A 57671-nucleotide genomic window follows, 5' to 3' on the forward strand; every position below is an offset into this window, starting at 1 on the left:
ATCGAACTGAAGGAAACGAAGTCCAGCAGAAATTTCGAAAGACTTGGGTAATTTACGATACAATTCAGCACCTGCTCTATGTCTTGGAAATAGATTATCAGGTGAATATCCATAACTTAAATAAGCATAACTCTTCTTAGAAATCTTAGGGTAAGCATCCAACTCAAATTGTTTTGAAACTTCATTAGACCAGAAACTTTCTCCTGAAGAAATTAAATCGCCTAAATTAATTTTCGCAATCAAACTCCCCCATGAATTTCTTCTCGCAAGTTGAAATGAACTAAGATGCCATCTTCTCTCATAAGGCTCATTGAAATATTCAAAATCATGTTTGTAAACCGCCTTGTAAATCATTTTAGACGATCGATATTTTTTTAACAAAGCTACTCCTTCTTCACTTCCAGGATTCAACTCTAACAATTCATCTAAAGTTTGCATTGACTTTCTGTCGTTGCCTGTATTTTGATATAATTTCGCCTTTTTAACTAAAAACAGTTCATCATTCGGAAAAAAGGATTGACCATATTCACAATAAAAAATTGCTTTAGATGGATTTCCAGCCCAAGACTCCAAATCAATCATTGCCATAACAGCATCCTTATTGTCTAAATCTTCTTTTAAAACTTTATCCAACTCCACCCTAGCAGAATCAAAATTTTTCTCCCAAGAAAACGTTCTTCCAATTAATATTCTTGCATCATAATATTTAGGGTTCTCCTCTAATATTCGATAACAAATACTTCGAGCTTCTGCCTTTTTTCCAGAAAAAGCTAATTCTTTTGCTCGTTGAAATTCACCAGAAACACTAGCTATTTTTCCAATGTCATTTTGCGCCGATGCAAAATTAACCAAACAAATAACATTTAATAAAACTATAAAAAGAGATAAAATTCTAATCATCCGCTTTAATTTTTACACATTTTATACTTTACAATAATCACACTTAAATAACAGCCTGCAAATTACGAACAATAATTTCATATTGTCAAATATAATTTAACTTAATCTAGATACCTTATTTTCCTAGCCTTACGGGCTACTATACTATCCATAACGTTCCCCATAAATGGTCGATAATACTTCCAAAAGAACATTTTTCTATCCTTAACTTGATTTGCACTATAAAATGCACCACTTAATTTATTCACTCCTCTGAAATATGAGGAGTAGATTCCCATCTCATTATCAGAAAAATCACAAGCAAAATAGAGAAACCTATATTTATCATCATGTTCTATGATCGCAGGAAATCGATTTGGCAAATTATAATGATCCAATAACTTTTGTCCTGCTTCAGTCACATCTAATTTAAACCATGCTAACACATGATTTCTTTCATCTGTTGTATTAATATCAAACCAAAATGGATAATAAATTTTTTCTGGAACATTATACTGCAAATGCGTACTCAATTCACTTTCCAATACAGGGAAACGTTGCTTTAAATGTAGTTTAGCATCTAAAATGACAATTCTTTCTTTGTCATCAACCAATACAATTCCTGCTTTGTTAAATTTGTATTCTTTCTTGTAATTCTTTCGGTAAAGATTTGGAATCCATTTCGGAATCTCCGGATCGAGAATCGTATCTAATGTTTGATAATACTTACCAACCCAACCTTTCCATCGCACTCCTAATAACTCCTCTGTCTGTCTTCTTATAACTGGTTTTGTTGGAGATGCATAAAGGTTAAACTCGGCAATTATCGTTTTTCCTTTTCTTTTCATTTCTCGAAGCAAATTAAACTCTGCTTCTTTTAATCCACCATAAAACAAAGAAATTGTATCTTTTCCATAATCTGGATGATCCTTCCAATTGGAATTATAAATCCCATACGTATCTGCAAAAAAGGCAACATCCAAAGAATCTGCTACATTCTCCAAACCTCTCTTACCTAAAACTTTCAAATCCTTAATCTTATATCTACCATCATCTTCAGGATGAAAACCATAAAAATCTTCAGCAAAATTATATTCATCTCCATCTGGCTTTACCCAGCGTTTTTGATTGGCCACCCAAAAAAAGGAAAGGTGTTCGGAATAATTCCCATTCGGAGTTGTTTTATCCAACACCAAAAGGTTAATTTGTTCCTGATCCATAAGCTTCCAACTAATCCATGAAATCACTGGAATCAATAAAAACAAAAAAATAATTACACGTAGTAATTTCCACATCTGCTCTTTTCTTTTTAATATTACTGCAAAACTCATCTTTATAACGGGTTTACACAAGCTAAGGTTTGTTTTTTTTGATAAGTAAATTCTTATTATGGACGTAAGACTCCATTTCATACATCACAATCGTATTGTTTTTTATCTAAATCGTTTAAAATAGATGTTTAAAAGACAATTTTCATTAATTAATCAAACTATTTAATCCATGAGAAAAATCATCAAACTTAATTTCCTTTTTTTGATCGGATTCCTATTTTGTTCGATAGCGACTCATGGTCAAACAATAGAAAAACAAGAAGAAATCAATTTAGAAAACACAAAACAGAATTTAGCCGTAATTTGGACCAGTGGTGATCGAGATGTTGCTCTAAAAATGGTCTTTATGTATACTAATTACTCCTCAAAAATGAAATGGTGGGATAAAATAAATCTTGTTGTTTGGGGACCATCTGCCAAATTGTTAAGTGAAGATAAGGAACTACAAGATTATGTTGCTAAAATGCAAAAATCTGGCGTAACTATTTTTGCTTGCAAGGCTTGTGCAGATTCATATGGAGTTAGCACCAAATTAGAAAGCTTAGGTATTGATGTTAAGTATATGGGAAAACCACTAACAGAATACCTTCAAAAAGATTATAAAGTAATTACCTTTTAACAAAATGAAATGCTCAACAATTCAATATATGAGTTCCTTCTAGAACTTAGAGAAAATAATAATCGTGATTGGTTTCATGCGAACAAGGAAAAATACGATAAAGCAAAAAAGGATTTTGAATTTTTTATCGAATTGGTAATCGAACAACTGAAAACAATCGATCCCAACATATCAGGTCTGCAAGCCAAAGATTGCATCTATAGAATCTATAGAGATACTCGGTTTTCAAATAACAAGATTCCTTACAAAACCAATTTTGGCGCATTTTTATCGACAGGAGGTAGAAAAAGCAAGTATGCAGGCTATTTTATTCAAATTGAACCTGAAAGATGTTTTATTGGTGGCGGATGCTATAAGCCAGATTCTAAAACCCTTAAAGCAATTCGCGAAGAAATTTTTCACGTGCCTACAGATTTCAAAACGATTATTGATGATGCAGAATTTACAAAACAGTTTTCCGAATTATATGATGATAAACTAAAAACAGCTCCAAGGGGTTATGCTAAAGATTTTGAATACATCAACTTATTAAATTACAAAAGTTATGTTGGAACCAAATCCATAAGTGATGAAATCGCAAATTCTGATCGACTTTCAGTTGAAATCAATCAGGTATTTAAAGCATTATATCCTCTAAATCAATTTCTAAATGAAATTATTGCCGATATCTAATAAAGAACCAAAGTATCGTTCAAATAAAAACAAGAATGGTTTATTGATAAGGAAATTTGAGGCATTAACAAAGAATAACATCTTTTAAAGAATATCAATTGTTGTTTTATGCAAACTTTGCTTATTTCACTTCGAAATGGTAAGTGTGAACGATAATAGTAAATACATACAACTTGTAAGGGAGTTTGTTACGGAATTGCTTTGTAAACTTCCGAGTAATTTGTGCTACCACAACCTCAAGCATACAGAAGAGGTTGTTGAAGCATGTATATTATTAGCCCTTCATAGCAAGCTAAACCCAGTAGAAAAAGAAATACTAATCATTTCTGCCTGGTTTCATGATGCTGGACATATCAAGACTTACTTTGGTCACGAAATAGCAGGTGCAGATTTAGCTGAAAAATTTCTAAGGAAAATCAAATATCCTTCCGAAAGAATTAGGGAAGTCAGCGCTTGTATTTTGTGTACACATTACCCTCCTAATCCACAAAATCAAATACAAAAAATTCTTTGTGATGCAGATATGTTTCATCTTACTTTAAATGACTACGAAGACAGATGTCTTAAGTTAAAACAAGAAATTGAATCGGTCAGCAATTGCAATATCCCCTTACAATCTTGGTATGATAAAAATATCGAATTCCTGAAAAAGCAATTCTACTTCTCAAAGTATGGAAAAAAGCTGTTCAGTAAATTAAAGGAATCTAACCTAAACAAGTACATTTGTAATCATTGCAATACTTAATTTTCTTATCAGAATAAATTACAAATTGTATCATTCACTCAACTGTCCAAGCCTGATAACACCATTAAGTTAATATATATTCATTCCATTTTCTTATTTTACTATATTCATAAAATTGTAAACTAAGATTAATGAACATGAAACACCTAATGACCCTAAAATCCTTAAGTCTAACACTTCTCTTACTCTTTGGAGCTACAACTCTTATTGCACAAAAAGCACCAATTAAATATGGAAAAGTAAGTATCGATGAGCTTAAAATGGAAAGTTATGAAAAAGACACATCCGCAGTTGCTGTTTATCTTTGCGACTACGGTGTAGGAAATTTTGATTATTCTCCTGCCGATTATGGTTTTAAGTATAGCATCAAAAGAACCTACAGAATCAAAATTTTAAAAGGGGAAGGATTGGATCATGGTAATCTTGAATTTGGATTCAATAGAAACAGGTACAAAGTTAGCATGGTTAAAGGTTGTACCTACAATCTTGAAAATGGAAAAATTGTAAAATCTAAAATAACTTCAAAGGAACGAATCTTAGAAAAGACAGCCGATAATTACTACACCTACAAATTAGCTCTAGCCAATGTGAAACCAGGCTCTGTTGTTGAGTTTTCTTATCAATTAACGTCCGATATCCCTTGGAATTTAGGACCTTGGTATTTTCAAAAAGACATCCCAGTGGTCTGGAGTGAATTTCGTGTAAATATTCCTGAATACTTCGACTATAAAAAAAATGGCAAAGGATACCTTTCATTTGACATCAACACACATGAATATTCTAATGGAAGCATTGACAAGCGTTCTTATTCTATTGATAACTATCGATTTGTAATAAAAGATGCTCCTGCATTTAAAAAAGAGCCTTACACAACAACTAGTAGTAATTACAAGGCTGCCATAGAATTTGAGATCGCAGGTACAAAAGATTTTAATGGTCTTTATACCAACTACACTGGTAATTGGGAAAAAATCAATAAAACCCTATTAGAAAGTGAAAATTTTGGAATGCAATTAAAAACGGGAGGATTCTTAAAAGAAACCGTTGCCGAAATTAATGCAAAAGCAAATACCGATGAAGAAAAATTAATGGCGGCATTCAATTTCATCAAATCAAACATGAAATGGAATGAGTATTATGGAAAATATACTACAAACACGCTAAGATCTGCATTTAAAGATAAAAAAGGAAATGTTGCTGACATCAACCTAATGCTAGTAGTACTTTTAAATAAACTAGGCTTACATGCTGATCCTGTAATTTTAAGCACACGTAACAATGGTCTTTTAAGTCTTTTCTCTCCTAGTTCATCTAAATTTAATTATGTGATTGCTAGTTGCAAGATGGGTGAAGAAAGAATTTTCCTCGATGCGACAGAAAGCAATTGTCCTTGTAATCTGCTACCTGCACGCTGTATAAACGATAAAGGCCGTGTTATCAAAAGTGGTGGTTCTTTCTTTGTAGATATCGAGCCTCGAAATATTTCGAAAACGGCAACAATGGCAAAAATGAATTTAAATGAAGACGGATTGCTTGCAGGAGAATTAAACATCTCCCTAACTGGATTTGCAGCTTTACAATTCCGAGAAGAGTATGAAGACAAGACAGAAGATGAAGTTCTTGAAAGCATGGATGAATCTTATGAGACTCTTAATGTAGAAAGCTTAGATGTGAAAAACCTTAAAGAGGCAGAAAAAAACATCGTTAGCAAACTAGAAGTAGAAATGGCAGAAGATATTGAAAGTGAAAATGGCTTAATTTACTTCAACCCGTTCTTTGTAAATAAGATTGAATCTAATCCTTTTACTTTAGAAGACAGAAAATATCCTGTTGATTACACCTATCCTGTAGATCAAACCTTTATGCTAGAACTAACAATACCAGATGGTTATGTAGTGGAAAGTAAGCCTGCACCTGCAAGAATTAACCTACCAGAAAAAGCAGCCCAATACTTGTATAACGTTGCTCAGAATGGGAATAAAATCCTAGTAACTAGCAGGTTTAAAATCAACAAACGACAATTTTTATTTAACGAATATCCATATTTAAAAGAATTCTACAATCTTGTTGTAGCTAAAAATGCAGAAATGATCGTATTGAAGAGAATATAACTTCCCTTCGGAGAATTATTCAACGGTTGGATTTCAGATTCAACCGTTGATTTACTTCTCTTCTTTTATTTCATTCCGTTAGCAACCCAAAATCAAATCATATGAACACTCGTTACACGCTAATTTTACTACTTTACTTCCTAAGCCCTATAATCAGTTTTGCAAAAAAAACTCCTCAATTCCCAGTTTCTGAAATATCTGTATTGCTTAAAGCCGATGCTGATGCTATTGTGAGACTAGAATCAAACCATATTGATTTAATTTCAACCAAAAGAGTAGTTCTAAAACACAAAACAGCAATTACCATACTTAACGAAAGTGGCAATCATTTTGGTGAAATAGAATTATACTACGATAAATCAAGACCAATTCTAGAACTAATAGCAGCAATTTACGATTCTGAAGGATCACTTATTGAACGGGTTAAATCTAGCGAAATAAAAGATTATAGTGCATCTGGCAGTTCTCTTTTTACTGATGGTAGACTTAAACATTACGAGCCAATCCAAAAAAACTATCCTTACACTATTGTTTACTCCTACACACAAACATTCAATAGCTATATCAATCTTACAGGCTGGTATCCCTACCCTGGATATCGTTGTGCAGTGGAACAATCTCAATTTAATGTTACCTGCAAAGAAGATAATTTCCGATACAAAGCTTATCATCTAGGCATCGAACCAAAAATTGATGAGCAAGAAGATGAAACATCCTATTCATGGGAATTAAGCCAGCTTCCTGCAATAAAAAAAGAACCTTATTCCCCTTCCTTTTATCAGACCGTTCCCAAGTTAATTTGTGCTCCTAATGATTTTCAAATGGACAAAATAGATGGTCAAATGTCCTCTTGGTCTAAATTTGGAAATTGGAGATATACCTTAAATACTGGAAGAGATGAGTTGGATCTTGAAAGTCAAGAGAGAATTAAAAGCCTTGTAAAAGATTGCAAAACCGATTTTGAGAAAGTTAAAACTCTATACGAATATCTACAAAACAAAACCCGATACATTAGCATCCAAGTAGGCATTGGAGGCTGGCAAGCTTTTCCAGCTCAAGATGTTGAAGATAAATCGTACGGGGACTGTAAAGCTCTCTCAAATTATATGAGAGCACTACTTAAGGTTGTTGATATTACTTCTTATTATACAATCGTTAATGCAGGAAGCAGTGCAAGTTCAACTGATACCAGTTTTGTACACAATTTCTCTAACCATGCCATTTTAATGGTTCCCTTAGAAAAGGATAGTATTTGGTTGGAGTGCACCAGTAAGACACAAGCTTGTGGATTTCTGGGTTCATTCACCGATGACAGAGAAGTACTATGCATGACAGAAAATGGGGGGAAATTAGTCCATACACCTCGCTATAAAATGTCCGATAACACGCAAAATAGAATCGCAAATGTTACCATTTTACCTGACGGAAATGCCCAAGTAAAGGTACAAACCAAGTATCATGGTATTCAATACGAAAACATCGAATTCTTGTATGACATCAGCTTGGAAGAACAAAAAAAGAAACTTTATAAAAGTATTGACTTACCTGATTTCAAAATTCAAGATGTAAAAATAGAATGTATTAAAACAAGAATCCCTGAATCAAAATTAGATTTAACACTAGATGTTAGAAACTATGCTTCTAAATCGGGGGACCGCTTATTTATCCCTTTGAATCTAATGAATCGCTCAAGTTATATTCCTAAAAAAGTAAAAGAAAGAAGAACATCTATTCTTGGAAGAAGAGAATATTGCGATACGGATAGTATTCATTTTACCATACCAGAAGGGTTCAAAATTGAAAATCTTCCTGGTAAAAAAGTAATTGAATCTGATTTTGGCAGATATACAAGTGAAGTAAAACAAAATGAGCAAGAGATAAGCTATATCAGAACCTTGGAATTCTTTAAATTTAATTATCCTGCTGACAGATATGATGATTTTAGAAATTACAAAAAAGCTATTGTCCGAGCTGATAAAGCTAAATTAGTTTTAAAACAAGAAGTGCTATAGTTAAAACCAACAAGCATAAAAAAATACCAACTCCTCTGAGTTGGTATTTTTTGCTCTATATTATTTTAGATAGATGAACAAGACAAATCGCTTATTAAATACTCTTTGTCTTCTTAACTCAAGCCGTATGGCTTTTGCTTTTATTCATTATAACATTTTCCCATTAAGGCATTCATGATTTTTAATTCTCCTTAGATGAGATTACCCACCAAATTCGACTTAGAAATCTATTTTTTATTTCTACAATCAATATTTTGTATTGGGCTATCCGCCCAAACCCGACTTCATTTTTTGTCTTAATACAAAAAACGGAAGCAAAAAAAATCAAGGCTACATTTTAAAAAGCTTCCTTATTTACCTTAAGCTTAAGTGCGGCCAGGTGATCTTCGAACAAGTTCGAAGCTTCCCGGTCTTACTAGATCTTAGAGGCAAAACAAAATCTCTTTAAAATAGATGCCAGCCAATAGGTAACTTAAATCATAAACTATAATACAATCTAAATAAATAAGGTAAAATCTATTCTCTAAAATATTTAGGATTCGATTAAACAACAATCTATTTTTTATTCATAACCGAGGCTCTAAACTCCTTTATTCTTTGCTCCTCTTCTTTTTTGCAAATCAAAAGAACATCATTGTCTTCCACAACAATAAAATCATCTAGTCCTTGAATAACCACCTTTTTATTGGTAGGCATGTTTACAATGCAATTGCTCGCCTCAAAAAGATGAACTTCCTCACCAACAACAGTATTTCCTTGCTCACTTCGTTCTCTTTTTTCCCAAAGCGAACCCCAAGTCCCCAAATCAGACCATCCAAAATCAGCAGGTTGAACGTAAATATTATCTGCCTTTTCCATTACAGCATAATCAATGGAAATATTGATACAGGTAGGAAACATTTCATTTATAAAGGCTTGTTCTTTATTCGTATTGTATACCGCCTCACCTTTTTGAAACAGATCTGCAACTTCTGGCACATAGGATTCAAAAGCATTCAAAATACTTTTTAAAGACCACAAGAATATCCCCGAATTCCAGAAATAATTACCCGCTGCTAAATAATTCTTAGCGGTTTCCAGATTTGGCTTTTCTTTAAAAGCAACAACCTTACAAACTCCACCACTCACAGATGGAACAGTAGGCATCGTTTCATAAGAATCTCCTTCAGAACCAATTTGAACATTTTTGGAACCGTCTACATCGCTACTTGCCTGAATGTAACCATATCCGGTTTCGGGACGATGTGCTTGAATACCCAATGTTAACAGTGTGTCATTATTAGCAGTAAAATCAAGTCCTTCTTCTACAATACGGATAAACTCTCCTTCATTCGTAATCAAATGATCCGAAGGTGCCACAACAATATTAGCATCCGGATTTAAACCTTTAATTTTATATGCTGCATAAGCTATGCAAGGAGCTGTATTTCTCATACAAGGCTCTAACAGAATATTGCTTTCCAACAATTCCGGACATTGCTCAGTAACCAACTGCTTGTATTTTTCCGAGGTAACAATTAAAATATTTTCGGCAGGAGCAATCGTATTAAAACGGGCTACTGTTTGCTGTAGTAAGGTTTTTCCAATTCCCAAAACATCTAAAAATTGTTTTGGCTTCTCTTCTGTACTCATTGGCCAAAAACGAGAACCTACTCCTCCGGCCATAATTACGATATAATTATTCTTATTCATTCAATATTTTTTGTGATAAAAACTTCCTTTGCTTGAGAAATCAATTGGTTTATCTCTTAATATTCAGGAAGCAAGAAAGAAACACGCACACCACCATCTGTCAAATTATCAACATCAACTTTGGCTTTGTGCAAATCCATAACCAATTTCACAACCACTAAGCCGGCTGTAAAACGATTAAAATCTTCTCTTCGCTCCTCTTTGTTCAGTTCAAAAAAGTGGAACGTATAATTTACTTCGGCTGGAGAAAATTGCACGCCTAAATCCTGAACAAAAACTTTTACGGCCGATCCTTCTAAAGAAGCACCAACAAAAACTTCCGAACGAGGAGGTGCATTGGTCACCGCATTTTCAATCACCTTCTCCATGCTGATGCCAAATAATTTCTGATCTCCTTTAATGATATAGTTCTTAGGAATATCAACCTTTACCTTCACTTTACGATCAGAAATAAGAGGTCTTAATTTTTCAATCGTTTCTTTTACAGTATCGTGTACCGAAATGCCCAATAACTTCATCTCATAACGATCGAATCGCAAAGCTGAAAGTAACAAGGCCATATCCGAAACCCCAATTAATTTTTCGCAAGCTTGTATTATAAAACGAACATATTTTAAATTGGTCTTGTTCTTGATCGAATATTCCAACATCTCAGCAAAACCAACAATCCCATTTAATGGCTCACGCAATTCGGTCGACATTAAGGACAAAAAATCATTCTTGGCATCTTCTAATGTTGACAACTGATGATTTGCATGTGCTAAACCACGATTAGATTCTTCCAATTCCATGGTACGAGCAGCTACTCTTTCCTCTAATTCGAGGTTCATGAGCTTTAATTTCTGACTTTTATGCTGTAAATCGAGGTGGGTATTCACTCTAGAAACTAGCTCTTGCGGATTAAATGGTTTTGTAACGTAGTCTTGAGCACCCGTTTCAAAACCCTTTATAATGGCCTCTTCATCTACTCTGGCAGTTAAAAAGATAACAGGAATGTCCTTCGTTTTCTCTTTTGATTTTAGGTACTCACAAACTTCATAACCATCCATTTCTGGCATCATGATGTCTAGTAAAACCAAATCAAAACTTTTCGCAACACACAGAGAAATAGCATCTTTGCCACTCAGTGCAGAAGTAATTTCATAAGATGAATCGGAAAGGATGGATTGTAAAACTTTAATGTTATCTGGGATATCATCAACGATCAAAATCTGATGTTTCTTCATTCCTGTAAATTTATATGTAGTCAAGTAGTCGTTAATAAAAAAGTAAGAATCCGTAGAATTATAGCATACATCATCTTACTTATTGTAATGTCTAAATATAACACATAATTTAATACGTTGAAACTCAAATTATGATTTTTTTTCTGAATCCTTTTTTTCTCATATCAAGTAGCCTGTAAAGCCTTTTTAGAAAGATTAATTCCTCCTTATTTCGTTTAATAGAAAGTTCAATTAAAAAAGCCAAAGTCTTGTTTAATAGCATACCCTTTTGCGTCTTGCTAATCGTGCTTATAATTGCCTCGTAAAAATATTCAACATAAGTGATTTTAAATTTTTTTGAATAATACAATCACAGTATCTTGCAGCGTTTTTTGCCTGAATATAATAGAATACAATTTCTATCGTTTCATCTAAATAAAAGCATTGCGTTTTGAAAGAGAACATTTTCAGAACATAAAAATTCAAATTACTAAGAAATGAAGTTTAAAAGTTTATTGCTGATCCTATTGTTTGCATTTACTGGCCTGCTTAATGCCCAGAAAAAAGTAAAATACGAAGTTGGTCTTTCTTCTACTATTGCTGCAAAAGGCGAAGTGCCATTTTGGTTGCATTCCAACAAACGAGGTTTAGTACCCAATAAAAGCTATGTTATGAGTGATTTCTCATTGGGCATGGATTTTAGTAAAAAACCCAAAACTGCAGTTGATTTTATGTGGCAAGCGAGTGCTGTTGCCTATACCGGTAATGAGTCAAAATTAATTTTGGACAATTTGTACCTAAGTGCAAAATGGAAGATCTTCCAATTCTCTTTGGGACAAAAAGCAGATGCAATTGCTTTTGATGGCTTATCCTCCAGCAATGGAAACATGCTTTATTCAAACAATGCCAGATCCTACCCAAAATATGAAATCTCTGTTCCTGAGTGGACAGCAATTCCCTTCACAAAAGGAATCATTTCCTTTAAAGGATTGCTATCCGATGGAATAACTACTGATAATCGTTATATAGACAATGCCCTGGTGCACCACAAAAATTTATTTGTTCGCTTGTTTAAGGACAACAAATTCAGCATTAGTGGAGGAATTGAGCAATACGCTATGTGGGCTGGAACACATCCAATTTCCGGAAAAATATCACATTCTCTTGACAAGTATTTTAATGTATTCACCGGTTCTGGTGACGATGATGCCACGTTCACTAATGACACCTACCGCTTAGGAAATCATATTGGATCTTATCATTTGAATGCCTATTACAACACCAAACAATTCAATTTACAGGCATACTACCGTTCTATTTTTGAAGATGGCTCGGGAAGAAAATCAGAAAATGCCCCTGATGGTTTGTATGGCTTGTATTATCAAAATAAAAAAGGAGAAAATCCCTTTATTCAATCAGCCTTGGTCGAGTTCTATCATACCACTGATCAATCTGGCAGATTTAGAGGTGAATTTGAAGGTAAGCATTATCGAGGGAACGACAATTATTTTAATCATAAAGAATACGAGTCCGGATGGACTCATTATGGAAAAACGATAGGCTCTCCGCTGTTTACCAATAGAGAGGAATACGGACACGCTGTAGTTATTAATAACCGATTTAAAGCAATTCATCTAGGAGTAGGTGGATTTATAGCATCTGTGATTCCTTACAAAAGCTATTTTACTTTTTCTAAAAATTATGGCACAAATGCGAATCCTCTTACTTCCGATGATTCGGGATTGAATCAATTTTCAGGATTAGTAGAGCTAAGAATTCCTTCTAAAAAGATTCCTTTCCATATTGATTTGGCTTGTGCCGTAGATCAAGGAGATTTGCTGAAAGATAATATCGGCTTTTATATTAGATTGTCTAAAGCTGGATTGTTGAATAAGTAAAAAGGATAAAGTACAAACAAGGTTAAAGAAGAAAGGAAAGAAAGGAGAAAGGAAGGAAAACAAATACCAAAAAAGGGGAAAAAGCTCCAGGCTAAAACAAGATCCAAATTCCAAGAAAAAGGAAAAAAGGCTAAAGTAAAGGAAGGAAAAAGTGAAAAGGAAAAACAAGTTCCAAATTCCAAGGAAGGAAAACATATACCAAAATCAAAGAAGGGAAGAAAGTAGAAAGAAGAGGAAAGAAACTTGACAAGTCTTCCCTCTAAAGGTGAACTTTTTTGGCCACGAGATAGATGATTTTTAAATTAAATTGGTATTAACTACGACCACTTTAGTGTTTTGTAAGTGAAGAATGCAAGCGATGCTCTTGCAAAGGATTGCGAGATAAATACAAAACAACTTTTCCACGAAACAATGAATATTAACATTAAAACAATAAATTCCGTATATTAAAATAAAAAGTTGGCAGCTTTGACAGCTCTCCATGTGTATTTTTTTGTTTACTTTTGCACAGAAGAAATACACTACTACTATAATATTATTACCAATGGAAAATTTACCAAGAGAAATAGCGGAAGCTATTAAAAGCGGAATGGAAGATTCGCAATTAATTCAAATGGCAAACAGCCTACTTGAAAAAGGCGATCAAGAAAATGCCGCAAGAGTATTGGAATTCTGTTTCTAAGAAATCTAATAAACAGAAATCCCCAAAAGAATTATTTCTTTTGGGGATTTTTTTATACGTTCTAATAGAATGCTATAACTATCTTACATTTCTCCGGCCTCTTAAGAACAAAAGGCTTTTACGAAGTAGTACGCTGAAGGATATCCTTATTTCCTGAATAATTTTATAATTGCCGCCTTTATTCTATCTCGTTCTTCATCTATCATATTAGAACCTGAAGGTAAACACAAACCATCCTCGAAAAGCCTTTCCGATGTTCCGTTACCATAGTAAGGACAATCTGCAAAAATAGGTTGCATGTGCATTGGTTTCCAAAGTGGACGACACTCAATATTTTCTTTTTCCAACTCCAAACGAATATCTTCTCTACTTATACCTCCCGTTTTTGAAGAATCAACCAAAATAGATGTCAACCAATAGTTAGAAAAGTAATCCTCATTTGGCTCTTCTAAAAGACTTACTCCATCAATATTAGCAAATAGTTCTTTATAGAATTTAAAATTTGCACGACGTTGAGCTACTCTTTCATCCAAAACTTCCATTTGTCCACGGCCAATACCTGCCACAATATTACTCATACGGTAATTGTAACCGATTTGGGAATGCTGATAGTGTGGAGCATTATCCCGTGCCTGAGTAGCCAAGAATCTTGATTTCTCAATTAATTCCTTATCATCTGATATTAAAGCTCCACCAGCTGATGTCGTAATAATTTTATTTCCATTGAAAGAAAGAATACCAAACTTACCAAAGGTTCCCATAGACTTACCTTTGTACTTACTACCCAAAGCTTCGGCTGCATCTTCAATTAAAGGAATATCATACTTGTTTGCTACGACTAGCAATTCTTCAACTTTTGCAGGCATGCCATAAAGGTAAACCACAATAATCGCCTTAGGCTTATTTCCCTTTGCAATTCGATCCGTTATTGCTTTCTCCAATTGATTTGGACACATATTCCAGGTATCTTTTTCGGAATCAATCAAAATGGGAATTGCTCCCAAATAGCTAATAGGATTCACTGTAGCTGAAAAAGTAAAAGAGGAAGCAATCACTTCATCTCCTGCTTTTACACCCAACAGAATTAGAGATAGATGAATGGCCGCAGTACCCGCACTCAATGCCGAAGCATGTTTCGCTCCAGTGTAGTTCTGCAGATCTTCCTCAAAACCATTTACATTAGGTCCTAATGGTGCCACCCAGTTGGTATCGTACGCTTCTTGTACGTACTTCATTTCGTTTCCTCCCATGTGTGGAGAGGAGAGCCATATTTTTGAATTCATTATCTTGCTAAAATTAAATTAAAAGCTTCTGAATACTTCATTCCAACACTGTTTCCAAAATACATTGCTGTATTTCTAATAGAATCTATACTTCTAGGATGAGGATATTCCCGTAATTCTGTTTTATACTCTTTCATTGAAGTAAGCTTATTTTCAATTTCGCCAGATATATCAACAAATACGTTAGGTCTGAAAAATTCTTTTCTTAAGATATTCCCCCACTCCGTAGATGAGTTTACGTAATATGACAACAAATATTTCACACACTGCCCTGGTACCGGTCTACAAGCAACTATAGTACTTTCAAATAATTCCTGATGATCTTTATTGATGTCACTATAATCTTGTACAAACACTGTATCATAGTTTCCTTCACTTATATATTTGCTTAATGCTATATTTTTATCAACATGAGCAATCATATCCAAACGCATATCAGGAAAATCAAACCTATCAATTTTGTTGGTACCTACAATTTTATTAGCTCGTTCCGCTTCAGAAAATTTATTTTCTGAAATTTCTTCATCATTAGCATATTGCGTACTACTTCCATCTGTGAATATTAGAATATCCACAATTGTTCCTTTCTTGGTTAATTTCGAAATTGTTCCACCAACACCCAAAATCTCATCATCCGGGTGAGCTGCCAATACTAAAACTTTTTTAAATAAGTCGATCATTTAAATATATCTTTCAAATTTTGTCTTAAATAGTAAATTTCATCCTGTATGTTATAACCTAATTTTTCTCCTACCCTAAATAACTTTATATCCACAGATTCATTGTTTTCAAAAGTAGGATTCTTAAGCCAAAGATTACCATCACAAAATTGTACAAGTAATCCGTTACTAGATTTTTTATGGATTTGACCTAATGTCCCAACATAATTTTCATTGGCACAGAATTCTACCTTCCAGAATATTATTTTTTTATCTTTATAATAACAATAAGCTCCTGGATATGGTTTTGAAACAGCTCGAACTAATTTCTCAACAAAGTAAATAGAATTACTGAATTCAATCAGTCCATCCGATTTTGACCTTTTAGATCTATGATTAAAATTACCATTTGATTGCTCAATCAATGGTAAGTCCACTTTTTGAATCAGCATTTGATAAATCTCATAAAATCCTTTACTTAATTCTTGAGCAACTATATTATATAATTCTTCTGCATAAATTCCTGGTGAAATATCGAAAGTCTTCTGAAGAATCAATTTTCCCGTATCTATACCTAGATCAATTTTAAAAAAACTCACAGCAGAACTCTTCGTATCTTCTAAAATCGTCCATGGTATAGGTGCACGACCTCTTCCATAAGGCAATTTTGTTGGATGAGAGCCTACAATAAAATAGCTAAAACATGACAAAAAATCCTCTTTGAAAATCTGGCTCCAACCCAGGGTAAACAAATAGTCTGGCTTCTCATTTTTCAAAATATTAATAATTTCTAAACTATTTACATTTACAGTATCAATTGTCTTAATTTTGTTTTCTACACAAAAATCATGAAGATCATAATAGTCAGATACATTTTCATTTTCACACTTAGGTAGTGTAATTAAGGTATCTATTTGACAATTCTGATCTACTAAATACTTAAGTGATCTAAATGATTCCAGATTCGCTCCAATGCAAAATAGTTTCATGATTTTATTATTAATAATATTAAATCAGATTCGTTTATCTAAGAATTTATAGTTTTTTTTACTATTTTAAAATAGTATCAATTGTATCTTCTAACTTATATTTGGGCTTCCATCCATAATAATGAATCAAACTACTATCAATTGTGGAGTCAATATTACAATCTTTACTGTCTGCATATGAAACAAGGCTATCATCTCCTCGTCCATTTAATCTTTTAATTGTCTTTTCACAAAATTCTTTCAATGAAACATTTTCACCTCCAACGTTTAATATTGATGATATTTCATCCTCTCCCGCATAATTAATCACAAAGAGAATAGCATCGACAACATCACGAATATCAATCAAATTAGTTTTATTAAAAGGATTAGGTATATCGATAGATTTACCTTCATTTAATTTTTCGATAATATTTACAAAGAAACCTCCAGCTTTTGTATTCAAAATATTATTTATTCCAACCACCCTAGACACTCTCATTGAAACTATTTTAGTTGATGGGGAAAAGTCTCGAATAGAAGAAAAAAAGTTCTCTACAATATGTTTTTGAAAAGCATACAAGCTATCTAGATCTGGGATTGATTTTTCATCTTTATTACAGTTTTCAAATTGATTATAAACAGATTGTGATGATATATTAATAACCAATGGAATATTGGCCTTCATCATCTTTTGAACAAGATTATATTGAAACAAAATTGAGTCATACTGATCCTTTTCCGGCCTGTGTGCTAATGCGCTAGCTAGATTTACTAATACATCCGACTGACAAAGAATTGTCTGAACAAAATCTTCAGTATCACAAATGACATTGACACACTTCTTCTTAAAAAGTAATAAATATTTTTGATAGGATTCTTTTCTACAAATTAGATTTATTACAAACTTACTATCGTGTTCTATTAATTTATCAACAAAGGCACTTCCAATAAATCCTCCAGCTCCAATTATAGTAAATGTTCTTTTTGCATTCTCACTATTCTTAATTCTCGGAATAGTAGTGCATGCCACCTGCCTAGCACCAAGTTTATTTTTTGAATAACCTTTTAATTTTGTGTCTATATTTAAAAAATTATCAACAAGAAACTCAACTTCATTAAAACCTAACTGAGCTCTATTACCGGTAATTCCAGTAAACCTCATATTCATCTCAAAACAAGTTAGTCCTGTTTCATTTATCCTACCTTGAATATTCACAGGTCCCTTAACACCTTTTACCTTGCAAACCTCTGCAAATTTTAAGATATCTTCCAAATACTCAAATTCATCAGGATCTATTGGATCCACAAAAATAGGAATCCCATTTCTAAGAATGTTATTAGAAATAAATATTCCTTTAAGTTCAGAATCTTTGGTAAAAACCAACTGAATGGAAATTTCCGACATTTGAACGAATTTTCTATTTTGAACTGATCTTAAAATGGTTTCATAGTTAGCATCATCCTTTCTTGGAAATAAATAAGGTTGTATTATATCTTCATCCTTCGTGTCAATTAGTTCATTAGTATTTTGAATAATTGATATTCCTTGAGACGAAGATCCCCCTGACGGTTTTACTATAGCAGGAAATATACTTGTATCAGGATTTTGTTTGAAATCAGAAACTGTGAAAGTTGGAACAACAGGACAATCAAATTTTATAAAATAGTTATACCATTCATACTTATCCCTACTTATATCAATTAAATCTGGACGAGATACAAGAACTTCAATTCCATTCTCATTAAACTTTTTAATATTTTTTGCAAATAGCAACAATTCCTGATCATGACCTGGAACAATCAAATCAATCTTTTTCTTTAAACAATTATTTAGAATTATATCTAAATAATCACTTGTATAGAAACTCGGAACGATAAAAAAATCGGAACAAAATTTCGTTACATAAACATTTCTATCTGTTCCACATCCTATAATTGTATATTTATTTGTCTGATTTAACGAATCAACAACCGATTGTCCTACACCTGAAGCTGCAGTAGTAACTAATATTCTACTCATAATCATTAATTATTTGTTTTGATATTCAACATCTTGATCCAACCTTACAATAGAAAGGTCTACACTACTTTCAACCCCCTCTTTACTAATTACTTTCCAAAATGTTAGAAACAATATTTTTAAATCAAGAAGGAAATTCCGTTTTTTTACATATTCAATATCAAAATCAAGCCTTTTTTCCCAAGTAGTTTGATTTCGTCCATTTATTTGAGCTAACCCTGTTAGACCTGGCTTAACATTATGCCTTATCTTATGTTTTTCCTTATAATAAGGTAGATATTCTATCAATAGAGGACGTGGACCAACAAAACTCATATCTCCTTTCAAAATATTCAATAAACTTGGTAATTCATCAAGACTTGCATTCCTAATAAATCGTCCTAAGTTTGTAACTCTATCAATATTGCTAACCAAACCTCTTTTTTCATCAATGTCCTTCATTGATTTTAATTTGTAAATAAAAAAGACTTTCTCGCCTTTTCCAATTCTTTTCTGTTTAAAAAATGGTCCTCCTGTATCCAGATAAACTAATACTAACAAAATTAAAAAAAAAGGACTTATGGCAATAAAACTAATTAGTGCTAAAATAAAATCAAAAATACTCTTCATTTCTCTAAATTATATTATTTGAATAAATATAAAATTTCCTGTGATATTTAAATTATTTCAAACCATCAATAATAGCCCTATCGAATTTTGAATAAACATTTTCATTTAAAATAGAAGAACTTTTAGAACAAAAAATTTCAAAATCTTTAACTTCCGAAATATAGAAAAATCCATCCTCTGTACTATTCTGGATATTATCAGAATTTAATCCACCAATATTCAATCTCCCAACTTTTTTCCCTAGGCTTAAAGCTTCATAAACTACTGAAGAATTTTCACCTAATATAAATTCATAATACGTAATTGACACTAATGATTCAATACTGTTATCCTGTATTTTAACATTCTTTGTTTGTGAGAATATTTTTTTATGGTAATCATTTAATTCTTCCTGAGGATGCAACCTTACATGAAATAAATAATCACTATACTCATTCGCCAACTGAACAGCAACCCTTAAAACCTTCTCTGTTATATGAGGTTCGGAAATTAGTAATACCGAAAATGATCCCAAGGGTTTAATTTCTTTATTCAACTTTTTTAGAAAGATTGAATAAGCCCAACCAATATTAAGAATTCGATCTAATGGCATTCCAAACTGTGGCCCTTTCCATACCTTCCCAAACACTAAAAAAAAATCAGGATCAATTATCGAGTTGTAAGGTCCAGAATAAAGAGGTGTTATTCCATGAGTGACACCATGTTGAAATTCATAAACACTTATACCATTTCTTTTCGAAGCTAAAATAACAGGAAAACATAATTCCCGATTAACAACAAAAATTCTTTTTATTTTCTTCTTTTTAAATAAATAATTATAAAAATAGAACTCAATTATGAAATTGGATAATTCAAAAGAGTATAAACATATATTTATAGCTCTCAATTCAAATATTTCCTGTGTTTTTTTAAATAAGTCAGTTAGTGTCCTAATGTAAAATAGTAGAACAAATGGGGATATTAATAAACCAATAAATTTAGATAAACATTCAATCGCATCGGTCATAATAAGACGTTCTGAATTATATCTAGGTAGTTTATGTTCTCCTGAAAAATGACGTTGAAATATCAAACAGTTATCCTTTAAATTTGAATATTCCAAAACTGGATCTGTCAGTTTATCAAAATAAAACTCATCTACCTTCTGTAATCGTGGAAAAGCAAAAATAATATTATCAATTGATTTTCTATCAAATAATAAATATTCTAAAAAACTCAGAAAAGATTTTAAACAATTATGCAATACAAAAAAAGGACTTATTTTATTCTTGGATGTTTTAAAATTAAACCCTGTTTTTGTGTTTAAATATTTCGAACGAGTTTTAAATCTAAAAATCCGCCATAATGAAAAACCAAAAAATTTAATATCATAAATACCACTTACCTCCTCCTTTTTTAATAAATCATTTAATAAATCATTATTTGTATCCATATCTAATAATTTAAATATTAATAACTTCTGGTTTATATATTACATTCTTTATTGTATTCAATATCTTTTTTATAACACTAACATTCAATATTATAAATAGAATTAATGGTACGAATACTGCTAACCTAATCTCCATGAGTGAAATCACAACAGCTACTAAATAAGGAATCAATAATTTAATTGGAAATGCCTCCTGAAATATTGATAAAAACGATATTTTTCGCCCTAAATTCTTCTTCCCAAAATAGACGAACAAAAGAATACAAAATAAATAAGCAAACATTGTTGCAATAATAACATGTGAATAAACTATCTGAAAGACGACAACTAATATCAGAGCTAGTAATACATTAATAAATAAGGCTACAAAAGATACTAAAGCAATTATTTTTTCTTTATTTCTTGCCATTAAATATGAATTGTATCCAAATGCATTTGTATACAAAACAATGGTCAATGCTATTAAATTGAGTGCAGGCAGTGTATCAACATACTTAGGTAATAATTGTACAAAAATTGGAAAAAATACAAGTGCTATATATATCAATCCATGCGATAAGTATACATAATTCGTTCTGATTTTTTCTATATTCTTTTCCACCACATCAGGATCATCCGAATTAAGCTTATCAATCAATTTTGGAAAAACTACAAACGTCATAGCCTCTAATAACAGTAATATTGAATTTGCCAAAGTATAAGAGAACGTGAAATAACCGAATTCCTTTACGGGATAATAAATACTAACAATTGTCCTTACCGAAATTATTAGAAGGTAAAAGCAAATATTATATACAAAAAGAAAAAATCCTTTATTGATTATAATTTTACTGTCTTTAAGGTTTACATTTCCCTTGACAGGCAAAACCTTTCTAAAAATAAACATTAAAAAAGAAAGTGTGTGTCCTAACAAATAAATACCTAATAAAATTACAATTAAATTTTTGTCGTCAACAGTAATAAGTGCAATCAATACAAGAAACGGAATTATAGATTGATAAAAGGCAATCTCAAATAATTTATTTCGAACACGATAAATGGTCATCAGTAACATGTTTACATAGACAAACATCGCTATTAAGCATATTGGATAAAATAAATTTCCAACTTCATACTTTTCAAAAAAATAAATTCCATAATAATAATAATATAATGCTAACAATAAAACGATAAAGCATAAACAGCTAATTAAGGCAAAAGCGTTAGAAATTAGATCTCTAATTTTAAATTCATCTTTTTTATGTTGAACAAGAAGAATATTAATCGCATTTGATATTCCAAAATTGGTAATTTGAAAATATGACAAAAGAAGTAATAAAAAACCCCATAAGCCAAAATAGTAAGGCCCTAGCTTTACTGCAATAAATATCGATATAACGAATTGGGCAAAATAAGTAAGATATCTGGTTGCTAGGTATACTACAACACTGTTGTTTTTTATTTTTTTTATTGAAAATTTCATTTTCTTAATCAAATTATAACTGATTTGGTCTTGACCTGATTTTTTCGAAAGTAAAAAATCCTTATTAAAAACATTACAAATAATAAATATGAAAGTGAATATGTTACCATGGTGACTTTCATTGAATGAAGTAAAAAATAAAGAACAAATAATCCAACGTAACGAGTTTCTATACTTTTTCTTAAATTCAAAACAATAATTCGATAAATAAATATCGACAAAAAGAATAAATTAATAAAGAAATTAATGAAACCTACATTCATAGAAGGATCAGGTTCATTCCAATAAGTTTTCAAATATTCCAAATTAAAAAAATTAGTACCAATTAGAGTCTTTGGCTCAAAAGCAAATAATATAGTATTTTGAGAATATGAAGCTGAACCTGAAGTTAATTTGTTTATAATAAAATCATATAACATAGGATCAATGAGTAAAAAACCTCCTATAAAAACCACAACTATCAAAAAAAGCAAAATAATATTTTTTCGATATTTAACTGAAAAATAAACCATTATGCAAAATAAAAAAGCGATAATATTTGTAGTAGAAGCCTCTAATATTATAACAACAACATATACAATGAATACCATCAACTTCAACAAAATTCCTTTCAAATATCTGTAGATAAGAAAAAAAGAGGGAATCACCAAGAAAGTAAATGAATGCGGTTCATGAAACAGTCCAGTGATAATACCATACTGTTGCAAATAGGGGATTCTTATTCCTGTAGTATCAAAAAGGATAGATATTCCCAAAGGGAAATAATATGTATCTCTTGGATCTCTGAGATTAGACCTAAAAAGATCCATTGAATTTCCAATATCGTTAACATGTGGTTGAAAGTTAAAATAACTAATCAAAATGAATAGTGAGAGCACACTTAGTATGCTTAATGTGCTTAACCAAACATAACCTCGAATAATTAACCAAAAACTTCTATCAAACGTATATTCTGCCATATAATTTTTAAATAAGTTATAAAGCAGAATATAAAAACTCATATTTGCAAATAAGAATGGAAACATGCCAATTCCGAATGTATTAGTAACTAATCCAAAAATATAATTTAGGACATTAATAACTATAAAACAGACAAATAGAGTATCTTTTATATTAAACACTCCCCTTCGTCCAAATCTATACATTATATATACTATATTTATCAATACAATTATTGATGTATTAACAGCTCTATAATATTGAAAAAATAGTAAGTAAGGAATGATTGAATAAGAATTCGAAATATTGAGAAATACAATAAATGAATCTATAAGTAATTTTATATTTGGTTTTCTAATTTTCCCTCTCACAGTAATACTAATATTGGTAATGATCTTGATTAAAAATCTTCTTTGAAGAGGTTGTAACATAAGTTTCATCCCCTTCAAAGTTTATAACAGATTCTCCCCATATTCTAAACCTAAATTTTTTCAAATAAAATAGTATATCGAATTAGTTAATAACCATTCTTTGAAGAATATTCAAAATATCATTTTAATTTGGATCTAAAACAACCATCGTTCAAAAGAAAACAAAAGCACTATAAATAGATAAGCCAAGCTCTTATTCTAGTAAAAAATAGGCAATCAATTATTTATAATTCTTAGAGCCCACAACTGTAAACCAAAGTTTCCATAGCAGGCAAAAATTTCTAATTGGGATACTCAGTTTTGTTTATACTTAAAAATATTATTTCTTGTATGGTACAGACATCTATTGGAACAAGTTATTATAGAAAATAACGAATATTACATTTTCACTTCCGATTTTAGCAGTGAAATAATTTTTGAATCCCAATACCTACCGTCTTCAAAACAATTCTGTCTTAGAACTCCATCCTCCTTGAAACCAAATAGATTTTCAAAGAAGTTTATCTTCTTGCAATCAAACTCATATAATTCCATCCAGATTTTATTTAGATTTAAATTATTGAATCCGTATTCTATTAGTAGTTTGGCAGCTTCTTTAGAGTATGCATCATCACTTACATACTTCTTGTCCGCTCCAATATAAAAAGAGAAATCCGCTGAACGTATTTGCCAGTTAATGTATAACAGTCCCACAGCACCTATAGCTTCATTAGTCTTTAAATCAACTACTGTAAACATATAGTTAATGTGTTTAGTTCTTTGAAGACTATCAAACCAGCATTCTTGATCTGACAACGATAACTCTCGAACTTCTCGAAAATTTCTTCTAAATTCTGGAATATTTCTCCAATCACGAAATAAAGGTAGATCTTCCTTCTCTACCGCCCTCAGTCCAATTATTTTACCTGAAATCATTTTATATTTGTTAAAGTAAAACTACATGCTTCCTCTATATCCAATATCAATTCTTTACCTATAAGGTCATCGATTTCATAAGGTTGAAAACTATCTGGTGCAATTGGGCGTAAAGGAAATATATCATCCTTAGTAATCCTATGTCCCTTTTTTAAGTTGTCTTTAGCACATAAACATCGTCTTTGCACGATATATGATTGGGCTTCATTTTCTTCTACTCTCTTTTCACCATCTCCTAATGCGGATAACAATTCATAAGAACGATCTACCATATCCTTCCAGGATTGAGGGTTCATTGCAAATGCATGATCAGGTCCCTCTTGATTATTGTCATCTGTAAAATGTTTTTCAATAATCCTTGCACCTAATGCAATACTTCCCAAAACAGTACTATGTCCTGGTGTATGATCAGATAATCCAAGTACAACATCTGGATACTTTTCAGCATAAGCTTTCAAAACATTCAAATTGCAATACTTAAAATTCTCTAAACTCCCAGTATAATTTGTATTGCACTGCATTAAAACAATGTCCTTAGTTTTTGATGTTGCCAGATTCATCATTCGTTCGACATCATCCCAGTCGCAGGCACCTGTCGCTAATAATGTTGGTTTTCCTTTATCAAGGACATATTCAATGATTTCAAGCCAAGCTGCATCTCCACTACCAATCTTATACAAATCAACAAATGGATCCACTAAATCAACAGACTCAAAATCGTAAGGACTTGTAAAGTAATCCAAGCCAACTTTATCACACTCTTCCTTCAGAATTTTGGTCCAATCTTTATTGATACTCGCATCTTCATAAATTTCAAAAACAGATTTTTTCCATTTTGATTGATGAGAAAGCTTTCCCTTCATTGTCTCAAACCCTTGCTTACTAACAATTTTATTTGCTGAGAAATTTTGAAATTTAGCAGCATCTGCACCAGATTCCTTAGCCAAATGAATTAAAGCCTTCGCTTTTTCTAATGACCCATTATGATTTGCTCCAATGTCTGCAATAAAATACAATGAGTTGTCATCTATTAGTCTATTTCCTAATTTGATACTTTTCATTTTCTTGAATTTTTGAAACTAAGGTTTGAATTGTCTTTTCATTATTGGGTAAAACTCTTTTACTATGCTCTTGATACAAGTTCACACTTAACGTTTGATCCGTACTACGCTTAGCTCTATCATCAAATCTAAGAATCGAATCTTTTGCAATATTCTCCATAGGAATTCCCAATGCATCTAATAAGCTTTTTCCAAATTCATACTTAGATAAGATTTCAGACCCTGTTATATGATAAATTTTTGAAGGCAGGGAATTAGTTGCTAAAAACATTAATTCTTCAGCCAAATTCCAAATAGTTATAGGAGTAAATAAAACATCATCAAATAGACCAACCTCCTCTTTTTGTATTGCAGACTGTAATATCCATTCTACAAAACCAATCTTAGCTGAATCTTTATTCAAACCGACGATAGTAGTGCGTACTATGGTATAATCTCTATCGGTATTTCTCAAAAAGAATTCACCGATTTCTTTTGATTTCCCATAAATACTCTCCGGTAAAATGCTATCTTCCTCAGTTGCCAAGTGGGTATCTGAAGGAAAAACAGCATCGGTAGATATATAAATTATTTTTACGGAGTTATCAGTTGCCTCAACTATTTTTTTTAAGGAAATACCGTTAATATCAAAAGCTTCTTTGGGATGCTCACTACAATAATTCCCATTGATAATAGCAGCACAATGTATAATGACTTCAGGATTAGACCAATTAATCAATTCTGAATAATCTTCACATGCTAAATTGTAAAATTTATAGTTAGGAATATCTACCTCTTTATCAGCGCCTGTAGCATACACGGTAAAACCACATCCGCTAAATATCTCAACCAAAGTAGAGCCTAACATACCTGACGCTCCCGTAATAAGAATTCTTTTCATTTAATTCAATCGTTTAAAACCACCATGACAAACAGGCCCTTCTAATAAATCATCAATATTTTTATTTTCCAACTCACATTGACTAACCACATGAAATAACTCTTCTAAGTTGGTCATGTAAGGATCTATAATACCTTTAGTATGTGCAGTTGATGGATACAATAATGTAGACGCTAGATACCCTCGTTTAAGCATTTCCTGAGTAATAAATGTTTTATACTTCAAAGTATTCTCAGACTCAAAACTAAATCCAGTTAAGGCAGGAATGCCAAATGTTTTTATATTTAGATTTTGATTTTGAGCAAGTTCACACCACTTTACTGTAACATATTTCCCCATTTCAGTAATATATTCCCATGGTTTATCCCTTTCCATTACTTCTAATGTTTTCAGAGCTGCTGCGGGACCGATTCTTTCAGTCCAAAAAGTAGAACTAATGAATGTATTCTGAGCCGCTTCCATAACGGCTCTTTTCCCTACTACAGCCGACAAAGCATAACCATTCGCGATGGTTTTCCCAAAAATTGTAATATCTGGTTCTACATTATATTTCTTAAACAGTGGACCATAAGTTTCTCTAAAACCAGAGGTACACTCATCAAAAATCAAAACAATATTATAATCATCAGCTAGTTTCCTTACTTTTTTTAGGAAATCATTTTTGGGCGGCTCATTCCTTTGAACCTCCATCTTGATCACTCCAATATCATGATTCTTTACAAGATTCTCTAATTCTTCGTAATCATTATATAAAAACGGCAATGTGCTCCCCTTGAGGTTTTGGGGTACGCCACATGGATTCAGGCCAGGAAGCAAATGTTGAGCCAATCCTTCGTCATTGCCTAAATTAGCAGACAAATACCAATCGTGCCAACCATGATAACCACAAATTGCAACTTTATCTTTACCTGAGGCAGCTCTCGCAATTCTAACAGCAATAGCATTAGCTTCTCCTCCACTTCGTGCAAATCTAACCATATCAGCCCAAGGGTTCATATCAATCAGCTTTTCAGCCAAATAAACTTCTTCAGGACAATTCAAGGTTGACATGTTTCCATTCTTTACAACCTCAGAAACAGCTGCATCTACCTCTTGGTGCCCATACCCCATTATATTAGTACCTATTCCCATAATAGATACGTCGATATACTTATTATTATCTAAATCCCAAACTTCACAGCCTTTTGATTTGGAATAATAAGCTGGCCAATTTTCTGGCAAGAACATTTCCGGTCTTTTAGATAGAAGCATTGTCCCTCCTGGAATTACCTTCTTTGCTCTTTCATATAATTTTTGTCCTGTTCTCATCGCATCTATTTTTGTAGGTCTTCTTTAATGGATTTAATGTATCCTTCATTTCTTACGATACAACTATTCAAACTTCCCACACTTTCATTCTCCACATAGTATTTCGCATACACATTCCAACTCTCTTCTTTACCAAATTCCTCAATCATCTTGGAAATAACAACAAAGTCTTCCGGCTCATCAACCGTCATTCTAACATCTTTATACTCGGCAAATTCCGAATAGAAGTTCGTTGCTTTAAAGAGCTCCTCCTTATGAAAAGTTGAATTGTTCTTTATAAAAGGAGTTACATGTTCTCGTTCCGATATCAGTTTTGCATTCAGCCATGCCTTTTCTAAAGCCTCAAAAGTAAAAACCTCAATATCTTGTCCATCAGGAAAGGTTTCGTCTAATGTATTGGAGCAGTAATCCACATTCTCAATTAATGCTAACTCCACAACTTCATCTATCAAATGGCCATCTAATAGAGGGCAATCAGAAGTCAATCGAACAACATAATCAGGTTTACTTAATTTAACAGCCTGATAAAAACGATCCAATACATCATCCTCTGAACCTCTAAAACAAGCGACCCCTAAACGCTGAGCTTCCTTCTCTATCACTTCGTCTTCAACTTTTACAGTTGTCGCAATAATAATATCAGTGATTTTTTTAGATATTTTAATTCTGTTAATTTGAATCTCTAATAAAGATTCTTCACCAATAGTCTTCAAGACTTTATTCGGCAATCTAGAAGAACCTGTTCTTGCTTGGGTAATTGCTACTATCTTCATTTCACCAATTTGAAGGGTTTAACATACTTTTATCTTTAACATTAATCAAATCAATTGATTTTTGAATTTCAACAGGTACATCTTTTTGCAAACTTATAAAGTTACTATTCAATTGTTCTATATTGTCAACCCCAATTAAAACATTATCAATATTTGCCTGCTTACACACATAATTTAAAGCTAAATCACTTATCCCAAAATCACTTGAAGCCATATCTCGTAATTGCTTTAGATATAAAGTAAAGTAACTTAATTTATCTTCTAACAATTCCTTAAAAAATAATCCTTGCAAAAAAACTGAACGAGTATGAATTTCTACGCCACGATTCTTCGCTTTTTGCAAAACTTCTCCTCTCTGATAATTATTATCTAAAAGATTAAAGGGAAGTTGAATTAAATCAATTTCTTCGCACTTGATAACCTGTTCAAGTTCATCATTAGTATATAGAGAAACACCTATTTTCTTTATTATTCCTAATTCTCTTAATTCGATTAAATCTTCTGAAAATATTTTATAATACTTTCTATAATCGGCAAAAGAATGAAACATGTAAGCGTATAATGTATCAACACCTAGGGTTTCTAAATTTAAATTTATCCTTTCAACTATTCCTTCAGGTAAGTCCGTTCTATTTGGGCTATATTTAGTAATAATATTAAAAATTTGATTTGATATTTTATGATAACTACCAATAACATCTTGTGAATTACCATAAGCTTCTGCGGTATCCAGAACTTTCACACCATTGTCAAATGCAAAATCTAAAATTTGACAAACTTTACCAAAGCTAGGTTTTCCAACATCATTGTTTATTCCATAATCTAAACCAAACTGAACGGTTCCTAGAATAAGTTTACTTTTCATTTATACTTCAAAATTTGGATCTACATACTTTTTTACTAAATCTCTTAGACTATCAATAGTCTCCCATTGAGTATTATCGCCAGAATTATAACTAAATCCTTCTTCTACTTTTATCGCCTTGTGCTCGTTTATAAAATCCTCCACTGAAAAATTTGGACTTTGAGGTAGAATAGCATAATATTTACCTAAATCGTAAGTGTTCATTGAATCAGAAATTGTTATCATTTCTTCATGCAATTTTTCACCAGGACGAATCCCAACCACCTCTTGTTTACATTCAGGTGCAATTGCTTTTGCAACATCCGTAATTTTATAAGATGGTATTTTAGGAACATAAATCTCTCCTCCCTTAGCATTATTAATTGCAAAGAAAACCATCTCACACCCGTCTTCAAGAGAAATTGTAAAACGAGTCATTTCTGCATGCGTAATTGGTAAAACTTTTTCTTTTCTTTTCTTCAAAAAGAATGGCATCACAGAACCATTCGATCCCATAACATTACCATATCTAACAACAGAAAACGTAATATCTCGACTACCCTTAATATTATTTGCAGCAATAAAGAGTTTATCAGAAGCTAATTTTGTTGCACCATATAAATTGATTGGAGCCGCAGCCTTGTCTGTAGATAATGCAACAACCTTCTTTACTCCACATTGCAATGCGGCATCAATTACGTTTTCAGCTCCTAATATATTTGTCTTAACACATTCCATAGGGTTGTATTCAGCTAAATGAACGTGTTTCATTGCTGCTGCATGAATTACCACATCAACACCTTCAAATGCTCTCAACAAACGGCCTTTATCTCTTACATCTCCAATAAAATATCTCATTTGGGGATATTTGTGTTCCGGAAATTCCTGAGCCATTTGAAAATGCTTTTGTTCGTCTCTCGAAAAAATCACTAAACGCTCCACATTAGGGTAACTCTTCAGAATCAATTTAGTAAACATTTTTCCAAAAGATCCTGTTCCCCCGGTAATTAAAACAGATTTATAATTTAACATATTTATTCTATTTGATTAGTTATTTTTTAATTGACAAATTCATTTTTTAAAGTTCCAATTAACTTTTTTGCAAAAACCGTTACAACACCTACAATTCCACCAAGAAAACAAAAAATAACTAATGTTAGTAGTTTACTTTGAGATGAGGGTTTTATAGGTATACTTGTTGGTTGTATAACAGTGAAAATTGGTGTATCTTCCTTTACTTGTATTTTCTGTGTTTCCAATTGCTTTGCCAGTTCTGAGTATACTCCATATACCAAGTTGTATTCAGCAGTCAAACGTTGTTGCTCCGCTTGAGCAATTGCCGTACTAACATTTTTATTTCTATCACGAAATTCCGCCAGTTTTTTCTGTATTTGGTGTACCTCTTTCTCTTTTTCAGTGTAACGTTCCTTCACAAAAGCCAATTGATCTTCTGCTTTTTGAATTTTAAAATTAGTAATCGACTTTTGAAGGAGTTCCTTAGCTTTTTCAACCAATTGGGCCGCAGGTATAGCTTCAGGCATACTGGCTGATAACGTAATATCTCCATCTTTATCATTCATGGAAAAAGTGAGTTGCTCCTCTAATCGTTCGATTAACTCCTTCTCTCTTTCACTAACTTCGATAATTTGATGATTTGAAATTAAACTAGTATTTTGTATTCTTTCACGCTTAATTGTTTTAAGAATCAAACGAGGCAATCCGATCGTATACTCCTTAATAACTCCAAATAATCCGGGACTATAGATATTCTCATAATAATATGAAAATGTCGTTTCTGTTACTTGACCATCGATAATCAGTTCCGTTTTCATCAACTCTTTTTGAAAAGGAATACTATTAATTATTTTTGGATACAAACTAGGGGCAATATTTGATCCTCCTCCTATCCCTCCCAAATCAATTCCTGCCATAGCTGCTAATCCTCCAAGATTACCGCCTAATTTTGCCCCTCCATCAGCAACTTGAGGCACCATAGTGGTTGAGGCAGTATATTCTTTCGCTGAGAAAATAGCAATAAATAAGCCCAGTACCATAAAAATCAAAGTTGTTTTGATTACCGTGCGACGGCCTTCCCATAGGGTTTTGGCGAGCTGAATTAGATCAATTTCGTCTTCGTGCGAAACGTTAGCAGGATCGCTTTTTATATTTGTATTATCTGGGTTCATATCTTCTTTTTCTTTTTTACTACTTATTATTGAGATCCCTCGACAAGCTCAGGATGACATTACACACTCGGGATGACTGCTAATTCTTTTGGTCATCCTGAACGAAGGTACGTAGTGAAGGAACTATTCATTTACGCCTCTTCTCTAATTAAATGAGATCCTTCTTTTTTTTGAGATCCCTTGTCGCTTAGCTTCCCTCGGGATGACTTTCTAACGCTATCTCGTTGCCACGGCAATTGCCGTAATTAAAGTAGCAAAAGTTGATGCGATGGCCAACCATTTGCTTGCTTGCGTAGCTTTGTCAACTTCTGGTTTTTCAGGTACAATAATTTCACAGCCTGGCTCTACTTTTGGGAAACGACGACCAAACAAACCACATTTCGTGGCCTCAGTTGTTCCATTGGCATAAAGCACATACACTTTTCCTTTTTTAGCACGTTGTGCAAAGCCTCCACTACCGTAGATGTAATCTTTCAATTTCTTTTTAGCTGTAAAAGTATGTGCAACTGGACTTAAAACAGAACCTGAAACCATCACTGTCTCTAACTTAGATGGAATTAGAATCTGATCTCCAGCTTTCACTTGTAAATCTTCTACTCCTCCGGGCCTTTTCATTACCTCTGCTAAATCAATCCCCACAATCTGATAGGACACCTTTTCAATATCCTCTCCTACCATGGTTGTATCTTGAGCAGCAATGGCCATTTTGGCTTGGTATTCTGCCTCACTTAATTCGATTCTACGACGTAAAGAAGCTCCTTTCACATAGGCTTCTGGGGTAATACCACCTGCTCTTTTAATTACATCCGATATTTTTTCATCCTTACGGGTTATTCCATAATCTCCTGAGTATTTCACTTCTCCTTGCACATTGGCTACACCTTGAGGACGGAAACCTGGCGCTCTACGTACGTATACTTTATCGAAAGGCTTTAAAACAAAAGCTTCATCCTCTGCACTCAATTTCAAATTTCGATCCAAAGAAAATTGAAAAGTATGCAATAAAGACTTTGTCAGTTTACTGGTCTCCTCATAATCCAAAACACGGCTCACCTCTAGGCCTGCCACTTCAGCTTCCTCTTTAAAACCTCCAGCTTGAAAAATCAAATCTCCAATGCGTAAGTTCTCTGCCCACGCGTAGGTTCCTGCAAATTGCACCTCACCAACAATTTCTACAGTACGTGCTTCACGCATATCAAATTTGGAAGAGATCTGAATACGGTCTTCTCTTTTCAGGTCAAAATCAACTATCCCATTGAGCACATCACGAAGCGAAAAAGAAATTACTTTTAAACTCATGTCAGCCAATTTTCTTGTGATTACCGCACGTTCCATAAAAGCTTCTTCTTTTAATCCTTCTGCTTTTTGAATTAATGCCGAAAGTTTCAAGCCCTCAACCAATTCGTAATTACCGGGACGATAAACTGCACCGCCAATGCTAACTCTATTTTCAAAACGTTCCGTTAACTTACCCGCTACCAAAGAATCTCCATTCATCAAGGGTACCTGATCGTAATGATCAGCAAGCACTCCCCTAAAACTTAAGGTACGTGTATTGTTACGATACAATTCTAAACGGTGCGTATAGGCCTTATCTGTAAAACCACCAGCAAAACGCAAGATATCAGCTACCGTTTCTTCTTTTTGGGCTTCGAACAAGCCAGTTCGCTTGAACTCTCCCGCTATTTTTACTCTTTTTGCATATGGACGAACTAAAATTACATCCTGATCTCTTAATTGGCTATTGTTTTGAATGGCACCATCAATTAAATAGGCATATACATCGATACTGTTCACCAATTTTCCGTCACGTAAAACATCAATTTTACGGAACGAACCATTTTCATTTGGTCCGCCAGCCAAGTACAATGCATTAAATGCAGATGCAGTAGCAGGCAGAGAATAGGTGCCAGGTAAGTTCACCTCTCCAATTACATTTACATTTATTCCTTTTAATAGACCCAGACTTATCTCCACAAAGGTATTTGGCGAATTACCACCCATTCCATTGTAAATAGAAGTTAATCTTGCTTTAATTTTTTCTTTTACTTCTTTAATCGGAAGACCATACACATAAATTGGTCCTAAATCAGGAATTACCACCGATCCACTTTTCTGAACCGTCTGCTGGTAGGTTTGCTGAGATGCTCCATAAACGGAGATATTCAGTTCGTCACCAACTCCCAATGAGTAAGATTCAGATACTGGCATATCCATAGCTGGTTCGAAACTTAAGTTTTCAGAATTAAAAAATTGAAAACCAAAAACCTTCAAATTCTTTTCTGTTGGTGCAAACGCCTTTTTTTCTGACCGTCCTTCCTCAGGTTCAATCACATCAACTTGTGCATTATCATTATCGCTGCTTGTACGTTTGCCATTCTTGTATTCTCTAATCTTCACGACTAATTTATCGATCTGAGCTTGCGAAGCTCCTCGTGCACGCGCTAAAGCCATGGCTTCCTCCATACTCGCGCCATTTTTTTCCATTTCTTTGACAATCTTCGCAATCTGAGCATCGCTAAGTGCATCAACATTTACACTCGCTGGATTGATATTTGCATTTTGAGCATGTGTATTCCCTAGAAATAATGCCAAGAATATAGCAAATAGAAATAATTTTCGCATCGACTGAATCATAATATATAAACAACTTTTATAGTGTGTACTTGTTCTTATATCCGTTTAGAGTTGACAAAACCCTATTATATTAGGATGAAAGTTAATTTTGCTGTGCAAAAATAAGGAACCATAATCCAATTCCCTAATTTCTGAACCTTTTACTTTCCTTTAAATAGCAACAATTTTAAGAAAAAGTATTTTTCGCACAATAGTAATACTTTTCCAGTCTTCATCAAACTGTCAAATGTGCCAAATAAGAAAAACCGCCTCAATATTATTGATACGGCTTTACTATATTCCTTTTCGGTTTATTATTTTAACATTTCTTTTATTTCAGACAAATCAATAGGGCCCACCTTCACACTCTCTCTGATAAACTTCTGATCCAGCTGTTCGTAAATGGAATTCATCGATTTAAACTCAGGCACAATCGCTTTCATATGAGCAACAATTTTAAAATTATCATTCTCCTCTAACAAATCATTAAAGTGCTTAATCAAAACTTCCACCTCTTCTCGCTCATATTCTCTAACTTTCGCAATCATAATACGAGGATGCTTTGTAGGAACCGTATTCTCTTTCACATTCAACAATTCCTCATACAATTTTTCACCAGGGCGTAAACCCGTAAACTGTACATTCACATCCACCCCTTCTTTCAATCCACTCAACTTTATCATCTTGTAGGCTAAATCAACAATCTTAACAGATCTTCCCATATCAAAAATGAAGATTTTTCCACCTTTCCCAATTGCACCTGCCTGCATCACTAACTGACAAGCTTCAGGAATGGTCATAAAATATCTTGTGATGTCTGGATGTGTAACCGTAACTGGTCCTCCCTTTTCGATCTGAGCTTTAAATCTTGGTATTACTGAACCATTTGAGCCCAACACATTCCCAAATCTCGTTGTAATAAAATGCGTTGCACCTCCTGGGAAATTCATACTTTGCGTACAAATCTCAGCGATACGCTTTGAGGCTCCCATTACATTTGTAGGATTTACCGCCTTATCGGTAGAAACCATTACAAATCTTTCAACTCCATATTCAAGAGATAAATCTGCAATATTCTTGGTTCCAAATACATTTGTTTTAATGGCTTCCGATGGATTATTCTCCATCATAGGAACATGTTTGTAGGCTGCAGCATGATAAACCAACTGTGGCTTAAACACCTCAAACATTTTTCGAGTTCTTTCTTTATCCCTAACATCACCAATCACAATTTCGAAATTATAGAAATTGAGCTCTTCCTTTAGGGATAATTCAATATCGTAAAGTGGTGATTCTGCTTGATCGAATAAAATAATATTTTTAGGGCGAAAACGAGCTACCTGACGAACCATTTCACTACCGATTGATCCTGCTGCTCCAGTAACCAGAACCGTTTTTCCACTTACTTGCTGATCGATCTCATCCCAATCCAATTTAATTGGCTCACGCTCTAACAAATCCTCAATTTTAATGGCACGGATTTGCTTTACACTCAACTCCCCATTCACCCAGCTTTCAAATTTAGGAACCTCCCAAACTTTCACATTCTTATTTAAACAAAGCTCAATAATAGACTGACGTTCATCGACACTTAAATCTTTCTTGGCAATAATTACCTTATCAATTTCGGTCCTTTCAAGCAATCTTTCTAGATCACGTGGGCTAAATATCTTAATGTTTTCTAATTTACTACCAACCTTTTTATCATTATGGTCTACAAAACCAACAATCGTACTGTTCACCTCATTACTACTATCCAAGGCATGCTTAGCCATAATACCAAACTCATCGCTACCATAAATTAAGATATTTTCTCGCACCTTAGAATGGGTCAAATAGCGATAATAAATCGCTTTGAAAATGACACGACTACTGGTCATTAAAAATACCATTGCGATATACTCAATGATCAATATAGAAAAAGGAATAAAAAAAGTTCCATTTTGAAAATAATAGCTTAACCCATTTGCCATCACTAGAACCATTGAACCTAGAGATACAACAACAAATATACGCTCTGCATCTTTCGCACTGGTATAACGAACAATACCTGCATATGTCCCACCAATAAAGAAACTAAGCGTCCTAATTAATAAAACAATAGGGATTACTAATTTTGCAGAGTTAAGGTTAATACTCTCAATATTAAAATTGAAACGCAACAGATAAGCTGCGGATATTGAAGTCAAAGCAATAAACAAATCAATAAGAAATACGATCCATCTAGGTGTGTTCCTATCAAAAATACGAATTTTAGTTAAATTCATAAACAATGTTTTAATTAAGTAGTGTGTATGCTAGTACGAGGACAAAAATACTCCCTTATTTTACTAAAAGCAACTGTCAAAGCTGCCAATTTATTCTTTTCATCATTTTTTTCAATCATTTCATACTGAAATTAGACTCTTTAATCTACAAGCCTAACAGCTATTAGATTACACAAAATGCAAAGGGTTGCGTTAAAAAAGACACAAAAACCTAACATATTAACTTAAAGCCCGTTAAATCACAGTGTTGATAATCTAATCACTTATTCATATTAACTACAACCGAATTAAAATGCACCTACCCTAAGTAGCAATACTAAAAAAGTAAACTTACCCTAACAACAGTCCAATCGGAATACTATTAACTGACCAGCATGACATTAAGACAATCCGCACTTACCTAACTTTCCATCACTTGATTAAAAGCCGATTCAGTAAAGCATTTCATTCACTTATCAAGTAATCCGACAAAAAAAAAAAGACCAACTCAAAAGAGTTGGTCTCTGATTTTTTTAGATAAAGGCAAACCTATAAGCCGGGTCCTGTTTTCCCCGAAAGGAACTTCTATCATTTATCTAGAACATAGGTCACCCTATGTCTCGAGCAATCTACCCCCCGACATCGACCGAGTAAGATCTACAACTGTCGGTATACTTGATCTTGCAAGCCATGAGGCACACAGCTACCTATGTTACCATAAGTACTGGTGAGCTCTTACCTCACCTTTTCACCCTTACCCCATTTTCGAAAAAACAGGGCGGTTATTTTCTGTTCCACTACTATAAGCTTTCGCCTATCTTCCCGTTAAGAAGCATGGTACTCTGCCTTGCCCGGACTTTCCTCTCTTTCTTACGAAACAGCGATAGAACGGTTTGCCGCTGCAAACTTAAGTATAAAGGAAAAAGTAAACAAGGGGAAAGGAAGAAAAACAATGAACAAGGGGAAAGTTTCAAGTACCATGTTTAAAGCTCCAAGTATAAAGTAACAAGGAACAAGTGTAAAGTACCAAGTAAGAAGTTTCAAGGAGCAAGTGAAAAGCTCCAAGTATAAAGTAAACAAGGAGAAAGGAAGAAAAACAAGGAACAAGTAAAAAGCTCCAAGTATAAAGTAACTAGGAACAAGTGTAAAGTAAGAAGTTTCAAGGAGCAAGTGAAAAGCTCCAAGTATAAAGTAACAAGGGGAAAGGAAGAAAAACAAGGAACAAGTGGAAAGTTTCAAGTACCATGCTTAATGCTCCAAGTATCTAAATTAAAGAAGAAAGTAAGAAGGAGAAAGATTAAAGGGAAATTAAAGGAGAACAAAAAATATTACTTTTTGCATTTCCTGGATACTTTTGAATGTATTGAGCCTAATATTTTCATCAACTCTAATGATTCATGTTCGAATTTTATCCAGTCCGCGTTTTCTTTAGAAATGGCATTTATTATCCTTATCCAATAATTTGTTTCGCGAATTTCTTTTACAGAAATGGCTACTTTGTTAGAAAAATCAGCATTTGAGACAGCTGCCTGTGCTTCCTCGTAATTTGCTCCAACAGAAGTGGCTGATTTAAGAATTTGATAAGAAATTACTTGATATTCTCTAGTATTTGGAAATAAGCGAACTTGTTTTATAACGCCCACAGAAAATTTAAACAATCGACTTTGTAAATCATTTTGTTTCACGTAGCTTGATATTTTACACTTACAATATTCTTTATACTTCTCCCCCTTAGTACTTTTTCCTTTAACCTTTTTACTTCAAGATTAATCCTTATTCACTTGAAACTTATAATCGAACAATAAAAGCATCAGCATAACCCTTTTCTCGTACTTCGCGAAGTTGACGACGACAAACCCAGTAATTATCGTAGCTCCCATAAAAATATCGGTACAGCTCATCTTGTTTGTCAAAGGTTCTGGTTAGATCTTTAAAGTTGATACGCTTTACACTCATTTCAGATTTACTAGCCAGTACCTGAATGGCGAATTTCGCGTTCTTAGTAAGTTTTGAATTACTTGTTGCTGAATTCTTTGTTGATGGTATTTTTATTTTGGCTTGACTAAATCCAAGATCTCTTAGCTTTTGAACTGCTTCGTCAGCCAACTTCTTATCATTATAATTACCAATCTCAATTGTGTAATATGGCTTTTTTGAGATTTCAAGAGATCCTAATTCATAATAATAGTCAACATATTCTTTACCTCTCATTTTTCGCCCCATATTGTAAGATCCCTTTTCGGCAATCAATTTTTTAGGAGCTGCTATTTCTTTTTTCGCTCTGTATTCAACCAACTCTCCTTTGTTAACAACTGCAAGATTGGCATTAGGAAAACCCGACAAAACTTCATTTTTCAAATATTTTTGAGCATCTCCAACATCCTCAAAACGACCTAACACATAATGATACTTTCCTTTGTTCTGAAAAACTTTTACAGAATTATGTGGTGCAAAACTTTCAGCATTTAAAACGTCTTTGCTTTGCTGAAGTACAATTGTGTAGAAATATTCTGTTCCAATATTATTTAATTTACCAATAGCTACCTCTGCAGCTTTATTCTTCTGTACACTTTGCTTGGTAATCTTTTTCTTTTTGATTTGGTCTTGATCATCCTTTTCTTCAGAAAGAACACTCGCTATTTGCTCAGAAGAAAACGTCGTATGCAAATCTAGAACTTTAGCGTCTACATAACCATAACTTTTAACCGTTTCAACCAATTTCTCTGCATCACCTTTATTGCTAGTTAAGCCTGACAGGTAATGATACTCTCCATTTTCACCATTAAGCTCAACCACACCTTCAATCTCCTCAAAATAGTCAGTATACACAGGGTATTTAAACTTGGCTATTTCGACGGCATAGGTTGTTCCACCAGCAGTAGAACCAGCAAAATTAATATCGAAAAAGGAAGAAAAGGAACCAATTGTTCCAGCAGTTAAGAAAAAACAGATTAAAAAGTAGATATTTCTCATAGCAAGTGGCAGAATAGCGTGTCGGATTATTGCATAAAAATAACAAAATTTAACAATAGTAAATATAATAAAATACTTATAAACCAATAAAAATATAGAAAATAAAATATCTTAAAGTCAATCAGATAGCGACTAGTAGACTTCTTATTTATTCCAAAACAATCAATAATTCCAATCGCCTATTCTCCTGATGTTCCTCTTCCGAACAATCAGCAAGATCGAAACATGCATTTAATATAAACTGCTCGCCCCATGCATCCACCTCAACCACAGATGATTCCAAACCTTTTTCGGCCAAATATCGCTTCGCTTTCTTTGCCTGCTCCACTGAAACCTCCATATTACTTTGCTCGTCGCCAATCGCATCCGAATGCACATTAATCTTAATTTTCACTTCAGGAAAAGCCTTCCAAAATCGATACAAACGATCTAAAATCCCCTTTGCTTTTTCTGAAAATTCGGCTTCATTTTTCTGATAATAGATGTTTTGGAATGAAATTTTCTTATTTGGATAAGCAATCGGAAGTAAATCTTCCACAAAAGAGAAGCCACTTTTTCTCACTATTGGCTTCATTTCAATTTCAATCTTCTCTTTTTCTTGAGAAGGATTGTATTCAATCAATTTATCCTGATAATTCTCCTTGCTCAATACTATTTCAAACAATACACCGCTTCGTTTTTCATCTTTCAAAATTGAAAACTGGTAATATCCAGCTTGATTTAACAGAAACTCAACAGGGAATTCGGTATCCCCAAAAACTTTTCGAACTTGCACATTCAAATCATCAATGACTTTTCCAGACTGACTATCCTTCACTCGAAATTCTACATCGTCTTTGGTGTTCATTTCCAATTTGTAAATTTGATCTCTCAACCCTCGATCTGCTCTATCAGACACAAATAAAAGATGTTCACGATCTTTAAAATCAAGAATTGAATAATCAGAAAACTCAGAATTGTAAGGCATACCAGGATTCTTTACTGGAGCCCAAGTACCATTAGGATATTTCTCTGTAAAAAAAAGATCTAGCGCACCATATCCTCCATGACCATCGGAAGAAAACCACAATTGATCATTCTTTACTATTCGTGGATAAATCTCATTCTGAAATGTATTTATGGTACTGCCAAGGTTTTTTGGCGTAGTCCAATTGCCATTATCAAACTCACTCACATACAAATCCATACCACCAAAGCCACCTTTCATATCCGAAGCAAAATACATTTTTCTACCGTCCGAAGACAAAAATGGATAGCAACATGAATATTTTCGAGAACAGAAGCCCAAACTCTCTTTTGCCTGCCACTTTCCGTCTTTTATTTCTGCAACAGCAATTTCCATCTGCTGCTTTCCTTTACGAGTAAACCAACGAGTGTAATATAATCTAAGTCCATCAGGAGACAAACAAGCCGCACCAATATTGGTTTTAGCTTCTAAACTTTTAGCAAATGCTTTCGCAGATTCATAAACCGCATTTTCATATGCCGATACCACCAATTGATGGGCATTTCCTTTTTTTAGCATCCCTTTGGAGGTATTGGAATAGACAATTCCATTTGCAAAAGAAGATATTCCTAAACATTTCCCTTTGGGCTGAGCATTAATTTTTATCAATTGAAGCTCTTTTGAAGCATTTCGAAATGCAATCAGTTCATCTATAGCCTTCAAATTCCGCTCTACCTCATTGAGATCTGCTCCGCTTTCTTTTGCTCTTTCATAGATAAGGATAGCTGCTTCAAAATTATCCTTTGCAAGATGAATTTTCGCTAAGCTTAAAAGGTCTTCAGATTCTCTCTCTCCTTCTGGAATCAAATCATAAAAGCTTTCCGCCATCTTATAATCTCCCAATGTGAAATAACTCTCAGCAATTTTTCGATTCAGCTTAGCAGTTTTATTTTGAACTTTTTTGTACTGAAGAATGGCTTCAACATAATCTCCCTTATTAATGGCTCTATCACCCTTTTTAAGGTATTTATCCTGAGCTAGAAGACTAGATTGAATTAGCAAGAAAAGAAAAAGGAGTCTTAATTTACTGATCATACTTTACATCTATTAGAAGGTGAACATAAACTAAAATTAAGTCTTTTTTAAAAGAAAACAAAGCAAGTACAACAAAAAGACAGACAGCACTAAAGCTCCTAGTTAACATCAAAGCGTAAATAAAAAAACCACCTTCAATAAAGGTGGCCATATAAATATCATGTAAATTGAGCAATAAAAATACACTCAATAGAACTATCCTTTCATTAACAAAGAGCTATCTCCATAACTTAAAAAACGAAAATCATTCTCTAAGGCATACTTGTAAATTCTTTTCCAATTATCACCTACGAGTGCAGAGATTAACAGAAGCAAGGTACTTTGTGGCTGATGAAAATTAGTCACTAAACCAGAGATTACCCTAAATTCATAACCTGGAGCAATAATAATTTGGGTAGCCGCATTAAATAGTGCAAGTTCTTTTTCTTGCATGTAATCACACAAGGCCTGATAAGACTCTTGCCTACTGTAAGTATCCGAAAGCTGGTAAGCTTCCCACTGTTCCAACAAATGAGGATTCTCTTTTCCTTCTAGCACTTTCACACCCATCCAATACAAACTTTCCAAGCTACGTACCGAAGTTGTTCCCACTGCAACAATTTGCTTTTCGGCCTTTATTATATTCTGCAAACTATCGGTGCTTACCTGAATATGCTCTGTATGCATTTCGTGATCACCAATAAGTTCTGTTTTAACTGGCTTAAATGTACCAGCACCAACATGCAGCGTTAGTTCATTTCTTTGAATATTTTTTGAATCAAGCTCTTCAAAAACCTCATTGGTAAAATGCAATCCTGCCGTTGGCGCAGCAACTGATCCCTCGAACTTAGAATACACTGTTTGATATCGAAGCAAATCTGTTTCCTCTGTGTCTCTATTCAAATACGGAGGAATCGGAATCTTTCCTGTTTGCTCTAAAACATCACTAAAGCACAATTCTGAGTGATCCCAGGAGAAAATAATCTCTTGAGAACCGTCTAAATTCTCACCTTTTTCAGCACTTAAAAAATACTCTTTCCCTTCTACGAAAAAAGGCATTTTCAATACACCAGATTTCCATTTTCTGGCATTACCAACAATACATTTCCATGATGAAGATTCACATGTCTGAAAAGCCAAGTTATAATCTGCAGGAGCCAAAGGTTCAAGACAAAAGATCTCGATACGTGCACCTGTTTCTTTATAAAAAATCAAACGTGCCTGAATCACCTTGGTATTGTTGAATACCATAGTCGTTCCCTCCTCTAATTCGCTTGGTAACTTATCAAAAATAGACGCTGCGATCTCTCCATTTTTATAAACTAACAATTTAGATAAATCTCTGCTTGTTAAAGGATGTTTCGCAATTCGATGATCCGGTAGATCATAGGTGAAATCTGATATCTGAATTTGTTTGGCTTCCAAACTATCTGTACTTGTACTCTTATTCATCTGTAATATTATTACGCTAGCCTTCTATAATAAAAAGAGGCCTTGCGAATTGATTCGCAAAAATAGCTAACTTTGTCGGAATTAGAAAACCTGTTGGCAATTTCTCAAAAGCTAGTGAACAATTGAGAAATCTATTGCCACCATAAATCAAAATATAAAATGCAAATAAATATAGGTGACAAAGTTCGTTTCTTGAACGACGTTGGTGGAGGTACGGTAACAAGAATTGTAGACGCAAAAACTGTAATGGTTCTAAACGAGGAAGATGAATTTGAAATTCCTAGTTTAAAAACGAACCTAGTTGTGGTTGAATCAGCTAATGGTGGCGACACTGCTCCAGCAAAACAAAATACTGCAATAGGAAAAAACTCTACCGTCTCAGATCAAAAAAATGCACTTTTTGTTGAAAAAGAGGAAATTTATGCTGCTTTTACGCCTCGTGAATCTTCAGATCCTACGGATAGTCCTCTTGAATTGTATCTGATTAACGATACCAATCACATTCTACTTTACAATTATTACCACGAAATGGGTGACGGCCTTGAAGGCATAACTGCTGGTAATCTTGATCCAAAATCAAAAATAATTTTAAGAGAATACGATAAAAAAGAGCTTAACGAACTTAGCAATTGTCATTTTCAGATCATCTATTATCAACAAGGAAAATCAAGCATTAAAACCCCATTAAACAGAGAAATAAAACTTCAAGCTGTTAAATTCCACAAATCTTCAAGCTTTAGAGAAACAGCTTACTTTCATCAGGATAGCTTCCTACATAAATTAACAGGCGAGCTTCTAGAGTATAAAATTGAAGAATTGAGCAACAAAGAATTCAAGCAAGCAATTCGCGAAAAAGAGCATTCAGGAAAATCAGCATCTTCACAACCGAAGGTGAAATCCTCAAGTGATATTTTAGAGGTAGACTTGCACATCAATGCGCTAATCGATTCTGTTACTGGCCTATCAAATGCTGACATCTTAGAATATCAATTGAATAAATTTCACGAGGTTCTTAGACAATCCCAACATGAAAAAGGCAAAAAGATTGTTTTCATCCACGGTATAGGAAACGGAACACTAAAACAAAGGGTTCAAAACGAATTGAAGCGAAAATACAGAAAGCACTATCAGCAAGATGCTTCTTTTAAAGAATATGGCTGGGGTGCAACCATGGTTACGATTCGATAGGTAAGGATAAAGTTACAAGAAGAAGGTATCAAGCATTAAAAAAAGTTTTAATCTTAAAAATACAAAAGCCCTTGGTTATTTTACCGAGGGCATTTTTTTTTATCACAAGATCAACTTATTGATGTATAAAAGATTTAATGGGCTCGAAACAAGCTAAAAAGGCAAGAAAACCAAGCGCTGCAATAATAATTCCAGATGTTTTATTGATCCAAAACAATTGTTTTAATCTGAATTTTTTTCTGAAAATATTAATAATGGTTGACAAGGTATACCACCATAAAGCTCCACCAAGCAACACTCCTAAAATTAAAAACAATTCGATTCTTAGCGTTGGATTACTACCAAAAATAGAAGCTCCCGCAAAAACAGCAACAAACACAAAAACCGCTATTGGATTAGAGGCTGTCAGGAAAAAGATGGAAACAAAATCACCTAACATTCCTTTTTTTCCAGTTTTATGGCCTCCACGAATCTGTTTGATTGGATTGGTTAGAAAAATTCGGAGACCAACATAAACCAAAAAAATACTACCAATTAACTGAAGGTAAAATTCTTGTGTTTTAATAAAACTAAGTACCATTCCCAAACCAAAAGCAGCAACCGTGGCATAAAACATATCGGCAACAGCAGCTCCGGAACCAGAAATAAAACCAGCAAGTCTTCCTTTCTGCAGTGTTTTTTGGATAATTAAAACACCAATTGGGCCTAATGGTATTGACGCCATGAGACCTATAACAATTCCTTTAATTATATATTGAATATCCAATTATTCGTCTTTTTCAGTTAACAAAATTGCTCGGCAAAGTTCGTAAAATATATGCTAAAAGTCGGCATCTTCGGTCGAAAATCTTTTCAAAATCGTATCGTCCTTAATTTCTTTTGTCAACGACTCAATCATGTTAACTGGAACATCAAATAAATCGACAACAATTAACCCATCCAAACAATCATTAAAGTTAGGATCGATATTGAAACCTACAATCTTAGCGTTTAGAGAAATATACTTCTTTAAAAGTACAGGAAGTTTGTCATTGGAAACTTCGAAATCGCCAATTAACTTATCCAGTTTATTAATGTCGCTCTTTGCCGCTTCAAGAAGAATGTCCATATCAAGACCTTTAACCTTGACCTTGAATTTATTACGTGATTTAATAAACTGCCCCATTTCATAATCGAAATAGTTACGCATAATAAACTTGATAATTAAATCCTTTGAGGTGTTAGAATATTCATTGCTTATACTTACCGGGCCAATCAGATATCGACATTCAGGATTTTTAAGCAAGAAATACATAATACCTTTCCACAGCAGAAAAAGTGGCATTGGTTTTCTTTGATACTCTTTAACTATAAAAGAACGTCCCAATTCGATTGATTCCTTCAAGACAGGCTCGAAGGCTTTCTTCATTTTAAATAACGATTGAAGATAGAAACCTTTCAATCCATATTTATCTAAAATCTCTTTCCCCTTACCTACTCGATAAGCTCCAACAATTTTCTTCTTTTCTTCGTCCCAAATAAAAAGCTGATGATAATACAAATCGTACTCATCAACGTCGATACTCTGATTCGTTCCTTCTCCTACTTCGCGAAAAGTAATTTCCCGTAAACGACCAATTTCATTAAGAATATTAGGCAATTTAGAAGATGGCGCACAATACACCACAAAATTTCTACTCTTGAACAAGAGGTGTTCTTGAGCCAAGCTTTCCACTTCACTTTTTATCAAAACAGGATCAACAGGCGCAATAATTTCTTCAACTTTCTCCTCTTTTGCCTTACGCTTGAATTGATAAAATTTCTTTACCTCAATTGGTGTTCCCAGCATATAGGTTTTAGCACGAAGAAAACGCCCGTATTGATTAATATCTGAAAATCCCTTTTGGTCTTTTACAGAAATTGGGTTTCCAATACGAATACGAATGGTTTTATTCTTCTTATTTAATAATTCTGAAGGCAATTTCACCGTCCTCAAAACAGGATGAATCATCCCCATTAAATAAAAAATTAAACTATTACTTCCCTGAAAATGGATAGGCACAACAGGTACTTCAGCTTTCTTTATAAATTTAAGAATTGAAGGTTGCCACTGTTTATCTGTAATATTCTTGGATTCTGACTGGTAAGCTGAAACTTCACCCGCCGGAAAAATTCCTAAAGGAGCTCCATCACTCATATGACGTAAACCTTCCTTTATGCCTCCCATACTTGATGCAACACCTTTTCTGTCTTCAAAAGGATTAACACCTAAGAAACAATCTTTTAATGGCTCTATTTTCTGAAGTATGAAATTCGCCATCACTTTAAAGTCGGGGCGAATATCGCTAAGAAGTTTAATTAATAAAATCCCATCAATCCCACCAAAAGGGTGATTTGAAATACTAATAAAGCTACCGTCTAATGGAATTCTTTTCAACTCCTCCTCATCAAATTCAAATTTGATTCCAAGGTCATCAATTAAGCCATCGATAAACTCAACGCCTGATTTTTCACAGTTTGCAGAATACAAATCATTCAACTTGTTCAAACGTAAAATATACATCAATAGCTTAGCAAAACTCTCCCCTCCAAACCAATTGAGACTTTCACTTGCTTTTAATAAATCTTTGGGATCAACCAATTTCATATATTACACGTTCTATAAGGTTGTCCCGAATAACATCGGGTGTGATATGCTAAGCACAACCTCTTATTAAGGAGGTTTATCACTTAACGTATCTACAGTTTCTTTATTTTAAACTCTTTATATTTTTTTTTTAATATAGGCCAACAAGACTAACAACTTCACAAATCCATGAATGCAGGCCTTTTCAATTGAGTAAAAATAGTATTATTTATCAATATTTATATTGATTTTCTCATTAAAAAATCAACATTATTGTTCGTTTTTACAATGGTAAATTACACCACGTATCACCCTCAAACACTCGAACTGAATCAAAACCAATATTTTTAAGCATTTCCTGAGCTGTATCAAAGACTGAAATTAATTCGTCTACATGATGAGCATCACTGCTAATAGTAACCGGAATATTATATTTTAAACATTGTTTCAAAAAATAAGTATCTGGAAAAAATGTGCTTGACTTTTTCTTGTAAATTCCTCTTGTATTTACCTCGACAATACAATCAGATTCTTTCAAGGCAATAATAGTTTTATCCAACAAATCAGTATACCATTTTTCATCTTCAGAGAAATAGCGCCCTTTATTATTCATTTTCACCTTGTCGATATGCCCAATAATATCTGGCTTTTGTGTTGCAATCATTTCAATTACCTGATCAAAATAAGCGCTTACTGCTTTCTGTATATTTCCATTAAAAAGAACTTCAACACCATGAGTGAAATTTGTGTCTGGGCCATCAAGAAACCAAAACTCATCATTTGAATTCACCTTCACTAAATGAACAGAACCAATTGTATAATCTAAGGAGGCTTTTGCCTTAAAACTCTCAAAAGAAGCCGTCACATTAGGAATGTAATCAATTTCTAATGAGCGATAAACATCAATTTCGGAGGAATACTTCAACTTTAGCTCCTCTATTTCCTCAACATAAGCTTCAAGTAAAATCTCATCCATACTCCATGGCTCTTTAGCAGGAAGAGGAGCATGTGAACTAAAGCCAATACTTTGCAAGCCCAAGTCAATCGCTCTAAGTACCATTTCTTCGGCTGTACTTTTGCCATCGCAATAGTTAGTATGTGTATGATAAGAGAAATATTCCATTACAATTTGTTTTTTCGCAGTAAAGATAAGTCATGACATGTTTCAAACAAAGTCTGCACAGCACTAAAATCAGGCGTTAGCACAGTAATACTATTCAAAAAAGGCAAATTACAGTATGAATTCCTTTCTATATAGTCATCTCAACACGATTCCTTCTTTAAAATGTTTTTAAATAATACTATCTTTGCAGTAATTACACGACATATGACAGAGAATCGCAAATTAAGAACGGAAAATTGGCTTCCTACATCAGCCAAAGAGGTAAAAGAAAGAGGCTGGGAAGAATTGGATGTCATTTTATTTAGTGGTGATGCCTATGTTGATCACCCCTCCTTTGGCTCTGCTGTTATTGGTCGTATTCTTGAGAATGAAGGCTTAAAGGTAGCAATTGTACCTCAGCCCAACTGGCAAGATGATCTTCGCGATTTTAAGAAATTAGGGACACCCCGTCTGTTCTTTGGTATTACAGCCGGAAATATGGACTCTATGGTCAATCATTATACGGCCAATCGTCGTTTGCGCCATGATGATGCCTACACACCTGATGGAAAACATGGTTTCCGTCCAGATAAACCAAGTATTGTTTATTCACAAATTCTTAAGAAATTATATCCCGATACCCCCATATTACTTGGTGGCATAGAAGCTTCCTTGCGCCGCCTTACGCATTACGATTATTGGCTGGACGAATTAAAGCCAAGTATTCTTTGTGAGAGTGCTGCTGATTTACTTGTTTATGGAATGGGTGAAAAACCTTTAAAAGAGATCGTGAGATTACTAAAAAAAGGTGTTCCTTTTGAAACCTTAACAACTATTCCTCAAACCTCGTTTATCGCAAAGAAAGATGAGGATTATGCAACGAAGAAAAAATGGGAAATTCAGGAATTATATTCTCATGAAGATTGCTTAAAGGATAAAAAGAAATTTGCCGGTAATTTCCGTCATATCGAAATGGAATCGAATTCGATGATGGCAAAGAAACTGGTTCAAGATTATAAAGATTCTCAGATTATTGTGAATCCACCTTATCCGGTAATGAAAGAAAAAGAACTGGACTCTATTTTCGATTTGCCATACACAAGAATGCCGCACCCCCGTTACAAGGATAAGAAAATTCCTGCCTACGATATGATTAAATTCTCTATCAACATGCATAGAGGATGTTTTGGAGGTTGTTCGTTCTGTACAATTTCGGCTCATCAAGGTAAATTTATTGCCAATCGCTCTCAAAAATCAATCCTTAAAGAAGTTGAATACGTAACTAAAATGCCAGACTTTAAAGGTTATTTGTCTGACTTGGGTGGTCCATCAGCCAATATGTACCAGATGAAAGGTATTTTCGAAAGTATTTGTCAAACCTGTAGACGACCTTCTTGCATTCACCCTAACGTTTGTCCTAACTTAAATACAAGTCATAAGGCCATGCTTGATATTTATAAGGAGGTTGATAAAATTCCCGGTGTAAAGAAATCTTTTATTGGTAGTGGTGTTCGATACGATTTAATGTTGCATAAAACTAAAGATGAAGAAACCAACAAGTCGAATAAAGCATATGCTGTTGAATTAATTAAGAACCACGTGTCTGGCCGACTGAAAGTTGCACCAGAACATACTTCTGATGAAGTTCTGGACATCATGCGTAAGCCTTCGTTTAAGTTATTTTATGAACTAAAAAAATTCTTCGATCAGATAAATAAAGAGGAAGGGTTAAATCAACAGTTAATACCTTACTTCATATCCAGTCATCCTGGTTCGCAAGGTGTTGATATGGCTGACTTAGCCGTTAAAACCAAAGAGCTTGACTTTAAATTAGAGCAAGTTCAGGATTTCACACCCACACCAATGACAGTTGCAACGGTTATTTATTATTCGGGTTACCACCCTTATACTATGAAAAAAGTTTATACGCCTAAAACAAAGCAAGATAAACTCTCGCAGCGTAAATTCTTATTCTGGTATAAAAAGGAATATCGAAATGCGATTAAGACTGAACTCATTAATATGGGAAAGAAAGACATATTGACCAAGCTTTTTAAATAACTGAGCAAAAAAAACAGGCATTTGGTAATAATATGCGCAATAATAAAAACCTCTTTTTTATTATTGCGTATATTAGTCATATAAACTCTAACGACTATACATGACTAACTTCTACCTAAAAACTACTGCTGGTATTTTATTGATTGTTCTTATTTTCATAATTTTTGGTTGTGAAAAATCCAAAGAAGATCGAGCCAACGAGAATGCTATTGAATTACTGGAAGAGAAAAAATACGCTGAAGCGATTAAAGAATTTTCCGAAATAATTAAAGGAGACAAAAACTATCTTCCTGCCTATTACAATAGAGCAATTTGCTATTCTTTCTTAAACAAAAACAGAGTTGCGATTCAAGACTTGAATTTTGTTATTTCTAAACAAAAATTTGAAGAAGAAGCTTATTTAAACAGAGCAATTCTATTTGAGAATCAAAAGAATTACAAATCTGCGATTAAAGATTATTCACACTTACTTTCTATTAATCCCAGGAACATTAAAGCACTGCACTTTCGTGGAATCTGCAAATACTACGAAAAAGACTACAAAGGAGCTGTTGAGGATTATAATATTTCTATTAAATATGGCCTAAACTCTTCGGGTGTTTATTACAACAAAGCGGTTGCTTTAGATTGTTTAGAATCTTATGCAGAAGCAATAAAAGCCTATGACAAAGCAATTAAGATCGACAAAAAATTAACACGAGCTTATTTCGCAAGAGGTATTGCCAATCTTAAAAACGGAAACAAGAAAGCTGCTATTGCTGACATTAAGAAATCTGAAAAATTAGGTTTCCCAAAAGCGAAAAAGGCACTTAAAGAAATCAAGGGATAATTAATCTTTTACTTGGAATAATTTCCCTTGCCAAGTATCTCTTTCAACCAGTTTCTTATCTAACTTATCAACAAACTCAAAGTTTTTGATTCCCCATTTTGGTGCAATCAACCAGCCTTTTGGTGCCTGATTTATAAATCGTTCGAGCGTCACATTCGGATTGATTTGCTCGATAACATCAACCACAAAATCGAGATACTCTTCCATTTCGAACAAATAAAATTGCTCAGGCTTTTCTTCGTATTGCTTAGCCATGGTAGTGTTATTCAAAATCTGTAATTGGTGCAACTTTAAAGTGTCAATAGGTAGATTAGACAATTGAACAGCGTGTTTGATCATCATTTTAGGCGTATCAAAAGGCAATCCATTCACCAAATGAGCTCCAATGTGAATTCCTCTGTTAGCGGTTTTCAGGATTGTATCTTCTGCTTCTTGGTAGGTATGACCACGATTAATCGACTCCAATGCCAAATCATTCACTGATTCCACACCATACTCAATACTGATATAATAATCTTTAGCCAGTTCCTCTAAATACTCTAAAAGAGATTCTGACACACAATCAGGACGAGTTCCAATAACCAAACCAATTACCTTATCGTGCGATAATGCTTCCTCATAAATCTTTTTCAAATGATCGATGTGACCATAAGTATTCGAGTAAGCCTGGAAATAAGCAAGATAGTATTGTGCTTTGTATTTGGCATTGAAAAAATCGATTCCTAAAAGTATTTGCTCACTAATGGACTTTTTAGGGCTACAGTAAGCTGGATTAAAGCTGTTGTTGTTGCAATAAGTACATCCGCCAACACCTTTACTCCCATCCCTATTAGGACAAGTAAAGCCGGCATCTATTGATATTTTCTGAATTCGCTCCGAAAATCTTCTTTTGAAAGAACTTGGAAAATCATTATACCTTTTATTCTTCCCCCAAGGAAATTGCATATCAGTCATAGTCCATTAATTTATCGCAAAAATACAAAAGAAATTAGTTTAATAAGCCTAAAGCGTCAAATTGGAATTTATCAAGATAAAACAAAGCGTTTTCTACCCAAACCCAAAGATCACAATATCTTAAACTCATCAATCACAAATGATTATCAATCAACAAACAAGAAGCTTTACCTGTTAATATTTTTTATATTTAGCAGTGAGGACGCTTTATATATTGAAACTATTCTTTATATTGCTTGAGACACTTAATCAAAACTTTAACCATGTTTTCAAAACAAGACCTATCTCTATTTCAATCCAAATCGATTGATACAGAAAGAATTGATGAACAAATCAATAATTTCAAAAATGGTTTTCCTAAAATGAAACTTAAGAAGCCAGCTACAATTGATGACGGAATATCGCAAATTAGTGATGAAGAACTGGAATTTTATCAGGAAGTGTTTACTGCACATGCGAAGAAACTTTCTCTTTTAAAATTTGTACCTGCCTCAGGAGCTGCGACAAGAATGTTTAAAATCCTATATGACTTTTTAAACACCTATCAGGACACTGAAGATGAATACTTAAAACTCCTTTGTGATAAAGGTCCAGAAACCATGTTTAACTTCTTCGAAAGACTTGAAGATTTTGCTTTTTATGGTGATTTGAGAAATATTGCTGCCGAAAATGACATGGACTTGGAGAAAATGCTCGATAAGAATCAATTCAAGCAGGTTCTAGCTTTACTTCTAACAAAAAAAGGGCTCAACTATGCGAGCTTGCCAAAAGGTCTGCTCAAATTTCACAGATACAAACATTTCTCTAGAACCTCTTTCGAAGAGCATTTAGTAGAAGCATTAAATTACGCCAAAGACACTGATGGTAATGCTCAGATCCACCTAACGGTATCTGAAGATCACAAAGAACTATTTGCTGATCGCCTAAGCAAAACCAGAGAAACCTTTGAAGAAAAATACAATGGCACATTAAATGTTGCCTATTCTGTTCAAAAGCCTTCGACCGACACAATCGCTGTTGATCCAAACAATGAACCTTTCCGTAACGAAGACGGATCGATTCTATTTAGACCTGGTGGTCACGGAGCTTTAATCGAAAATTTAAATGAATTAAAGGCTGATATTGTCTTTATAAAGAATATTGACAATGTGGTTCCCGATCGTTTAAAGGAAACGACCTATCAGTACAAAAAAGCATTAGCAGGGGTTCTATTAGAATATCAGGCATTCCTATTCGATTACCTTAGAATGCTGGAAGAAGACAAAAATATCACTCCAGAACTGTTGGATGAAATGCTAACATTTATGGAAGAAAAGCTTTGTACAAAAGCCCCAGCAAGCCTAAAGGTAGAGGATCAAGCTAAGGTAAAACAATACCTTATTTCGAAATTCAACAGACCTGTTAGAGTTTGTGGAATGGTGATAAATGAAGGAGAACCAGGTGGTGGACCTTTCTGGGTAAAGAAACGGAGATGGATCAGTTTCTCTACAGATTGTGGAAGGTTCACAAGTTGACATGACAGATGTAAGACAAAAGAACATTCTAGAAAGAGCAACACATTTTAATCCTGTCGATTTGGTTTGTGGAATTAAAAACTACAAAGGCAAGAAATTTGACTTACATCAATTTATTGACAAACAAACTGGTTTTATCTCGCACAAATCACACAATGGTAATGACCTGAAAGCAATGGAATTACCTGGATTATGGAATGGTGCTATGGCTGATTGGAATACAATTTTCGTTGAAGTTCCAACAATCACCTTTAACCCGGTTAAAACAATTTTCGATTTGCTTCGTGTAGAACACAGAAACTTATAATTAACAAAGGCCTCGCTAACTGAGGCCTTTTATTTTGGGTAATACAGTAAAATGGACTAATTTTTGTTAATATCTTCTAACTTGAATATTTTAAAATTAATCCTATTTTTGCAGTGCAATAATCATTTTAATTTGGTAGATGATAGATAATACAGAAAACTATCTTGATGATGACGCACTTACGCTCGTAAGTCGCTTTGAAGAAATGGTTAAAGCTGAAACGCTTTATTACTTCGATGTGCACGAATTTGAGAGCATCATTGATCACTATATTGAAAAAAGCAATCTTTCGGAAGCAGTAAAAGTTTCGAACATTGCTAACAAGCAGCACCCTGCTGCCATATCATTACAAATTAAAAAGGCTCAAATCCTTGTGGATCGGGGCCAACATCTTGAGGCGCTTGCTATTTTGAAGAAAGTGCAAAGCATTGAATCAACTAACAAAGAAATATTCCTTTTAAAAGGGAATATATACAATCTTTTAGGAAAGCATCACAGTGCTAAAATTCAATTCGACCAAGCCCTTGAAGTAAGTTATGAAAATCGAGAAGACCTTTTATTTAGAATCGCATTGGCTTTTGAACAATTAAGTCAGTTTCATCTAGCTATTGATTATTTAGAAGAAGCTTTAGAATTGGATGAAGAAGATTCGGAAGTTTTGTTTGAATTAGCCTATTGCTATGAAAAAACCGGGCAAGACGAAAAAAGTATTGTTACCTACGATCGATTTCTTGAATTGAATCCTTTTTCAGATAATGCATGGTACAACATTGGCATTGTGTTTAATCGCGTAGGTAATTTTGTAAGAGCCGTAGAAGCATACGAATACACCTTAGCAATAAATGATCAGCACAGCAAAGCCTACTTTAACAAGGCGAATGCATTGGCTAATCAAGGGCTTTTCGAAGACGCAATTAAAAGCTATACTGAATATCTTGAATTTGAAGATGATCATGCATCAACCTATTCTTATATAGGAGAATGCTTTGAGAAGTTGAATGAATATGAGCAAGCTTTAATCAATTACGAAACTGCCATTAAAACAGATGAAAACCTTGCAGACCCTTGGTTTGGAATGGGCTTAATTCTGATGTATCAAGATAAAATTGACGAAAGTTTGGTCTACCTTGAAAAGGCAAAAACATTAGACGATACAAATTCTGATTATTGGTTTGCTCTTGGCTCGGCTTATGCTAGAGCTGAATCTCCACAAAAAGCGGTAGAGGCCTTTAGAGAGGCGATCGAATTGGATCCTTACGATTCAACTTACCCTATTACACTAGCGGAGTATTACCATCAGAATGAAAATGAAGATACTGCAATTGATGTGCTTTTGGAAGGTCTTAACCAAACACCAGATTGCCCACAACTCTTAAGTAATTTGGCTGCATATTATGCAATTACGGGTGATTTAGGTGCATCGGAGCATTACATCAGAAAAGCCATTGATATTGATTCTGAAAACATCGATGACATCTTCCTACAATTCCCTGAATTGAAGGACAATAAACTCTTTACAAAACTGATTCAAACAAAACAATAACGCTTAGCACAAGCCATTATTGATTCTCAAGTCATTAACTATGTCTAGACAAATTAAGGATTATATTATTATTGCCCTGAAAGGTATGGGAATGGGTGCAGCAGATGTTGTTCCAGGCGTTTCTGGAGGAACTATTGCATTTATAACAGGTATATACGAAGAACTTATCAACAGTATTAAATCTGTCAATTTAAATACAATTAAACTACTTCTTAATTTTAAACTGACTGACTTTTGGAAAGCTGTTAATGGTAATTTTCTAGCAGCTTTGGTCTTTGGAATTCTACTTAGCATTAAATCACTTGCGACGCTTATTACATATTTTCTAGAAGAACACCCTATTCTAATTTGGTCCTTTTTCTTTGGTTTAATTGTAGCCTCTGCACTAGTCATTGCTAGAAAAATTACAGAGTGGAAAATACGCAGCATTATAGCTATGCTTATTGGAATAGGAATTGCCTATATGGTAACCGTAGTCACACCAGCCGAAACAACAAATGCATATTGGTTTCTGTTCTTATCGGGAGCCTTAGCCATTTGCGCCATGATATTACCAGGTATTTCAGGAGCCTTCATTCTTCTTTTATTAGGCAAATACGAATTTGTGCTTAGTGCTCTTAGCAATTTCAAATTCGATGTTATTGCCGTAGTTGGAGTCGGTGCTGCGGTAGGCTTATTAAGCTTCTCCAATCTGCTTAGCTGGCTACTTAAAAAGTACCACAATATGACCATTGCTCTTTTATCAGGCTTTATGATTGGCTCTTTAAATAAGGTTTGGCCATGGAAAGAAACCATCTCTACATTTACTGATAGACATGGAGTTGAAAAACCACTACTACAAGAAAAGATCCTGCCACATACTTTCGAAAGTCTACAAGGACAAGATTCTCAATTACTTTTTGGAATCCTTCTTGCAATTGCTGGCTTTCTATTAATCTGGATCATGGAAAAATATTCTCCTGAAACAAAATAAAATCTCATGGATACTTTTGGAATTCTAGGCTACCCTCTTGGGCATTCTTTCTCTAAGAAATACTTTACGGATAAATTTAAAAATGATGGTGTTAATGCCGATTTTTTAAACTTTGAACTGCCAGCAATAAGTGAATTTCCAAAAATCCTAAACCAACACAAGAACCTAAAAGGATTTTGTGTTACCATTCCATACAAACAAGATGTGATTCAATTTCTTGATGAGATTGATCCCTTAGCAAAGCGAATTGGTGCAGTTAATTCGGTTCAAATTATTCGCGATGCAAACAAAGCCAAACTTGTCGGATACAATACCGATATTCATGGCTTTATGAATTCCCTAAAACCGTTTCTGAATGGGGTAAAACCAAAAGCCTTAATATTAGGAACGGGTGGCGTTTCCAAAGCAGTAGCCACAGGACTAGAGGAATTAGAAATCCCTTATACTTTTGTATCGAGAACTGCAGGAGAAAACAAACTAAGCTACGAGATGCTTACTTCTCAAATAATGGAAGATTATCATCTTATTGTGAACTGTACACCTCTTGGAACCTTTCCAAAGGATGATACTTGCCCAAACATTCCATACCAATTCCTAACTAAGAATCATTTCTTGTACGATGTGGTGTACAATCCTGCAGAAACTCTTTTCATGAAAAAAGGAGCTGAGAAAGGTGCACAAACAATAAATGGATTGCAAATGCTTCTCCTTCAAGCAGAAAGAAATTGGAAAATCTGGAATCAATAAATTAAGCCGAATACACTTTTCCGTTTAAACCTAAGCTCTAATTAAATATTTTGTTTAATTAGCATGCTTTTTATAAATTCGAACTCACTATCATTCGACTACTAACTCATATTAGACATTGAGCTAATCGAATGCGGATACCCAAAATTCGACCAGATGCCTGATAAAAACGATAAGATACAAGAGCTCCTGAGAAAACAAGAATCTCTTTGGAACAAGCAAGAATTACTTTCAAATGAAATAAATGATTTACGCTTCGAAATTACTCGTTTGCAGCAATCCGATAGTCAAGCGCTACAGGAAAAGCCAAAAGTTGAAACGCTGAACGATATTTTACTAGAGTATAAAGCGCCACAAGAACAGACTCCAAGTGTACCAGAAATAAAACAAAGCGTTGCAGATAAAAACAAAGCTCGAAAATCAGCAATAAAAGAAACCATTGCTAGCAAAAATAAAGCTCCTAATCTAGATCTTGAGAAATTTATTGGTGAAAATCTAATCAATAAAATTGGGATTATCATTACGGTGATTGGTGTGTCTATTGGCGCAAAATATTCTATCGACAATGATCTAATTAGTCCTTTAACCAGAATTATCTTGGGTTATTTGGCTGGTATCGGCTTACTCGGCTTCGGAATTAAGCTAAAAGAAAAATACGAAAGTTACAGTGCCGTTTTGGTAAGTGGCGCCATTGCAATCATGTATTTTATTACCTATGCAGCATACAGTTTTTACGAACTCTTTCCACAAACTCTTGCCTTTATACTCATGCTCGTCTTTACTGTTTTTACAGTAGTTGCAGCGATTAATTACAACAAACAAGTAATTGCACACATTGGTTTGGTTGGTGCTTATGCTGTCCCATTCCTACTTAGCGATGGTTCGGGAAAAGTTGCCGTTCTTTTTAGCTATATGGCGATTA

46 protein-coding genes and 1 other RNA gene (2 of these 47 only partly in view) are annotated in these 57671 nt (G+C 33.7%); 16 read left to right on the forward strand and 31 right to left on the reverse strand.

The window, feature by feature from the left end:
* Window positions 1–900: the 5' portion of a YaiO family outer membrane beta-barrel protein gene (locus tag L3049_RS04225; RefSeq protein ID WP_275108545.1), read on the reverse strand. The gene continues 396 nt to the left of window position 1, outside the view; 900 of the gene's 1296 nt are visible here — the first part of the coding sequence; the start codon lies at window positions 898–900; its stop codon lies beyond the left edge, outside the window.
* Between the two features lie 101 nt (window positions 901–1001).
* Window positions 1002–2210, reverse strand: a complete 1209-nt coding sequence (locus L3049_RS04230; protein ID WP_275108546.1) for a hypothetical protein — start codon at window positions 2208–2210, stop codon at window positions 1002–1004.
* Window positions 2211–2379: 169 nt separating this feature from the next.
* Here L3049_RS04230 and L3049_RS04235 point away from each other — a divergent pair, with 169 nt between their 5' ends.
* From L3049_RS04235 to L3049_RS04255, 5 genes are all read left to right on the forward strand, one after another.
* Window positions 2380–2829 carry a DsrE family protein gene (locus L3049_RS04235; RefSeq protein ID WP_275108547.1) on the forward strand — a complete coding sequence of 150 codons (450 nt, stop codon included), beginning with the start codon at window positions 2380–2382 and terminating at the stop codon, window positions 2827–2829.
* 9 nt (window positions 2830–2838) lie between these two features.
* The gene (locus L3049_RS04240) at window positions 2839–3501 is read left to right on the forward strand and encodes a DUF2461 domain-containing protein (protein WP_275108548.1); all 663 of its coding nucleotides are present in this window, start codon (window positions 2839–2841) and stop codon (window positions 3499–3501) included.
* A gap of 145 nt (window positions 3502–3646) precedes the next feature.
* Complete coding sequence (locus L3049_RS04245) at window positions 3647–4246, forward strand: HD domain-containing protein (RefSeq protein ID WP_275108549.1); 600 nt, start codon at window positions 3647–3649, stop codon at window positions 4244–4246.
* Window positions 4247–4383: 137 nt separating this feature from the next.
* Window positions 4384–6357: a DUF3857 domain-containing protein gene (locus L3049_RS04250; protein WP_275108550.1), complete on the forward strand. Its 1974-nt coding sequence runs from the start codon at window positions 4384–4386 to the stop codon at window positions 6355–6357.
* A 101-nt stretch (window positions 6358–6458) separates the two neighbouring features.
* A complete protein-coding gene (locus L3049_RS04255) occupies window positions 6459–8369 on the forward strand; it encodes a DUF3857 domain-containing protein (RefSeq protein WP_275108551.1) in 1911 nt (636 codons plus the stop codon).
* 555 nt (window positions 8370–8924) lie between these two features.
* Here the strand turns inward: L3049_RS04255 and L3049_RS04260 are convergent.
* Window positions 8925–10061, reverse strand: a complete 1137-nt coding sequence (locus L3049_RS04260; protein ID WP_275108552.1) for a mannose-1-phosphate guanylyltransferase — start codon at window positions 10059–10061, stop codon at window positions 8925–8927.
* 56 nt (window positions 10062–10117) lie between these two features.
* The gene (locus L3049_RS04265) at window positions 10118–11287 is read right to left on the reverse strand and encodes a hybrid sensor histidine kinase/response regulator (RefSeq protein ID WP_275108553.1); all 1170 of its coding nucleotides are present in this window, start codon (window positions 11285–11287) and stop codon (window positions 10118–10120) included.
* A 476-nt stretch (window positions 11288–11763) separates the two neighbouring features.
* Here L3049_RS04265 and L3049_RS04270 point away from each other — a divergent pair, with 476 nt between their 5' ends.
* Together L3049_RS04270 and L3049_RS04275 are read left to right on the forward strand one after the other, a co-directional pair.
* Window positions 11764–13164, forward strand: coding sequence for a capsule assembly Wzi family protein (locus L3049_RS04270; RefSeq protein WP_275108554.1), 1401 nt, complete (start codon window positions 11764–11766; stop codon window positions 13162–13164).
* Window positions 13165–13708: 544 nt separating this feature from the next.
* Window positions 13709–13846 carry a hypothetical protein gene (locus tag L3049_RS04275; protein WP_275108555.1) on the forward strand — a complete coding sequence of 46 codons (138 nt, stop codon included), beginning with the start codon at window positions 13709–13711 and terminating at the stop codon, window positions 13844–13846.
* Between the two features lie 146 nt (window positions 13847–13992).
* Here the strand turns inward: L3049_RS04275 and L3049_RS04280 are convergent, their stop codons facing one another.
* From L3049_RS04280 to L3049_RS04390, 23 genes are all read right to left on the reverse strand, one after another.
* Window positions 13993–15129: a DegT/DnrJ/EryC1/StrS family aminotransferase gene (locus L3049_RS04280; protein WP_275108556.1), complete on the reverse strand. Its 1137-nt coding sequence runs from the start codon at window positions 15127–15129 to the stop codon at window positions 13993–13995.
* Window positions 15129–15809, reverse strand: coding sequence for a PIG-L deacetylase family protein (locus L3049_RS04285; protein ID WP_275108557.1), 681 nt, complete (start codon window positions 15807–15809; stop codon window positions 15129–15131). Before L3049_RS04285 ends, L3049_RS04280 begins: the two co-directional genes overlap by 1 nt.
* On the reverse strand, window positions 15806–16777 hold the full coding sequence (locus L3049_RS04290) for a formyltransferase family protein (RefSeq protein WP_275108558.1): 972 nt from the start codon (window positions 16775–16777) through the stop codon (window positions 15806–15808). Before L3049_RS04290 ends, L3049_RS04285 begins: the two co-directional genes overlap by 4 nt.
* A gap of 61 nt (window positions 16778–16838) precedes the next feature.
* A complete protein-coding gene (locus L3049_RS04295) occupies window positions 16839–18779 on the reverse strand; it encodes an NAD-dependent epimerase/dehydratase family protein (protein WP_275108559.1) in 1941 nt (646 codons plus the stop codon).
* Window positions 18780–18788: 9 nt separating this feature from the next.
* Entirely contained in the window at window positions 18789–19388 is a 600-nt protein-coding gene (locus L3049_RS04300) for a sugar transferase (RefSeq protein WP_275108560.1), read from the reverse strand.
* A gap of 52 nt (window positions 19389–19440) precedes the next feature.
* The gene (locus L3049_RS04305) at window positions 19441–20820 is read right to left on the reverse strand and encodes a hypothetical protein (protein ID WP_275108561.1); all 1380 of its coding nucleotides are present in this window, start codon (window positions 20818–20820) and stop codon (window positions 19441–19443) included.
* 10 nt (window positions 20821–20830) lie between these two features.
* Window positions 20831–22282: a lipopolysaccharide biosynthesis protein gene (locus tag L3049_RS04310; protein ID WP_275108562.1), complete on the reverse strand. Its 1452-nt coding sequence runs from the start codon at window positions 22280–22282 to the stop codon at window positions 20831–20833.
* A gap of 8 nt (window positions 22283–22290) precedes the next feature.
* The gene (locus tag L3049_RS04315; protein ID WP_275108563.1) at window positions 22291–23241 is read right to left on the reverse strand and encodes a hypothetical protein; all 951 of its coding nucleotides are present in this window, start codon (window positions 23239–23241) and stop codon (window positions 22291–22293) included.
* 789 nt (window positions 23242–24030) lie between these two features.
* Window positions 24031–24567 carry a GNAT family N-acetyltransferase gene (locus L3049_RS04320; protein WP_275108564.1) on the reverse strand — a complete coding sequence of 179 codons (537 nt, stop codon included), beginning with the start codon at window positions 24565–24567 and terminating at the stop codon, window positions 24031–24033.
* Window positions 24564–25628 carry an N-acetylneuraminate synthase family protein gene (locus tag L3049_RS04325; protein WP_275108565.1) on the reverse strand — a complete coding sequence of 355 codons (1065 nt, stop codon included), beginning with the start codon at window positions 25626–25628 and terminating at the stop codon, window positions 24564–24566. The genes L3049_RS04320 and L3049_RS04325 overlap by 4 nt, the downstream gene beginning before the upstream one ends.
* Window positions 25603–26508, reverse strand: coding sequence for an SDR family oxidoreductase (locus tag L3049_RS04330; RefSeq protein ID WP_275108566.1), 906 nt, complete (start codon window positions 26506–26508; stop codon window positions 25603–25605). Before L3049_RS04330 ends, L3049_RS04325 begins: the two co-directional genes overlap by 26 nt.
* Window positions 26509–27816, reverse strand: coding sequence for an aminotransferase class III-fold pyridoxal phosphate-dependent enzyme (locus L3049_RS04335; RefSeq protein ID WP_275108567.1), 1308 nt, complete (start codon window positions 27814–27816; stop codon window positions 26509–26511).
* Window positions 27817–27821: 5 nt separating this feature from the next.
* A complete protein-coding gene (locus L3049_RS04340; protein WP_275108568.1) occupies window positions 27822–28589 on the reverse strand; it encodes a glycosyltransferase family protein in 768 nt (255 codons plus the stop codon).
* A gap of 1 nt (window position 28590) precedes the next feature.
* Complete coding sequence (locus tag L3049_RS04345; RefSeq protein ID WP_275108569.1) at window positions 28591–29454, reverse strand: aldo/keto reductase; 864 nt, start codon at window positions 29452–29454, stop codon at window positions 28591–28593.
* A complete protein-coding gene (pseB, locus tag L3049_RS04350; protein WP_275108570.1) occupies window positions 29455–30465 on the reverse strand; it encodes a UDP-N-acetylglucosamine 4,6-dehydratase (inverting) in 1011 nt (336 codons plus the stop codon).
* Window positions 30466–30491: 26 nt separating this feature from the next.
* Window positions 30492–31619, reverse strand: coding sequence for a Wzz/FepE/Etk N-terminal domain-containing protein (locus L3049_RS04355; RefSeq protein ID WP_275108571.1), 1128 nt, complete (start codon window positions 31617–31619; stop codon window positions 30492–30494).
* A gap of 216 nt (window positions 31620–31835) precedes the next feature.
* On the reverse strand, window positions 31836–34244 hold the full coding sequence (locus tag L3049_RS04360) for an SLBB domain-containing protein (RefSeq protein ID WP_275108572.1): 2409 nt from the start codon (window positions 34242–34244) through the stop codon (window positions 31836–31838).
* A 305-nt stretch (window positions 34245–34549) separates the two neighbouring features.
* Window positions 34550–36502, reverse strand: coding sequence for a polysaccharide biosynthesis protein (locus tag L3049_RS04365; protein ID WP_275108573.1), 1953 nt, complete (start codon window positions 36500–36502; stop codon window positions 34550–34552).
* Between the two features lie 515 nt (window positions 36503–37017).
* Window positions 37018–37381: RNase P RNA component class A (gene rnpB, locus L3049_RS04370), an RNA gene on the reverse strand.
* Between the two features lie 428 nt (window positions 37382–37809).
* Window positions 37810–38166, reverse strand: a complete 357-nt coding sequence (locus tag L3049_RS04375; RefSeq protein ID WP_275108574.1) for a four helix bundle protein — start codon at window positions 38164–38166, stop codon at window positions 37810–37812.
* Between the two features lie 103 nt (window positions 38167–38269).
* Window positions 38270–39454, reverse strand: a complete 1185-nt coding sequence (locus L3049_RS04380; protein WP_275108575.1) for an SPOR domain-containing protein — start codon at window positions 39452–39454, stop codon at window positions 38270–38272.
* Between the two features lie 148 nt (window positions 39455–39602).
* Window positions 39603–41495, reverse strand: coding sequence for an OmpA family protein (locus L3049_RS04385; protein WP_275108576.1), 1893 nt, complete (start codon window positions 41493–41495; stop codon window positions 39603–39605).
* Between the two features lie 195 nt (window positions 41496–41690).
* Window positions 41691–42926, reverse strand: coding sequence for an S-adenosylmethionine:tRNA ribosyltransferase-isomerase (locus tag L3049_RS04390; RefSeq protein WP_275108577.1), 1236 nt, complete (start codon window positions 42924–42926; stop codon window positions 41691–41693).
* 159 nt (window positions 42927–43085) lie between these two features.
* Between L3049_RS04390 and L3049_RS04395 the strand changes: the two genes are divergently transcribed.
* Window positions 43086–44114 (forward strand): Smr/MutS family protein, encoded by a 1029-nt coding sequence (locus L3049_RS04395; protein ID WP_275108578.1) that lies wholly within the window; start codon window positions 43086–43088, stop codon window positions 44112–44114.
* Window positions 44115–44229: 115 nt separating this feature from the next.
* Here the strand turns inward: L3049_RS04395 and L3049_RS04400 are convergent, their stop codons facing one another.
* From L3049_RS04400 to hisJ, 3 genes are all read right to left on the reverse strand, one after another.
* Window positions 44230–44880, reverse strand: coding sequence for a LysE family translocator (locus L3049_RS04400; RefSeq protein ID WP_275108579.1), 651 nt, complete (start codon window positions 44878–44880; stop codon window positions 44230–44232).
* A 54-nt stretch (window positions 44881–44934) separates the two neighbouring features.
* A complete protein-coding gene (locus L3049_RS04405; RefSeq protein ID WP_275108580.1) occupies window positions 44935–46740 on the reverse strand; it encodes a bifunctional lysophospholipid acyltransferase family protein/GNAT family N-acetyltransferase in 1806 nt (601 codons plus the stop codon).
* A 262-nt stretch (window positions 46741–47002) separates the two neighbouring features.
* Entirely contained in the window at window positions 47003–47842 is an 840-nt protein-coding gene (gene hisJ / locus L3049_RS04410) for a histidinol-phosphatase HisJ (RefSeq protein WP_275108581.1), read from the reverse strand.
* Between the two features lie 204 nt (window positions 47843–48046).
* Here hisJ and L3049_RS04415 point away from each other — a divergent pair, with 204 nt between their 5' ends.
* Together L3049_RS04415 and L3049_RS04420 are read left to right on the forward strand one after the other, a co-directional pair.
* Window positions 48047–49882, forward strand: a complete 1836-nt coding sequence (locus L3049_RS04415; protein ID WP_275108582.1) for a YgiQ family radical SAM protein — start codon at window positions 48047–48049, stop codon at window positions 49880–49882.
* A gap of 100 nt (window positions 49883–49982) precedes the next feature.
* Window positions 49983–50711 (forward strand): tetratricopeptide repeat protein, encoded by a 729-nt coding sequence (locus tag L3049_RS04420; protein WP_275108583.1) that lies wholly within the window; start codon window positions 49983–49985, stop codon window positions 50709–50711.
* Here the strand turns inward: L3049_RS04420 and mnmL are convergent, their stop codons facing one another.
* Entirely contained in the window at window positions 50712–51665 is a 954-nt protein-coding gene (mnmL, locus tag L3049_RS04425) for a tRNA modification radical SAM protein MnmL/YtqA (RefSeq protein WP_275108584.1), read from the reverse strand.
* Between the two features lie 263 nt (window positions 51666–51928).
* Between mnmL and L3049_RS04430 the strand changes: the two genes are divergently transcribed.
* The 6 genes from L3049_RS04430 to L3049_RS04455 form a co-directional block, all read left to right on the forward strand.
* Window positions 51929–53179, forward strand: a complete 1251-nt coding sequence (locus L3049_RS04430; RefSeq protein ID WP_275108585.1) for a DUF4301 family protein — start codon at window positions 51929–51931, stop codon at window positions 53177–53179.
* 1 nt (window position 53180) lies between these two features.
* The gene (locus L3049_RS04435) at window positions 53181–53486 is read left to right on the forward strand and encodes a DUF4301 family protein (protein ID WP_275108586.1); all 306 of its coding nucleotides are present in this window, start codon (window positions 53181–53183) and stop codon (window positions 53484–53486) included.
* A 139-nt stretch (window positions 53487–53625) separates the two neighbouring features.
* On the forward strand, window positions 53626–55029 hold the full coding sequence (locus L3049_RS04440) for a tetratricopeptide repeat protein (RefSeq protein ID WP_275108587.1): 1404 nt from the start codon (window positions 53626–53628) through the stop codon (window positions 55027–55029).
* A gap of 40 nt (window positions 55030–55069) precedes the next feature.
* Window positions 55070–56002 (forward strand): polyprenyl-phosphate transporter, encoded by a 933-nt coding sequence (locus L3049_RS04445; protein WP_275108588.1) that lies wholly within the window; start codon window positions 55070–55072, stop codon window positions 56000–56002.
* A 6-nt stretch (window positions 56003–56008) separates the two neighbouring features.
* Window positions 56009–56749, forward strand: coding sequence for a shikimate dehydrogenase family protein (locus L3049_RS04450; protein WP_275108589.1), 741 nt, complete (start codon window positions 56009–56011; stop codon window positions 56747–56749).
* Between the two features lie 156 nt (window positions 56750–56905).
* On the forward strand, window positions 56906–57671 hold the beginning of the coding sequence (locus tag L3049_RS04455; RefSeq protein ID WP_275108590.1) for a DUF2339 domain-containing protein. It continues 1619 nt past the right edge of the window; only the first 766 of its 2385 coding nucleotides appear in the window; its start codon is at window positions 56906–56908; its stop codon lies beyond the right edge, outside the window.

It is taken from the genome of Labilibaculum sp. DW002 (assembly GCF_029029525.1).
Lineage (GTDB): Bacteria > Bacteroidota > Bacteroidia > Bacteroidales > Marinifilaceae > Paralabilibaculum > Paralabilibaculum antarcticum.

Bases quoted from the DNA above. Each gene is read 5' to 3' on its own strand.
- L3049_RS04440 (WP_275108587.1), top strand. From the start codon at position 53,626: ATGATAGATAATACAGAAAACTATCTTGATGATGACGCACTTACGCTC.
- L3049_RS04430 (WP_275108585.1), top strand. From the start codon at position 51,929: ATGTTTTCAAAACAAGACCTATCTCTATTTCAATCCAAATCGATTGAT.
- L3049_RS04345 (WP_275108569.1), bottom strand. From the start codon at position 29,454: ATGAAAAGTAAACTTATTCTAGGAACCGTTCAGTTTGGTTTAGATTAT.
- pseB (WP_275108570.1), bottom strand. From the start codon at position 30,465: ATGTTAAATTATAAATCTGTTTTAATTACCGGGGGAACAGGATCTTTT.
- L3049_RS04435 (WP_275108586.1), top strand. From the start codon at position 53,181: ATGACAGATGTAAGACAAAAGAACATTCTAGAAAGAGCAACACATTTT.
- L3049_RS04260 (WP_275108552.1), bottom strand. From the start codon at position 10,061: ATGAATAAGAATAATTATATCGTAATTATGGCCGGAGGAGTAGGTTCT.
- L3049_RS04315 (WP_275108563.1), bottom strand. From the start codon at position 23,241: ATGGCAGAATATACGTTTGATAGAAGTTTTTGGTTAATTATTCGAGGT.
- L3049_RS04270 (WP_275108554.1), top strand. From the start codon at position 11,764: ATGAAGTTTAAAAGTTTATTGCTGATCCTATTGTTTGCATTTACTGGC.
- hisJ (WP_275108581.1), bottom strand. From the start codon at position 47,842: ATGGAATATTTCTCTTATCATACACATACTAACTATTGCGATGGCAAA.
- L3049_RS04290 (WP_275108558.1), bottom strand. From the start codon at position 16,777: ATGAAACTATTTTGCATTGGAGCGAATCTGGAATCATTTAGATCACTT.
- L3049_RS04365 (WP_275108573.1), bottom strand. From the start codon at position 36,502: ATGAATTTAACTAAAATTCGTATTTTTGATAGGAACACACCTAGATGG.
- L3049_RS04405 (WP_275108580.1), bottom strand. From the start codon at position 46,740: ATGAAATTGGTTGATCCCAAAGATTTATTAAAAGCAAGTGAAAGTCTC.
- L3049_RS04310 (WP_275108562.1), bottom strand. From the start codon at position 22,282: ATGAAATTTTCAATAAAAAAAATAAAAAACAACAGTGTTGTAGTATAC.
- L3049_RS04385 (WP_275108576.1), bottom strand. From the start codon at position 41,495: ATGATCAGTAAATTAAGACTCCTTTTTCTTTTCTTGCTAATTCAATCT.
- L3049_RS04450 (WP_275108589.1), top strand. From the start codon at position 56,009: ATGGATACTTTTGGAATTCTAGGCTACCCTCTTGGGCATTCTTTCTCT.
- L3049_RS04280 (WP_275108556.1), bottom strand. From the start codon at position 15,129: ATGAATTCAAAAATATGGCTCTCCTCTCCACACATGGGAGGAAACGAA.
- L3049_RS04355 (WP_275108571.1), bottom strand. From the start codon at position 31,619: ATGAACCCAGATAATACAAATATAAAAAGCGATCCTGCTAACGTTTCG.
- L3049_RS04230 (WP_275108546.1), bottom strand. From the start codon at position 2,210: ATGAGTTTTGCAGTAATATTAAAAAGAAAAGAGCAGATGTGGAAATTA.
- L3049_RS04380 (WP_275108575.1), bottom strand. From the start codon at position 39,454: ATGAGAAATATCTACTTTTTAATCTGTTTTTTCTTAACTGCTGGAACA.
- L3049_RS04275 (WP_275108555.1), top strand. From the start codon at position 13,709: ATGGAAAATTTACCAAGAGAAATAGCGGAAGCTATTAAAAGCGGAATG.
- L3049_RS04325 (WP_275108565.1), bottom strand. From the start codon at position 25,628: ATGAAAAGTATCAAATTAGGAAATAGACTAATAGATGACAACTCATTG.
- L3049_RS04445 (WP_275108588.1), top strand. From the start codon at position 55,070: ATGTCTAGACAAATTAAGGATTATATTATTATTGCCCTGAAAGGTATG.
- L3049_RS04360 (WP_275108572.1), bottom strand. From the start codon at position 34,244: ATGCGAAAATTATTTCTATTTGCTATATTCTTGGCATTATTTCTAGGG.
- L3049_RS04335 (WP_275108567.1), bottom strand. From the start codon at position 27,816: ATGAGAACAGGACAAAAATTATATGAAAGAGCAAAGAAGGTAATTCCA.
- L3049_RS04250 (WP_275108550.1), top strand. From the start codon at position 4,384: ATGAAACACCTAATGACCCTAAAATCCTTAAGTCTAACACTTCTCTTA.
- L3049_RS04420 (WP_275108583.1), top strand. From the start codon at position 49,983: ATGACTAACTTCTACCTAAAAACTACTGCTGGTATTTTATTGATTGTT.
- L3049_RS04395 (WP_275108578.1), top strand. From the start codon at position 43,086: ATGCAAATAAATATAGGTGACAAAGTTCGTTTCTTGAACGACGTTGGT.
- L3049_RS04265 (WP_275108553.1), bottom strand. From the start codon at position 11,287: ATGAAGAAACATCAGATTTTGATCGTTGATGATATCCCAGATAACATT.
- mnmL (WP_275108584.1), bottom strand. From the start codon at position 51,665: ATGACTGATATGCAATTTCCTTGGGGGAAGAATAAAAGGTATAATGAT.
- L3049_RS04415 (WP_275108582.1), top strand. From the start codon at position 48,047: ATGACAGAGAATCGCAAATTAAGAACGGAAAATTGGCTTCCTACATCA.
- L3049_RS04330 (WP_275108566.1), bottom strand. From the start codon at position 26,508: ATGAAAAGAATTCTTATTACGGGAGCGTCAGGTATGTTAGGCTCTACT.
- L3049_RS04240 (WP_275108548.1), top strand. From the start codon at position 2,839: ATGCTCAACAATTCAATATATGAGTTCCTTCTAGAACTTAGAGAAAAT.
- L3049_RS04320 (WP_275108564.1), bottom strand. From the start codon at position 24,567: ATGATTTCAGGTAAAATAATTGGACTGAGGGCGGTAGAGAAGGAAGAT.
- L3049_RS04390 (WP_275108577.1), bottom strand. From the start codon at position 42,926: ATGAATAAGAGTACAAGTACAGATAGTTTGGAAGCCAAACAAATTCAG.
- L3049_RS04340 (WP_275108568.1), bottom strand. From the start codon at position 28,589: ATGAAGATAGTAGCAATTACCCAAGCAAGAACAGGTTCTTCTAGATTG.
- L3049_RS04235 (WP_275108547.1), top strand. From the start codon at position 2,380: ATGAGAAAAATCATCAAACTTAATTTCCTTTTTTTGATCGGATTCCTA.
- L3049_RS04255 (WP_275108551.1), top strand. From the start codon at position 6,459: ATGAACACTCGTTACACGCTAATTTTACTACTTTACTTCCTAAGCCCT.
- L3049_RS04295 (WP_275108559.1), bottom strand. From the start codon at position 18,779: ATGAGTAGAATATTAGTTACTACTGCAGCTTCAGGTGTAGGACAATCG.
- L3049_RS04300 (WP_275108560.1), bottom strand. From the start codon at position 19,388: ATGAAGAGTATTTTTGATTTTATTTTAGCACTAATTAGTTTTATTGCC.
- L3049_RS04285 (WP_275108557.1), bottom strand. From the start codon at position 15,809: ATGATCGACTTATTTAAAAAAGTTTTAGTATTGGCAGCTCACCCGGAT.
- L3049_RS04305 (WP_275108561.1), bottom strand. From the start codon at position 20,820: ATGGATACAAATAATGATTTATTAAATGATTTATTAAAAAAGGAGGAG.